General features: G+C 65.7%; 51 protein-coding genes and 1 rRNA gene (1 of these 52 running past the window's edge). 27 read left to right on the plus strand and 25 right to left on the minus strand.

What is annotated here, in order from left to right:
- Positions 1–535: 535 nt before the first annotated feature.
- The 9 genes from QNO00_RS15895 to QNO00_RS15930 form a co-directional block, all read right to left on the minus strand.
- A complete protein-coding gene (locus QNO00_RS15895) occupies positions 536–2,203 on the minus strand; it encodes a DUF5979 domain-containing protein (RefSeq protein WP_284025219.1) in 1,668 nt (555 codons plus the stop codon).
- 568 nt (positions 2,204–2,771) lie between these two features.
- Positions 2,772–2,881: ribosomal RNA gene (rrf, locus tag QNO00_RS17440) — 5S ribosomal RNA — on the minus strand.
- Positions 2,867–4,009 carry an ABC transporter substrate-binding protein gene (locus QNO00_RS15900; RefSeq protein WP_284025220.1) on the minus strand — a complete coding sequence of 381 codons (1,143 nt, stop codon included), beginning with the start codon at positions 4,007–4,009 and terminating at the stop codon, positions 2,867–2,869. The genes rrf and QNO00_RS15900 overlap by 15 nt, the downstream gene beginning before the upstream one ends.
- Before the next feature lie 74 nt (positions 4,010–4,083).
- Positions 4,084–4,932, minus strand: a complete 849-nt coding sequence (locus QNO00_RS15905) for an ABC transporter permease (protein ID WP_229968236.1) — start codon at positions 4,930–4,932, stop codon at positions 4,084–4,086.
- Positions 4,929–5,759, minus strand: coding sequence for an ABC transporter ATP-binding protein (locus QNO00_RS15910; RefSeq protein WP_284025221.1), 831 nt, complete (start codon positions 5,757–5,759; stop codon positions 4,929–4,931). The genes QNO00_RS15905 and QNO00_RS15910 overlap by 4 nt, the downstream gene beginning before the upstream one ends.
- Positions 5,756–6,646, minus strand: a complete 891-nt coding sequence (locus QNO00_RS15915; protein WP_284025222.1) for an ABC transporter permease — start codon at positions 6,644–6,646, stop codon at positions 5,756–5,758. The genes QNO00_RS15910 and QNO00_RS15915 overlap by 4 nt, the downstream gene beginning before the upstream one ends.
- The gene (locus QNO00_RS15920) at positions 6,643–7,659 is read right to left on the minus strand and encodes a TIGR03842 family LLM class F420-dependent oxidoreductase (RefSeq protein ID WP_229968230.1); all 1,017 of its coding nucleotides are present in this window, start codon (positions 7,657–7,659) and stop codon (positions 6,643–6,645) included. The genes QNO00_RS15915 and QNO00_RS15920 overlap by 4 nt, the downstream gene beginning before the upstream one ends.
- Positions 7,660–7,672: 13 nt before the next feature.
- Positions 7,673–9,094: a dihydropyrimidinase gene (hydA, locus tag QNO00_RS15925; protein WP_229968229.1), complete on the minus strand. Its 1,422-nt coding sequence runs from the start codon at positions 9,092–9,094 to the stop codon at positions 7,673–7,675.
- A 67-nt stretch (positions 9,095–9,161) separates the two neighbouring features.
- A complete protein-coding gene (locus tag QNO00_RS15930) occupies positions 9,162–10,010 on the minus strand; it encodes a nitrilase-related carbon-nitrogen hydrolase (protein WP_229968227.1) in 849 nt (282 codons plus the stop codon).
- 354 nt (positions 10,011–10,364) lie between these two features.
- Here QNO00_RS15930 and QNO00_RS15935 point away from each other — a divergent pair, with 354 nt between their 5' ends.
- The 3 genes from QNO00_RS15935 to QNO00_RS15945 are packed head-to-tail and all read left to right on the plus strand — an operon-like array spanning position 10,365 to position 13,365.
- Positions 10,365–11,384: a putative F420-0 ABC transporter substrate-binding protein gene (locus QNO00_RS15935; protein ID WP_284025223.1), complete on the plus strand. Its 1,020-nt coding sequence runs from the start codon at positions 10,365–10,367 to the stop codon at positions 11,382–11,384.
- Positions 11,381–12,499: a putative F420-0 ABC transporter permease subunit gene (locus QNO00_RS15940; protein WP_502863471.1), complete on the plus strand. Its 1,119-nt coding sequence runs from the start codon at positions 11,381–11,383 to the stop codon at positions 12,497–12,499. Before QNO00_RS15935 ends, QNO00_RS15940 begins: the two co-directional genes overlap by 4 nt.
- Entirely contained in the window at positions 12,496–13,365 is an 870-nt protein-coding gene (locus QNO00_RS15945; protein ID WP_284025224.1) for an ABC transporter ATP-binding protein, read from the plus strand. The genes QNO00_RS15940 and QNO00_RS15945 overlap by 4 nt, the downstream gene beginning before the upstream one ends.
- Here QNO00_RS15945 and QNO00_RS15950 read toward each other — a convergent pair.
- From QNO00_RS15950 to QNO00_RS15960, 3 genes are all read right to left on the minus strand, one after another.
- Positions 13,362–14,177, minus strand: coding sequence for a coenzyme F420-0:L-glutamate ligase (locus QNO00_RS15950; RefSeq protein ID WP_284025225.1), 816 nt, complete (start codon positions 14,175–14,177; stop codon positions 13,362–13,364). The genes QNO00_RS15945 and QNO00_RS15950 overlap by 4 nt on opposite strands.
- A 3-nt stretch (positions 14,178–14,180) precedes the next feature.
- A complete protein-coding gene (locus QNO00_RS15955) occupies positions 14,181–15,185 on the minus strand; it encodes a TIGR03557 family F420-dependent LLM class oxidoreductase (RefSeq protein ID WP_229968219.1) in 1,005 nt (334 codons plus the stop codon).
- A 192-nt stretch (positions 15,186–15,377) separates the two neighbouring features.
- Positions 15,378–16,328, minus strand: coding sequence for a GmrSD restriction endonuclease domain-containing protein (locus QNO00_RS15960; protein WP_284025226.1), 951 nt, complete (start codon positions 16,326–16,328; stop codon positions 15,378–15,380).
- Positions 16,329–16,600: 272 nt separating this feature from the next.
- On the opposite strand from QNO00_RS15960, the gene QNO00_RS15965 reads away from it, so the two are divergent.
- From QNO00_RS15965 to QNO00_RS15995, 7 genes are all read left to right on the plus strand, one after another.
- Positions 16,601–18,868, plus strand: a complete 2,268-nt coding sequence (locus QNO00_RS15965) for a S8 family serine peptidase (RefSeq protein ID WP_284025227.1) — start codon at positions 16,601–16,603, stop codon at positions 18,866–18,868.
- A gap of 141 nt (positions 18,869–19,009) precedes the next feature.
- Positions 19,010–20,032: a polyphosphate kinase 2 gene (gene ppk2, locus QNO00_RS15970; protein WP_229968213.1), complete on the plus strand. Its 1,023-nt coding sequence runs from the start codon at positions 19,010–19,012 to the stop codon at positions 20,030–20,032.
- A 255-nt stretch (positions 20,033–20,287) separates the two neighbouring features.
- Entirely contained in the window at positions 20,288–21,982 is a 1,695-nt protein-coding gene (locus QNO00_RS15975) for an HNH endonuclease signature motif containing protein (RefSeq protein ID WP_284025228.1), read from the plus strand.
- Positions 21,983–22,310: 328 nt separating this feature from the next.
- On the plus strand, positions 22,311–25,757 hold the full coding sequence (locus tag QNO00_RS15980) for a DEAD/DEAH box helicase (protein ID WP_284025229.1): 3,447 nt from the start codon (positions 22,311–22,313) through the stop codon (positions 25,755–25,757).
- A gap of 217 nt (positions 25,758–25,974) precedes the next feature.
- On the plus strand, positions 25,975–26,232 hold the full coding sequence (locus QNO00_RS15985) for a hypothetical protein (RefSeq protein ID WP_229968207.1): 258 nt from the start codon (positions 25,975–25,977) through the stop codon (positions 26,230–26,232).
- A 181-nt stretch (positions 26,233–26,413) separates the two neighbouring features.
- Positions 26,414–26,863 carry a MarR family winged helix-turn-helix transcriptional regulator gene (locus tag QNO00_RS15990; protein ID WP_229968205.1) on the plus strand — a complete coding sequence of 150 codons (450 nt, stop codon included), beginning with the start codon at positions 26,414–26,416 and terminating at the stop codon, positions 26,861–26,863.
- A 74-nt stretch (positions 26,864–26,937) separates the two neighbouring features.
- Positions 26,938–27,678 carry a DUF4166 domain-containing protein gene (locus tag QNO00_RS15995; protein WP_284025230.1) on the plus strand — a complete coding sequence of 247 codons (741 nt, stop codon included), beginning with the start codon at positions 26,938–26,940 and terminating at the stop codon, positions 27,676–27,678.
- 47 nt (positions 27,679–27,725) lie between these two features.
- Here the strand turns inward: QNO00_RS15995 and QNO00_RS16000 are convergent, their stop codons facing one another.
- Positions 27,726–28,349, minus strand: coding sequence for an FMN reductase (locus QNO00_RS16000; RefSeq protein WP_284025231.1), 624 nt, complete (start codon positions 28,347–28,349; stop codon positions 27,726–27,728).
- A 476-nt stretch (positions 28,350–28,825) separates the two neighbouring features.
- Here QNO00_RS16000 and uriT (QNO00_RS16005) point away from each other — a divergent pair, with 476 nt between their 5' ends.
- The 6 genes from uriT (QNO00_RS16005) (at position 28,826) to QNO00_RS16030 (ending at position 35,549) form a co-directional block, all read left to right on the plus strand.
- On the plus strand, positions 28,826–30,322 hold the full coding sequence (uriT, locus tag QNO00_RS16005) for a uridine transporter UriT (RefSeq protein ID WP_284025232.1): 1,497 nt from the start codon (positions 28,826–28,828) through the stop codon (positions 30,320–30,322).
- Positions 30,323–30,464: 142 nt separating this feature from the next.
- Entirely contained in the window at positions 30,465–31,082 is a 618-nt protein-coding gene (locus tag QNO00_RS16010; RefSeq protein ID WP_284025233.1) for a GNAT family N-acetyltransferase, read from the plus strand.
- 372 nt (positions 31,083–31,454) lie between these two features.
- The gene (gene uriH / locus QNO00_RS16015; protein ID WP_284025234.1) at positions 31,455–32,402 is read left to right on the plus strand and encodes a uridine-preferring nucleoside hydrolase UriH; all 948 of its coding nucleotides are present in this window, start codon (positions 31,455–31,457) and stop codon (positions 32,400–32,402) included.
- Positions 32,399–33,823: a uridine transporter UriT gene (gene uriT, locus QNO00_RS16020; protein ID WP_284016155.1), complete on the plus strand. Its 1,425-nt coding sequence runs from the start codon at positions 32,399–32,401 to the stop codon at positions 33,821–33,823. Before uriH ends, uriT (QNO00_RS16020) begins: the two co-directional genes overlap by 4 nt.
- Before the next feature lie 45 nt (positions 33,824–33,868).
- Complete coding sequence (locus QNO00_RS16025) at positions 33,869–34,783, plus strand: ribokinase (RefSeq protein ID WP_284025235.1); 915 nt, start codon at positions 33,869–33,871, stop codon at positions 34,781–34,783.
- Between the two features lie 223 nt (positions 34,784–35,006).
- The gene (locus tag QNO00_RS16030; protein ID WP_284025236.1) at positions 35,007–35,549 is read left to right on the plus strand and encodes a hypothetical protein; all 543 of its coding nucleotides are present in this window, start codon (positions 35,007–35,009) and stop codon (positions 35,547–35,549) included.
- Between the two features lie 169 nt (positions 35,550–35,718).
- Here the strand turns inward: QNO00_RS16030 and QNO00_RS16035 are convergent, their stop codons facing one another.
- Positions 35,719–37,389 carry an FAD-binding dehydrogenase gene (locus QNO00_RS16035; RefSeq protein ID WP_284025237.1) on the minus strand — a complete coding sequence of 557 codons (1,671 nt, stop codon included), beginning with the start codon at positions 37,387–37,389 and terminating at the stop codon, positions 35,719–35,721.
- A gap of 264 nt (positions 37,390–37,653) precedes the next feature.
- Here QNO00_RS16035 and QNO00_RS16040 point away from each other — a divergent pair, with 264 nt between their 5' ends.
- Positions 37,654–37,800 carry a hypothetical protein gene (locus tag QNO00_RS16040; RefSeq protein ID WP_229968187.1) on the plus strand — a complete coding sequence of 49 codons (147 nt, stop codon included), beginning with the start codon at positions 37,654–37,656 and terminating at the stop codon, positions 37,798–37,800.
- A 63-nt stretch (positions 37,801–37,863) separates the two neighbouring features.
- On the opposite strand, the gene QNO00_RS16045 is transcribed toward QNO00_RS16040, so the two are convergent.
- Complete coding sequence (locus QNO00_RS16045; RefSeq protein WP_229968185.1) at positions 37,864–38,100, minus strand: YegP family protein; 237 nt, start codon at positions 38,098–38,100, stop codon at positions 37,864–37,866.
- A 107-nt stretch (positions 38,101–38,207) separates the two neighbouring features.
- Complete coding sequence (locus tag QNO00_RS16050) at positions 38,208–39,194, minus strand: asparaginase (protein ID WP_284025238.1); 987 nt, start codon at positions 39,192–39,194, stop codon at positions 38,208–38,210.
- 108 nt (positions 39,195–39,302) lie between these two features.
- Between QNO00_RS16050 and QNO00_RS16055 the strand changes: the two genes are divergently transcribed.
- Genes QNO00_RS16055 through QNO00_RS16065 form a run of 3 tightly spaced genes read left to right on the plus strand, consistent with a single transcriptional unit; the run spans position 39,303 to position 40,799 of the window.
- Positions 39,303–39,776 carry a very short patch repair endonuclease gene (locus QNO00_RS16055; RefSeq protein ID WP_284025239.1) on the plus strand — a complete coding sequence of 158 codons (474 nt, stop codon included), beginning with the start codon at positions 39,303–39,305 and terminating at the stop codon, positions 39,774–39,776.
- A 9-nt stretch (positions 39,777–39,785) separates the two neighbouring features.
- The gene (locus tag QNO00_RS16060) at positions 39,786–40,472 is read left to right on the plus strand and encodes an HAD family hydrolase (protein ID WP_229968181.1); all 687 of its coding nucleotides are present in this window, start codon (positions 39,786–39,788) and stop codon (positions 40,470–40,472) included.
- Between the two features lie 36 nt (positions 40,473–40,508).
- The gene (locus QNO00_RS16065) at positions 40,509–40,799 is read left to right on the plus strand and encodes a hypothetical protein (protein ID WP_229968179.1); all 291 of its coding nucleotides are present in this window, start codon (positions 40,509–40,511) and stop codon (positions 40,797–40,799) included.
- Positions 40,800–40,864: 65 nt separating this feature from the next.
- Here QNO00_RS16065 and QNO00_RS16070 read toward each other — a convergent pair whose 3' ends face one another.
- From QNO00_RS16070 to QNO00_RS16080, 3 genes are read right to left on the minus strand one after another with little or no spacing between them, the layout of a single operon-like run.
- Positions 40,865–43,339, minus strand: a complete 2,475-nt coding sequence (locus QNO00_RS16070; RefSeq protein ID WP_502863479.1) for a Tex family protein — start codon at positions 43,337–43,339, stop codon at positions 40,865–40,867.
- 15 nt (positions 43,340–43,354) lie between these two features.
- Entirely contained in the window at positions 43,355–43,648 is a 294-nt protein-coding gene (locus tag QNO00_RS16075) for a helix-turn-helix domain-containing protein (protein WP_229968177.1), read from the minus strand.
- A complete protein-coding gene (locus tag QNO00_RS16080) occupies positions 43,648–44,145 on the minus strand; it encodes a DUF2975 domain-containing protein (RefSeq protein ID WP_284025240.1) in 498 nt (165 codons plus the stop codon). The genes QNO00_RS16075 and QNO00_RS16080 overlap by 1 nt, the downstream gene beginning before the upstream one ends.
- Positions 44,146–44,334: 189 nt before the next feature.
- On the opposite strand from QNO00_RS16080, the gene QNO00_RS16085 reads away from it, so the two are divergent.
- A complete protein-coding gene (locus QNO00_RS16085; protein WP_284025241.1) occupies positions 44,335–44,784 on the plus strand; it encodes a hypothetical protein in 450 nt (149 codons plus the stop codon).
- Between the two features lie 82 nt (positions 44,785–44,866).
- Here the strand turns inward: QNO00_RS16085 and QNO00_RS16090 are convergent, their stop codons facing one another.
- Positions 44,867–46,636 carry a 3-ketosteroid-delta-1-dehydrogenase gene (locus QNO00_RS16090; RefSeq protein WP_284025242.1) on the minus strand — a complete coding sequence of 590 codons (1,770 nt, stop codon included), beginning with the start codon at positions 46,634–46,636 and terminating at the stop codon, positions 44,867–44,869.
- 250 nt (positions 46,637–46,886) lie between these two features.
- On the opposite strand from QNO00_RS16090, the gene QNO00_RS16095 reads away from it, so the two are divergent.
- Entirely contained in the window at positions 46,887–47,576 is a 690-nt protein-coding gene (locus tag QNO00_RS16095; protein WP_284025243.1) for a DUF998 domain-containing protein, read from the plus strand.
- 20 nt (positions 47,577–47,596) lie between these two features.
- On the opposite strand, the gene QNO00_RS16100 is transcribed toward QNO00_RS16095, so the two are convergent.
- Entirely contained in the window at positions 47,597–47,893 is a 297-nt protein-coding gene (locus QNO00_RS16100) for a DUF503 domain-containing protein (RefSeq protein ID WP_284025244.1), read from the minus strand.
- An 81-nt stretch (positions 47,894–47,974) separates the two neighbouring features.
- Between QNO00_RS16100 and QNO00_RS16105 the strand changes: the two genes are divergently transcribed.
- Both QNO00_RS16105 and QNO00_RS16110 read left to right on the plus strand, forming a co-directional pair.
- Positions 47,975–48,448, plus strand: coding sequence for a DUF2243 domain-containing protein (locus QNO00_RS16105; protein WP_284025245.1), 474 nt, complete (start codon positions 47,975–47,977; stop codon positions 48,446–48,448).
- Positions 48,449–48,499: 51 nt separating this feature from the next.
- A complete protein-coding gene (locus QNO00_RS16110; RefSeq protein ID WP_284025275.1) occupies positions 48,500–49,276 on the plus strand; it encodes a cytochrome c oxidase assembly protein in 777 nt (258 codons plus the stop codon).
- Positions 49,277–49,315: 39 nt separating this feature from the next.
- Here QNO00_RS16110 and mmsB read toward each other — a convergent pair whose 3' ends face one another.
- Both mmsB and QNO00_RS16120 read right to left on the minus strand, forming a co-directional pair.
- Positions 49,316–50,251: a 3-hydroxyisobutyrate dehydrogenase gene (gene mmsB, locus QNO00_RS16115; RefSeq protein WP_284025246.1), complete on the minus strand. Its 936-nt coding sequence runs from the start codon at positions 50,249–50,251 to the stop codon at positions 49,316–49,318.
- 150 nt (positions 50,252–50,401) lie between these two features.
- Positions 50,402–51,841, minus strand: a complete 1,440-nt coding sequence (locus tag QNO00_RS16120) for an MFS transporter (RefSeq protein ID WP_284025247.1) — start codon at positions 51,839–51,841, stop codon at positions 50,402–50,404.
- Between the two features lie 163 nt (positions 51,842–52,004).
- Between QNO00_RS16120 and QNO00_RS16125 the strand changes: the two genes are divergently transcribed.
- From QNO00_RS16125 to QNO00_RS16135, 3 genes are all read left to right on the plus strand, one after another.
- Entirely contained in the window at positions 52,005–53,240 is a 1,236-nt protein-coding gene (locus QNO00_RS16125) for a type III polyketide synthase (protein WP_284025248.1), read from the plus strand.
- Positions 53,241–53,362: 122 nt separating this feature from the next.
- A complete protein-coding gene (locus QNO00_RS16130; protein ID WP_502863483.1) occupies positions 53,363–54,106 on the plus strand; it encodes a class I SAM-dependent methyltransferase in 744 nt (247 codons plus the stop codon).
- Positions 54,103–55,392 carry an FAD-dependent oxidoreductase gene (locus QNO00_RS16135; RefSeq protein WP_284025249.1) on the plus strand — a complete coding sequence of 430 codons (1,290 nt, stop codon included), beginning with the start codon at positions 54,103–54,105 and terminating at the stop codon, positions 55,390–55,392. Before QNO00_RS16130 ends, QNO00_RS16135 begins: the two co-directional genes overlap by 4 nt.
- Before the next feature lie 68 nt (positions 55,393–55,460).
- Here the strand turns inward: QNO00_RS16135 and QNO00_RS16140 are convergent, their stop codons facing one another.
- Complete coding sequence (locus tag QNO00_RS16140; protein ID WP_349643498.1) at positions 55,461–57,257, minus strand: MDR family MFS transporter; 1,797 nt, start codon at positions 57,255–57,257, stop codon at positions 55,461–55,463.
- Positions 57,258–57,671, minus strand: the 3' portion of a protein-coding gene (locus QNO00_RS16145) for a MarR family winged helix-turn-helix transcriptional regulator (RefSeq protein ID WP_229968151.1). It continues 81 nt past the right edge of the window; only the last 414 of its 495 coding nucleotides appear in the window; its start codon lies off the right edge, out of view; its stop codon occupies positions 57,258–57,260.

Here is a 57,671-nt window from a genome sequence, read left to right on the forward strand (position 1 = left end):
TGCACTAAATTCGAAACCAGCTAAAAAAGTCCTCCCAACCCACGGGGTGGGCGGAAGAACCAGTTCAACCAATTAAAATAATTGGTATCAATAAACTTGGCACACTATTGAGTTCTCAAACAACAGATGCATCCGAAATACTCGGAAAAACAATTGAATGTCTTTCTTTTCTCTTCGCTGCAGTGTTTCTTTATTCTATTTCATCCGGACTGTTTTAGCAATTCGGGATATTCCGAAGACTGCTTCATTTTGTCCGGAGAAACCCACGCCAAATCCCCGGCTTTCCGCTCCCGGGCTTCTCAGCGCAGGATGGATCACCAGGATGTTTTTGGTGTGGTGTGGCCGCCATGCTCGTGAAGTTTTCCAACTCCCGGCCGCGGCGACTTAGAAGACTCTACACAGGTTTGGCCGGGCCCGCAAATCGCCCCCGGAAGCCCTCCGGCGGCCCGTTTCCAGGGCTTAAGCCAGGGGGCCGGCCCCCCCAAGGAGCCGGCCCCGCTGTCGTTAGGAAAGTGCAAACTGCGGTTTGCGGTGCCTACTTTCGGCGCCGACGCGTCGAGCCCATCACCAACAGGGCGCCCACTACCAGGGCTCCTCCTCCTGCCAGCGCGAGACTGGCCGTGCTGGCAGATCCGGTCTTGGGCAACCGCTCGGTGTAGGGAACAGGAGCGAAAGCGTTGGTAACCCCAGTGACCTGAACCTCGCCGGCGATGATAGAGACGTCGCCAGTGAAGAAGGATTCGACGGTTACGTCCTCATTGGCACCCGATGTCGGCTCGGAGATCCGGCACGGTGTCCCCGCCGGGAGGTTCTCGTATAGCTGCGTGTACTCCCCGGAAGCAGTGCCCGCGGGCAGGATAATCGTTTCGTCCAGGATGCCGTCACCACATTGAACGTGGATCAGGATGTCGTCTTGGAGCCCTGCCCCCGAGCCGCTGATCGTCTTCGTGACCAGAAGGCTTCCCGGGTTGTATTCCACCGTGTTCATGACGGTTAAGGTGTTCTCACCCTCGCCTATTTCTACAGGGTCGGGAAGCGTCACGGTTACCGTCACTGCCGATGTCGAACCGGTAGTTGATTCAGTCACCGAGCAAACGGTCCCCACCGGGAGGCCAGTGATTGTTTCGGAGACGGCAGCGGCAGCTCCTGCCGGTATCTCAATCAGAAACTGCCCTGCCGGCCCACAATCAACAGTGAGGCTAATGGCTTGCTGCTGTCCGACAGCTGCACCGGCAAAGGTCTTGGTCACCGCCAGGTCTCCGGCAATGAAAAATTCCGCCGTGGCCTCAGCAGTGGAATCCACTTCGGCGTCGGCAGCAAGGATCAGCTTCTGCGCGGTGGCGACGTCAGGGTTGTTACCCGCGTAGAGGTAAACGTTGCCCGTCTCTACTGGCACGACCGCCCTGGCATTGATCACCACGGGATCGGTCGTTTGGACGGTGCTGCGCACCCACACCTGGATTCCGGAGCCCACCGGGTTGGTTACCGGCACAGTACCGGCAGCATCCGTATAGAGCGTGTAACCTTCCGGAACTGACACAGTCAACTCGGCACCCTCCGCGGCAGTCACCGTAAAGGGCCCCGTGACACCGTCGACCGGCCCGGCAGCGACCGGCGGTGCAATGTAGACATCCGGGGCCGGCGGTTCGGCGAGGGGCCCGGCGAGCAGGACGGCCTGCACAATTGCCAGCGTGAACGGGCGGACCGGGTCGGTGTCTTGCAGCACGAAGCCGTCACTGAAGAACCACACGGCCGCTTGTACAGCAGCAGCACGAACGTCGTCGGACGGCGCTCCGGCGGGAAGTCCCGGCTGCTCCGGATAGTAGCTGTTCAGGACGCGGTTCACATATCCAATGTTCGGCACATTGGATTCACTCCAAGTTCCACCCTCATATCCAAGCCCTGCATAGGTGGAAGTCCTGATATCGATGCAGTACATCTGCTGGGTATTTCCCTCAAGGTCCACGGTCGTGATCACGCCGGCGAAAGACGGGTTGTCGGTTTCATACCCCTCGGGAACATCCGCGGGGTACCCGGTGGTCGGATCGAAAGCGGCACCCACCGGCGGAAGGCCCCCAGTTACGGCACTTCCCTGCCCAGTGCCGGTCATGGTGACCTCGACAGCACCCACCGGAACCTCGTCGCCCGGTGACTCCCCGTTGAAAACACCGTGGGCAGGCACCGCCAGCGGAACAATCATCATGAACAATCCCGCGATGACGCCCAATGAGGCTCTGGTGATCTGCCGCCTTGTTCTTTGTTGCTTTTGCCCCGCTCCAACAGCGTGGCCCGCTCTGCCTTGCACACTCATAAGAGGATCCCGTCTCCGGTCGATAAATCTGTGAGCTCCGGTAGCCACTGTGATTCATGAGCAGCACCGTGACCCGGGAGACTACAGTGACGGGTCGAGGAGGCATAGGGAAGGACCCGGTTAGCCGCAAGGGCTCAGATAATCACTTCCACCGGTGACGTGGGGGCACCATGCCTCGGGTATCCAACCAGCAACCAGCCGACATGAAGTCCTTATAGAGGGGAACTTCATACAAACCTCCCCTCTCCCGCGAGATGGCAGGAAGTGCTTTTCCCAGGCCCCAAACGTGCAGTTTCTGCCATCTCGGGGCACCGGGAACCAGGGCCCGGGAACGGGGTGGACGGGCCCCGGAAGGGGGCCGGCCTGGCTAAACAAGGACGCCGGGTTACACAAGTAAGGCCCCGCCAAACTGGCGAGGCCTTACTCTCTGAACCACCGGTGTCTTTCAACCGTAAATATTGTCCGGCGGTGACCTGCTCTCCCACATCCTCCCGGATGCAGTCCTATCAGCGCTGTGGGTCTTAGCTTCCGGGTTCGGAATGGGACCGCCGGCCGCTAGTTGCCGCCCTCGGCCAGCGTCACATCGATCGGCTCGTAATCCGCGCCCTTGGTGTCCACGCCGTCGGCTTCCAATTCCGCCAGCGCCTTCTCCACGTACTCGTTGGTGTAGGCCGTTTCCGGCGGCTCGGTGGTCAGGATGGTTGCTCCCGTTTCGTTCTGCGTTCCCATGGCAATCTCCACGGTCTGCTTCCACGCCTGTTCATCGATCATGCCGACGCCGTTGGTGGACGGAAAGATCAGCTTGTTGGTTTCGTTCGTCATCCACAGCTGGTGGCTCTGGCCCAGGGTGGATCCGGATTCGGTCACGATCGCGGCCGCTTCCTCCGGATTGTCCTTGGCGTAGATCCAGCCCTTGATCGCTGCCTTGATGAATGCCGTGGTGGTTTCCTGATATTCGGCGTCATCGGCAAGCCGGCTGGCATCGGCCCAGATGGCGTCCTGCAGCATGGCGGACCCTTCTTCGTTCCAGTCAATGACCGTCAGGTCCTCGGGCTGGAACAGTTCTCCGGTCTCCGGGTTGATGGTCTCCAGCACCTGCGCGTACTCGTTGTACGTCATGGCCTGGGCCGCATCAATGTCTCCGGACAGGAAGCCGTTCATATCGAAGGCCTGCTGGATCAGGTCAATGTCGCCCGGCTCCACTCCGGCGTCCTGCAGGCCCGCGAAGAGCTCCCATTCATTGCCGTAGCCCCAGGACCCCACTTTCTTTCCCGCGAGGTCTTCCGGGCCGTCGATTCCGGAGTCGGCCATGGCGACCTGCAGCGTGGCGCTGCGCTCAAAGATCTGCGCCACGTTGGTGATGTTGGCGCCCTGTTCAATGGAGCCCAGCACCTTCGGCACCCAGGAAATCGCATAATCCACGTCCCCCGAGGCCAGCACATCCTGCGGCACGATGTCGGCTCCGCCCTCGACGATTTCCACCTCCAGGCCTTCGTCTTCGAAAAAGCCCTGGTCCAGGGCCGCGTAATAACCGGCGAACTGCGCCTGCGAGAACCACTGCAGCTGCAGCTTCACCGGCGTCAGCCCTTCGGCGGACTCCCCCTCCTCAGCACCGCTGCCCGAGGCACAGCCGGCCAAAACCAGGACTGCTGCGGTTCCCGCCGCTGCGGCGGTGCGGATACGTTTTCCACTTGCCATTTCATAGCCTCCATTTGGGTGTGAGCAGATCAATGCAGACCGTCCGGACGGGACGGCAGTGAAAACCGGCGATGTCAGTGCCGGGAGCTGTATTTCTCCAGTGCCGCGGTGGCGCAGAAGAAGACCAGGCCGACGACGACGGCGCCCAGCACGTAGGCCCAGGCCAGCGTGTAGTTGCTGCCGGAGGCCGCCGAGGTGATGGATTTGCCCAGTCCGCCCACGGGGCCGCCGAAGTATTCGGCGATGAGCGCCGAGATCACGGCCAGGGAGGATGCGATCCGCAGCCCGGTGAACATGTACGGGACGGCGCTGGGGAGGGTGACGGCGCGGGTGACCTGCCAGCGGCCCGCGGCATAGGAGCGCATAAGGTCACGGTGCACGGGCAGGACCTGCCGGAAGCCGCGCAGCGAATTCACGTAGACCGGCACAAAAACGGCGATTCCGGCCACGATCTGCCGCGGCGCCTCCTCGCCGGCGCCGAACATCGTATAAAGCACCGGAGCCACGGCCACGATCGGCACCACCGACAGCGCTGACACCAGCGGTCCGGTTAGCCGGTCAAAGATTGGCAGGAAGGCGGCGACGACGGCGGCCACCACCCCCAGCAGCCCGCCGGCGACCAGTCCCACCGCCGCATTGCCTCCGGTCACAAGGGACGCCGACACAATAGTGCCGAGGTTGCCGAAAAACGCCGCGGCTATGGCGAACGGCCCGGGCAGCACGAACGGCGGCACTTGGAACAGGGTCACCGCGCCCTGCCACAGCAGGACCGCCGCGACGCCCAGCAGCACCGGCAGCAGTGCCTGCCGGCCGCCGTCGACCGCCCGTGCGAGCAGGGCAGGCGAAGTGGCGGCGGCCAGCGCCGGCGCCGCTCCAGTCGGCGACGCTCCAGTCGGCTGCGCCGACGTTCCCACGGTGCTCACCGGGTCTCAACTCCGCGCAGCTCCGACACCGACGTGCCGTGCAGGGCTTCGCGCACCGCGGTGATGGCCGCGTAGAACGCGGTGTCCTCGCGCAGGTTCTCACCGCGCTCCCCCGCCGCCCCGAGGCGCATCGGCAGCACGTCCTTGATCCGGCCCGGCCGTGCCGACATCACGAACACCCGGTCGGAGAGGAACACTGCCTCCGGGATGGAGTGGGTGACGAAAACGACGGCGGCGCCGGTCTCCGCGCAGATCCGCACCAGTTCGTTCTGCATCCGTTCGCGGGTCATCTCATCCAGGGCACCGAACGGCTCATCCATCAGCAGCAGGCGCGGGCTTTCGGCCAGGGACCGGGCGATGGCCACCCGCTGCTGCATGCCGCCGGAGAGCTGATCCGGAAAGGAATCGGCGAATTCGGACAGCCCCACCATGCCCAGGAGTTCCTCGGCGCGGTCCTTGCGGGCTTTCACCGCGACCCCGTGCAGCTGCAGCGGCAGTTCGATGTTGGCCCGCACGGTCCGCCAGGGCAGCAGCCCGGCCTGCTGGAAGCAAATCCCGTAGGCCTGCTCCCGGCGGGCCTGCCGGGCGGTCCGGCCGAAAACGCTGATCGTTCCGCTGCTCGGTTCGTCAAGGTCGGCGATCAGGCGCAGCAAAGTGCTCTTGCCGCAGCCCGAGGGTCCGATCAGTGACACGAATTCGCCCGGTGCCACGGTCAGGCTGGCCGCTTCCAGTGCCGTGACGGAGCCCTTGCCTGTGGCGAAGATCCGGTGGACGTCGCGGACTTCCACCGCCGGTTCCGGCACTGCCGATTCGGTTGATTCACTCATGATGCTTGTTCTCCTCTGCGGTAGCGGTGCAGGAACAGTCCCAGGACCGTGATGGCAGCGACCGCTGCCAGGCCCAGCAGGACGGCTCCGAAGATTGGCGCCCAGGGTTTGCCCGGGTCTCCGCCGGCCGCGGCGGCATACTCCACGATCATCCGGCCGATCCCGCCCTTCAGGCCGATCGATACTTCCGCGACGACGGCGCCGATCACGGCATTTGCCGCCGCCAGGCGCAGCGCCGGCAGCAGGAAGGGAATGCTGGCCGGAAGCCGGAGGAACAGGAAGCTGCGCCACCAGCCCACCGAATAGCTGTGCATCAGGTCCAGATGGCTGGCCTGCGGAGAGGAGAACCCCCGCAGGGCGCCGATGGCGACCGGGAAGAAGGCCAGATAGGAGGCGATGACGGCCACCGACATCCAGTTCTCCCAGGTGAAGGAGCCGATCTCGAGCTGGGAGCCCCAGCGGCGGACCAGCGGGGCAATCGCAATCAGCGGGACGGTCTGGCTCAGGATGATCCAGGGCAGCAGTGCGGAGCCGGCGGAGCGGAAGCGCTGCATGACCACCGCCAGTCCCATGCCCACGGCGACTCCGATGAACCAGCCCACCGCCGCGATGCCCAGGGTGAAGGCCGCTGCCTGCAACACTGCTGTCCACAGGGGCGGCGCCCCCGCGGCCGACGTCGCCGGTTCCGCCAGCCGCGCGAGCATGGTCCAAACGTGAGGCATGGCCAGGTCAGTGGTCCGGGGAAGGAGCGGCAGGCCCATCACGCTCACGCCGTTTTCCGGACCGGCGAATTTGTACGCCTCCCAGAGAAGTACCGGAACCAGCACACCGCCGGCGGCCCAGCCAATCCGCGCCGCCGGCGGTGTCCCGGTTCCGGTGCGGGTCATGCCGTCGCGCTCACGTTCTCGCGCATTGCCGGGATGATGCTCTCGCCGTAGACCCGCAGAGTTTCCTCCTTGTTGTCGTGCTGGAGGTAGCCGGCAAACTGGGTTACGCCCAGGGCCTTGAGCTTTTCGAGCTTTTCGATGTGCTGTTCGGCCGTGCCCATCAGGCAGAACCGGTCAACAATCTCGTCCGGCACGAAGGCGGCATGGGTGTTGCCGGCCCGGCCGTGTTCGTTGTAGTCGTAGCCCTCCCGGCCGGCAATGTAGTCGGTGAGCGCCTGCGGCACTGCGGCGTCGGCACCGTACTTGGCGACGATGTCAGCGATGTGGTTGCCCACCATGCCGCCGAACCAGCGGCACTGCTCGCGCATGTGCTCCCAGTCGTCCCCTATATACATGGGTGCGGCCACGCAGAATTTGATCGCCATGGGGTCGCGTCCTGCAGCTGCGGCTGCTGACCGCACGGTGGCGATCATCCACTCGGCGATGTCCACGTCGGCCAGCTGCAGGATGAAGCCGTCGCCGACTTCCCCGGTCAGCTTCAGCGCCAGCGGACCGTAGGCGGCCACCCACATTTCCAGCTCCGAGCCCTTGCTCCACGGGAACTGGAGCGTGGCGCCGTTGTATTCCACCGAGCGGGAGTTCGCCAGCTCGCGGATGACGTGGATGGATTCGCGCAGCGTTTTCAGCGTGGTGGGCGCGTTGTTGCTCACCCGCAGCGCCGAGTCGCCGCGGCCGATGCCGCACACCGTGCGGTTGCCGTACATCGCGTTCAGCGTGGCATAAGTGGACGCGGTGACGGTCCAGTCCCGGGTGGCGGGGTTGGTGACCATGGGCCCCACCTTGATGTTTTGGGTTTCGGCCAGGATTTGGCTGTAAATAACGTACGGTTCCTGCCACAGGATGTGGGAGTCAAACGTCCAGACGTAGTCGAACCCGTGTTCCTCGGCCTTCTTGGCGAGCGCCACGGTTCGGGCGGCGGGCGGGTTGCACTGCAGAACTGCTCCGAATTCCATTTCTTTTCCGTTCCTAGATCAGGTACTGGCTCGGGGCGCGGCGGACGTACCGGCCGTGGCCCTTGGCCCCGAGGTATTCGTTGTCGTTGATGAGGATCCGGCCCCGGGACAGCACGGTGTCGACATGCCCGTCAATCTCGTAGCCCTCCCACGCCGAGTAATCCATGTTCATGTGGTGGGTTTTGTTCAGCCCGATCGAGGTGTGGCCCGCCGGGTCGTAGATGACGACGTCGGCATCGGCTCCCGGCGCGATCACGCCCTTGGCGCCGTACATGCCGAACATGCGGGCCGGCGTCGTGCTGGTGATCTCCACCCAGCGCTCCAGCGTGATTTTTCCGTCCACCACGCCCTGGTACATCAGGTCCAGGCGGTGCTCCACCGATCCGATGCCGTTGGGAATCTTGGAGAAGTCCCCCACGCCCAGATCCTTCTGCCCCTTCATGCAGAACGGGCAGTGGTCGGTGGCGACCATCTGGATGTCGTTGGTGCGCAGCGACTGCCACATGTGGTCCTGGTGGTGTTCGTGCTTGGAGCGCAGCGGCGTGGAACAGACGTATTTGGCGCCCTCAAACCCCTCGGCGCCCAGCTGGTCCTCCAGGCTCATGTAGAGGTACTGCGGGCAGGTCTCGCCGAAGACGTTCTGGCCGTTGTCGCGGGCGGCGGCCAGCTGCTCGACGGCCTGCTTCGCCGACACATGCACCACGTACAGGGGCGCCCCGGTGAGGTTGGCCAGCATGATGGCCCGGTGTGTGGCTTCCTCCTCCATCTGCCAGGCCCGTGCCACCCCGTGATAGTAGGGATCGGTTTTCCCCTGGGCCAGCAGTTCGGTGACCATGGCGTCGATGGCCGGACCGTTCTCGGCATGCATCATGGTCATCAGCCCGGTCTCGGCGCCAACCCGCATGGCCTTGTAAATCTGCGCGTCATCGCTGTAGAAGACGCCCGGATACGCCATGAACAGCTTGTAACTGGAGACGCCCTCGTCAATGAGCCCCGCCATTGCCTTCAGCGAATCGTCGTTCACGTCGCCGACGATCTGGTGGAACCCGTAGTCGATGGCGCATTCCCCGGCGGCCTTTTCATGCCACGCGGCCAAGCCGTCCATCACTCGCTCTCCGTACCGCTGGATCGCGAAGTCGACGATCGTCGTCGTTCCGCCCCAGGCCGCCGCGCGGGTTCCGGTTTCGAATGTGTCGGAGGCTTCCGTGCCGCCGAACGGCATCTGCATGTGCGTGTGGGCGTCAATGCCGCCGGGAATCACATACTTGCCCGTGGCGTCCAGGACAGTGTCCACGGAGCGGGCAAGGTCGTGGCCCAGCAGCGTGGATCCGGGGGCGAGTACCGCTGCGATCTTTTCCCCGTCAATGAGAACGTCCGCCTCGCTGCGGCCGGTGGAGGTGACAACTGTGCCTCCGGTGATCAGTGTTGTACTCAAAACGACATCCTTGTCTGTGTTAAAGGCGCGGCCTGCTCAAGGCCCGTTGGCGCGTTTGCAGGAAGGGCTACGGCGCGGTGATCGGCGCGTAGGCGTCCGGGCGGCGGTCGCGGTAGAACTGCCAGTTGTTGCGCGCGGTGCGGACCAGGTCCATGTCCAAGTCGCGGATCATCAGCTCATCGCCGTCGCGGGCGCCGATCTCGCCGACGTAGTTGCCCTGCGGATCGACCATGTAGGAAGTGCCGTAGAAGTCGACGGCTTCATCGCCGAATTCGTTCGTTTCGGCGCCCACCCGGTTGGGGACTACCACGTAGTAGCCGTTGGCGGCTGCAGCGGTGGGCTGTTCCAGTTCCCAGAGCCGGTTGGACAGACCCGGCTTGGAAGCGTTCGGGTTGAAGACGAGCTGGGCACCGTTCAGGCCCAGGACACGCCAGCCCTCGGGGAAGTGGCGGTCGTAGCAAATGGTCACGCCCACGGTTCCGACGGCGGTCTCGAACACCGGCCAGCCCATGTTCCCCGGCCGGAAGTAGAACTTTTCCCAGAACTTCTCGACGTGCGGAATGTGGTTCTTGCGGTACTTGCCCAGGTACGTTCCGTCGGCGTCGATGACTGCTGCGGTGTTGTACAGGACGCCGGGCTGGTCCTCTTCGTAAATCGGCAGGATGATCACCATGTTGTGCTCGGCGGCGAGCTTCGAGAACCGTTCGGTGAGGGGTCCCGGAACCTTCTGTGCGTACTCGTAGTACTTGTTGTCCTGCACAATCCCGAAATACGGGCCGTGGAACAATTCCTGGAAGCAAATGATCTGCGCGCCCTCGGCAGCTGCCTTGCGGACAAACTCCTCGTGCTTGGCGACCATGGATTCCTCATCCCCGGTCCAGGTCGTCTGAGTCAAAGCTGTACGGATGATTGTCATTGTGCCTCCTAGTAACGGCAAACGTGGTGCGGTAACGATTGGCCGGTTGAAGGGCCTTTATCAGTCTTCGTGCTGAACATTTCCCCAACATTTCCACCGCGTTAAAAAGCTGCGTTGGATTGCCGAGGCGTCTGTTCATCCTTGACGCTCAAGACGGAACCTGCAAGGGTTTTTAAACTATTGCGCGGAGCACCGCTGGCGCGGATAATGCCGCGGCGGACCCCCTTGGAAACACGATCCGAAACGAAGGGGTGCTAACCTCCTCGATAGATCACCCGCCTTGTTATGGCCGGTAGAGCTGGTCTGGATTTGGGCCATAGATCCCTCCGATATCCCTAAGACCTGCGAGGAACTATGAACCGCTCCCTTTACCCTGCCTATTCCCTGCTCCTGGCCGCCGGCCTGGCCGGAATTGTTGGCTGCTCCGGAACGCCGGCACCGGCCGCACCGGCAGCCGAAAATACCGGCGGAACCGCCGCTTCCGGCTCCACCGAGGCAGCGGCGTCGTACCCGGTGACCGTGACCAACTGCGGCACGGAAGTCACCTTGAAGTCACCGCCCGAGCGAATTGTGACGATAAAATCCACTGCGCTGGAAACGCTGCTGGCCCTGGGCCTGGGCGACAAAGTGGTCGGCACCGCTTTCTCCGACGGTCCGGTTCCCGAATCGCTGGCAGCCGACGCCGCGTCGGTGCCCTCGCTCTCCGACGCCGCACCCACGCAGGAAGCGGTCCTGGAACTCGAGCCGGACTTCATCTACGCCGGCTGGGAATCGAACCTGAGCTCGGACACCGCCGGCGAGCGCGGTTTCCTGGCTTCAATGGGCATCGGCAGCTATGTCTCTCCGGCGGCCTGCCGAGAAGAGGGGCTCCCGGGCAAGCTGGACTTCGAGGACGTGTTCGCGCAGATCACCGAAGCGGGCGACCTCTTCGGCGCCCCCGATGCCGCTGCCGCCCTGATCGCCGACCAGCGCGAGGTGCTCGACGGCGTTCCGCCGGCCGGCGAGGGCCGGACCGCCTTTTGGTTCTCCTCGGGACGGGACACCCCGTACGCGGGCGCCGGCCTGGGAGCTCCGCAGATGATGATGGAAGAGCTCGGCCTGGAGAACATTGCCGCGGGAGTCGAAGATTCGTGGGCTTCGCTGAGCTGGGAGACCGTGGTGGCGGCCAATCCGGATGTCATCGTCCTGGTGGACGCAGACCGGAACACCGCCGAGTCCAAGAAGGAGCTGCTGGCGTCGATGCCGGCCACGGCGGGCATGGACGCGGTGATCAACGAACGCTACCTGGTCCTCCCCTTCGCTGCCGGGGAGGCCGGAGTCCGGAACGCCGAAGCGGTGGCGGACCTCGCCGACCAGCTCTCGAGCCTGCCGTGACCGCCGTCCGCACCCACCCGCGCGAGACCCGCCCGTCACCGCGCCCGTCCGCACGCCCGCCCACACCGGGAACGCCGTCGGACGCTGCGGCAGCGCCGGCCTCCCGCCGCCGGTTCCGCACCGGGACCGCGACGGCGGTGCTGGCCGCCGCGCTGGTCTTCTCCATTGCGGCGGCGGCAACGGTGGGGCCTGCGGACATCAGCGTGGCCGATGCTTTCGGCACGATCCTCTCCCACCTGGGGATCGGCACCAGCCCGCTCTCCGCCCTGCACGACGGAATCATCTGGGAGCTGCGGCTGCCCCGGGTGCTGACCGCTGCCGCCGTGGGGGCCGGTTTGGCGATCAGCGGCGCGGTCATGCAGGCGCTGACCCGCAATGCACTGGCCGACCCGTATCTGCTGGGCCTGTCTTCGGGTGCCTCGCTGGGAGCAGTCTGCGTGGTCCTGCTGGGCCTGCAGCTGCTGCTTCCGCTGGCGGCGTTCATCGGCGCACTGGCGGCGCTGGCGGCAACGCTGCTGCTGGCCCGGCTGGCCGGCGGGCTGACGCCGTCGCGCACCGTCCTGGCCGGCGTGGCGGTCTCCTCCCTCGGCAGCGCCCTGACCAGCCTGGTGATTTTCTGGACCGCCACCGGCGACTCCTACCGGAACATCCTGGGCTGGCTGCTCGGGTCGCTGAGCGGTGCGCAGTGGTCCAGTGCCGGGATCGCCGCCGGGGCGCTGGTTGCGGTGGGCATTCCGCTGCTGGCCGCGTCGCGGATCCTGGACGGATTTGCCTTCGGCGACGACGCCGCCTCGGCCCTGGGCATCAACGTTCCGGCCGTGCGGTGGAGCATGCTGGCGGCAACAGCCCTGCTGACCGGCGCCATGGTTTCCGTAAGCGGGGCGATCGGCTTCATCGGACTGGTGTTTCCGCATGTGGTCCGGATGATGACCGGCCCCGGGCACCGCTCGCTGCTGCCGCTCTCGGCCCTGCTCGGAGCCATCTTCCTGATTTGGGCCGATACGGCGGCCCGGTTCGTGTTCGAGCCCCGGGAGCTTCCCGTGGGTGTGGTGACCGCAGTGCTTGGCGCTCCGGTCTTCGCCTACGTGCTGGCGCGGCGGAAGGGCGGGGCATGAACAACGGTGAAGTGGGCTCCGGAGCGCGTGCGAATGATCTGCAGGCGGCGGGCGTGGACGTTTCCCTCGGCGGAAAACTCGTGGTGGACGGGGTGGACTGCACCGTTCCGGCCGGCGCGCTGTCCGCTCTGGTCGGTCCCAACGGGGCCGGCAAATCCACGCTGCTGCGGGCCCTGGCCGGTGTGGTTCCCGTCCGCAGGGGCACGGTGCTCTGGCAGGGCCGGGACCTGCTGCGCCTGCCCCGCCGGGAACGGGCCCGCATAGCCGCGCTGGCGGAGCAGGAATCCGGTACGGACACTCCGCTGACAGTGCGCGACGTCGTGTCGCTGGGGACCATGCCGCACCGCTCGCTGCTGGGGTTCGGCACCAGCGAGGACGACGCCGATGTGGTGACGGCGCTTCAGTCCGCCGGTGTTCCCCAGCTCGCGGACCGGCTGTTCAGTGAACTTTCCGGCGGTCAGCGGCAGCGGGTCCAGCTGGCCCGCGCGCTGGCGCAGAAACCGCAGCTGCTGCTGCTGGACGAACCCACGAACCACTTGGATCCGCACGCCCAGCTGACCACGCTGCATCTGATGCGGCAGCTGGCCGGGCAGGGCATCGCCGTTGTCGCAGCGCTGCACGACCTGACCCACGCCGCAGCCCACTGCGACCACGTCATTGTCCTCTCCGGCGGCACCGTGGTGGCAGCGGGCGATCCCCGCACCGTCCTGACGGCTGACCTGATCGGGACGGTTTACGGGGTCCAGGCCCATGTACTGGAGCATCCGGCCACGGGCCGGCCGCTGATTGCGTTGTCCCTGCCGGCCGACGGCGCAGCCGGTTCAGCCAGCGCAGCCGGTGCGCGCGCCTACGCCACGTCTGCCTAAGCCTCCTGCTGAAACTCCGGTACCGGCAGCCCGGCGTCCCGGCATGCCGCGGCGTAGCCTTCGCGCCAGGCCTCGTCGCTGCCCAGCCGGAACATGTCCTGCTCCGCCGGGCGGATCAGGCTCCGGGCGCCGTCGTCCCGGGAACCGGGCGAGGCGGGGCGGACGAGTTCCGGCAGGCCGCGCAGCACCGCTACCGGGCACTGGCTGGTTTTGCCCTTGATCAGGTCGGCTGCCGCCGCAATCTCGTCAGCGACGGCGGTCATTGTCGCCTTCATCTGCTGGCCGAAGGTATCCATGCTGCCGCGCAGATCGGTGATGACCTCGAGTCCCGCGGCTCCGATGGCGGCGTCGGTCTGTCCTTCGCGCCAGGCCCGGCCCATCGTGTCGGTAATGACCACGCCGACGTCGAAGCCCAGCGCTCGGCGCAGGCCTGCACACAGCGCCCGGGCCGAGGCGTCCGGGTCCACGGGAAGGAGCAGGACGGTGCCGGCCGGAGTGTTGCTGTTGTCCACTCCGGCGGCGGCGGCCACGATGCCCAGTTTGTTTTCCACAATCCTGGTCACTCCGCCGGGATGGACCTTGCTGGCGACAAGCCGAACGGTCTCGTTGGTGATCGCCTGTTCGCGGTCCCCCGCCGGAACCTGGCGCCCCTCAGCCTTGGACACGATCTTGGAGGTGACCGCCAGGATGTCGCCCGGCTGCAGGGCAAAGTCCGGGACCGCTCCGGCGGCGGACAAAACCACGGCGGCCAGGTCCGTCCCCGGAGCGATCTCTCCAATGCCCGGCAGCGCACACAGCGTGATGCTGCGCATCGGTTAACGCTTGAGCGCGGGCAGCACATCGCGGGAGAAGACGTCGATCCATTCGCGCTGGTTCCGGCCGACGTTGTGCAGGTAAATGCGGTCAAAGCCCAGGTCGACGAATTTCTGGATGTACGCGCGGTGGACATCGGGGTCGCTGGAAATCACCAGACGTCCCTCGAAGTCCTCCGGCCGAACCAGTTTGGCCATCTGCTCGAGTTCGAACGGCGAGCGGATGTCTCCCTTGGGGAACTTCATGCCGCCGTTGGGCCATTCCACCATGGCGTTGGTCAGCGCTTCTTCGTCCGTCTCGGCCCAGCTCATGTGCAGCTGCAGGACCTTGGGCATCGTGTCCGGGTCCTTGCCGGCCTCGCGTGCTCCGGTGTCGAACTTGTCAAAGAGCATGCCGATCTTTTCCAGCGGAGCGCCCACCGTAATCAGTCCGTCCGCGTGCCGGCCCGCGCGCTTGGCCGTCACGGGCCCCGCGGTCGCGACCAGGATTTCGGGGGCCACTTCCGGCATGGTCCACAGCCGGGTGGATTCCATCTTGTAGAACTCGCCCTTGTGCCGGACGTCCTTGCCGGCCAGGGAATTCGTGAAGAGCTTATTGATGATGTCGATGGCTTCGAACATCCGGTTGATGCGCTCGGGTGCCTCCGGCCAGTACTGCGCCGTGATGTGCTCGTTGAGCGCTTCTCCGGAGCCCAGCCCGAGCCAGTGCCGGCCGGGATACATGGCGGCGAGCGTGGCCGATGCCTGCGCCACCATTGCCGGATGCCACCGGAACGTGGGAGCGGTAACTCCGGGGCCGATATCGCCCTTGGTGCGCTCACCCAAAGCCGACAGTACGTTCCAGACAAATGCGGATTGGCCCTGCGCCGGAACCCACGGCTGGAAATGGTCTGCAGCCATAACCCCGGAGAATCCCTTGCTCTCGGCATATTCGGACAGTGCCACCGCCTCTGTGGGGTGGAACTGTTCCAGCATTGCGGCGTAACCAATTGTTAATGAAGAGCTCATATATCGATCCTGACAGCCAGAGATTTCGGAATTGAAAACAAATGTTTCCAATGGAATAAGGCAGCAGAGTTCCGGCTTTCCGGAACGCCGTAGGCCCATCCTAGGGGCGGGGAGGAATTCCGCCCAAGCATGACTAAGCAGGATTTCGAGAAGTGTCGACCGCAGTTGCTGCCCGGCGCCGGGCCGGGTGGGCTAGGAGGTGCAGCCCTCGCCGTCGCCGTCGCCGTCGAACTTTGCTTCCCAGCCTGCGTCGCCGGCGCGGATGGGCGCCGCACCTGCGGCCTTGACCGCCGCACAGTTGGCGTACACGGGCGTGCCGTCAGCGTCGGCGACCTCGGGCGGTACAGCTGCGGGCGGTGCGGGTGCGGACGGTGCTGCTGCGGCATTCGAGGCCCGGCCCGCGTCGGGGACCGGCTGGTCCGGGCAGGCGGAGAGGACTCCGGCGACGGCGTCGTGCTCCGCCTGTGTCATCCAGAGGCGGTATTCAGCCTTGACCGCAACCTGGCGGGCCACATACTCGCAGCGGAAGGCTTTGTTCGGCGGCAGCCAGGAGGCGGCGTCGGAATCCGATTTGGAACCGTTGGAAGGACCGTCGGCAGCCATCAGGTTCAGCGGATCGTTGGCGAACTGGCCGCGTTCCTCAGCGGACAGCTGCTGCGCACCCTTCTGCCAGGCATCGGAAAGCGCCACGATGTGGTCGATCTGGACGGCGGTGCTGGTCTCGTTGCCGCGCACGAAACTGATGGTCGTACCGGTGTAGGGATCGGCGAAGGTGCCGGACGCCACCACGCACTCCTTGGTTCCGTCCTTGAACACGACGGCGGTGAGGTCGCGCGCCAGGATGTCGTTGCGGGTATCGCAGCCGTTCCGGTCGACGTCGGCCCAGGCCGGTCCGAACTCGTCCCGGTCATAGCCGGTCTTGGGAGCCCTGCCCTTGATCGGGAGGGTTTCCAGCTGCTCCACCGCCGAGCCGGCTGTTGCTTCCTGGACCGCGGCAGTACCGGAACCGGCATGGGAGGCGCCGGTTCCGGCATTCGCTCCGGCATCTGAGCCGGCATCGGTCAGCGGAGTACAGGCCGCGGAACCGAACAGGATTACGGGCAGGGCTATCAGGGACAGAAATTTCGAGCGCAGAGAAGTCATCGGTATTTATTATCGGTGATTTTGCGCCGTTGATTTTCCGACGGGCTTTCGGAGCTTCGAGGTTAGGGGTTTCGGGGTTGTTGCCCGGGCAACGATTCCGGGTCGGTGCACGGACAAATAGGGAATGCCCCGGGTATCGCCTAGAGTTTCCCCGCGGCTCGTCACAAGGCGGGCCGCGTAACCGGATGCCCGGGGCCGCTTCTCAGAAGTCGGACCCGGACCGCCGTTGTGACAGGACAAAAATGGGGAAGTATCTTGCTTTAAGGCGGCAGGTGGCCGTGTTGGCTATTGCCGCTTTTCTCGGCGGCACAGTTATCTCAACACCGGCATTCGCCACTGACGGCGGCACGCAGCCCTCATCGCCGCCGTCATCGCCGCCGCCGTCGTCGTCGCCGCCGTCGTCGTCGTCGGAAATCGGGGGAAGCGCTGCCACCGAGCCGCCATCCAACCGCTTCATCGTGAAGTTCCGTGACAAGGCCGGGATCACTGCCGTTGAACGGTTGGACACCTACGGCTCAGTGACAACCACGCTGGGTGTGCAGGCTACGGAGCTTTTCGAAACCGGCACCGGAGCGTCAGTGGTCGAGGTGGATCGAGAGCTGACCGGGGATCAGTCCGCCGCCGTCGTCGCCGCGCTGGCTGCCAAGCCCGACGTCGAGTACGTCGAGCCCGATGTTCTGCTCTTCCCCGCCGCGGCGGACCCCAATGACCCTCTCTATTTCCAGCAATGGAACCTTTGGGAGCCTGAGGGCGGTGCCGCTGTGAACGACGCGTGGAACGTGTCCCAGGGCGCCGGCCAAGTTGTGGCCGTGGTGGATACCGGAATTACCAACCACAGCGACCTGAACGCGCAGATCCTCCCCGGCACCGATTTGATCAGCAGTCCGTCAATGGCGCGCGACGGCGATGCGCGGGACAACGACCCCCGGGACGAAGGCGATTGGAATGATTCCGCCAACTGCAGTGTCAGCCGCTCTACCTGGCATGGAACCCATGTCACGGGAACTGTTGCTGCCAGCGCCAACAACGGCATGGGCATCAGCGGTATCGCCCCGGCAGCGAAAGTTGTGCCGGTCCGTGTCCTGGGCGAGTGCGGCGGATACCTCTCTGACATCTCGGACGGAATCATCTGGGCTGCCGGCGGCACCCTGCCGGACGTCCCGGCGAACAGCAACCCGGCAACTGTCATAAATCTCAGCCTCGGCGGCATCGGTGCCTGCTCCGCGTCCATGCAGGACGCCGTGAACTATGCCACTGGCCGGAACGCCGTAGTGGTTGTGGCTGCCGGGAACAGCAACCGGCCGGCAGCCGATTCCACACCTGCGAACTGCCGCAACGTGATCACTGTTGGCGCGACGGGCCGGGACGGTTCCCGGGCTCCGTACTCAAACTACGGTGCCGCCGTCGACATCATGGCCCCGGGCGGAAACATGTCGGGGAATCCTTCGGGCGGCATTCTCTCTACCTTCAACGAAGGATCGTCCATTCCGCAAAAGGAAAACTATTCCCAGGCTCAAGGCACCTCCATGGCCGCACCCCACGTGGCCGGTGCAGCGGCCCTCCTCTTGGCCGCCTATCCGGAGATGACGCCGGATCAGGTGGAAGCCCGGTTGAAGGCCACCGCGCGTGACCTGCCGAAGGGCTGCAAACCCTATTGCGGACCGAAGCTGCTGGATACTGCTGCCGCGGTAACCATGCCGCTCGTTGCCCCGGTTCCCGCCATCAGCGGCGCCACCGCCGTCGGTGCGACCCTCACCGCAGAACCGGGCGCGTGGGCACCGGCACCGGTTGATTTGGCCTACCAGTGGTACCGCGGGAACACCGCGGTCAAGGGTGCGACCGCCAGAACCTACAAGCTCACCAACGCGGACAGCGGCCAGGCCATCAGTGTGAGCGTCTCCGGTTCAAAGACCGGTTACGCGACCGTCACCAAACGCTCCGCGGCCACCTCCAAGGTGGCACCGGCAAAACCGCCGTTTGCTGATGTTCCTCCCGGCACCCAGTTCTACGACGAGATGCTCTGGATGGCCACGGAAGGCATTTCCACAGGTTGGACCGAAGCCAACGGCACCAGGACCTATCGGCCGCTGCAGGCCGTCAACCGTGATGCGATGGCCGCTTTTCTGTACCGGCTGGACGGAAGCCCGGACTTCACGCCGCCGGCAAAATCGCCGTTCACCGATGTGGCCACCACCAACCCGTTCTACAAGGAAATCACCTGGCTCAACAGCCGGGGAATTTCCACCGGATGGACTGCGGCCAACGGCACGAAGACGTACCGCCCGCTGCAGCCGGTAAACCGCGATGCGATGGCAGCCTTCATGTACCGGTTCGCGGAATCGCCGTCCTACTCCGCGCCCAGCAAGTCGGCGTTCCTCGACGTGCCAAAGAGCAACCTGTTTTACAAGGAAATTTCGTGGCTGGCGGCCTCGGGTATCGCCACCGGCTGGGGTGACGGGACCTACCGGCCCCTGACCCCGGTCAACCGCGATGCCATGGCCGCCTTCATGAAGAGATTCGACAGTACGTTCCTCCGGTAGCTCGAGCGCAGGCAAAGGGAAGTCCGGTGAACCGAAGCTGGTCGCCGGTCCTCCCTGTGCTTGGCCCGGTCAGTGAAACCCCTTCCCTGCCCCGTCGCCGGGACGTAGATTCGTTACTTACCGTCCGCGCAGGGAGATGCAATGGTTACGAATAAGTCCACGACGATCAACGCCGACAACAAGGTCGCCGAACAGCCCGTCGCTGTGAAGGCAGCCGGCGACGTCAAACCCTCGGACGAAACCAAGAGGGTCGCTGTGGCGGAGGACTACGCCCAAGAACTTGATGAAATGCGCGAACTGAAAATCAAGTCCAAAAAACCCAAGGAAAAGGCCGACGACGACGCTTGGCGGCACAATTACCCCTACGATACGAAGCTGTCCCGGCGCAGCTACGAGAAGCAAAAACGTGCCCTGCAGATCGAGCTTTTGAAGATGCAGCTCTGGGTCAAGGAGACCGGACAGAAAATGCTCATCATCTTCGAAGGCCGCGATGCCGCCGGTAAAGGCGGTTCGATCAAGCGCTTCAACGAACATCTCAACCCCCGCGGCGCACGGATCGTTGCGTTGGAGAAGCCCACCGACGGTGAACGCACCCAGTGGTATTTCCAGCGGTACGTGGCGAGGCTGCCCAGCGGCGGCGAGATCGTCATGATGGACCGTTCCTGGTACAACCGGGCCGGAGTCGAACGCGTCATGGGGTACTGCACACCAGCCCAGTACTTGGAGTTCATGCGAGAGGTACCCGAGTTGGAGCGGATGCTGGTGAACTCGGGCGTGCTGCTGACGAAACTCTGGTTTTCGGTGGGGCGGGCCGAACAGTTGGCACGATTCGCGGCCCGCGAAACAGATCCGGTGAAACAGTGGAAGCTCTCCCCCACCGACCTGGCCAGCCTCGACAAGTGGGATGACTACACCGAAGCCAAGGAAGCCATGTTCTTCTACACCGATACCGGTGATGCCCCTTGGACGGTGGTGAAGTCCAACGACAAGAAACGGGCGCGGCTCGAGGCCATGCGTCAGGTCCTTCATTCAGTCGACTATCCCAACAAGAACACGACCCTGGTGCATGCGCCGGATCCGCTGATCGTGGGTCCGGCAGCCAGCCACTTCGAAGAGGGGGAAGAGCCCAGCGGCCGGTTCCCCGTGGTGAAGCCCAAGGGCTGACCGCTTTCTCTGCAGTGCGAACCCCGGCAATACCCTCCGCCCTCTGACATCGGAGGGGCCGGGCTTACGGCGGGCTTGCGGGTCGGCTTGCGGGCGGGCTTGCGGCGGGCATTTCCGGCGGGTTTTGAGGCCAAGTAATTCTTCTCAAAAGTCGAGTATTTGAGAGTCCGAAAAAGGGCCTGTTTTGGGCTGTTTTGGGGCTGTTTTGGGGCTTCTCGAACCAGGAATGTCAGTGCCGGGTGAAAGTCTTTAGTCATGGATCAGAACGGATCTTCGACCGGGACTCCCGGCACTGGCGATGACGCTGCAGCTCGCAGCCGGTTCGTCTTTGTCGCCGAGCCCGGGGTGGCCGGCAGTGATCCGGGTGATGGGTTGACCGGGTCTCTGGTCCTGCAGAATGTGGAGTCGTTGACTGAGGAGCAAACCGGGACGGTGTTGGCCCGGCTCAATCATTTGTCGCGGTGGGTGCAGGCGCAGCAGGCTCGGGTCCTGTCCCGGCTGCAGACCGTTTACGAGGACGAGACGCTATCCGTTACCGGGTTGCGGGATGCGGAGATGGCGTTCAGTCTCGCTGCGGAGGAAGCCGCGACCATTCTGGGAGTGCCCACCGGTACCGGAAAGGCGTTGATGAGTCAGGCCGGTGATCTCTGCACCAGGAACACGGCCACGCTGAAGGCGTTGGAGTCCGGACAGATCAGTTACGGGCACGTCGAGACCCTGGTGGAGCAGTGTGTGGGCGTGGTGCCGGGCGAGCTGACCGGGTTCGAGGCGGAGCTGCTGGGTCTGGCGGCGGGCCAGACCAGAACCCAGTTCCGGGTGAAGGCTCACCGGCTGCGGGAGCAGTACTATCCGGAGACCATCGTGCAGCGGCAGTTGACGGCGTTTGAGCAGCGGACGGTGTGGGTGCGTCCGGAGCCGGACGGGATGTCCTGGCTCTCGGCGTTACTGCCGGCCGAGAAAGCCCAAGCCATTTTTACTCAGCTCAGTGTTGCGGCCCGGGGTGAGCAGGCCGCCGGGGACACACGCACGGTGGATCAGTTGCGCACGGACATCCTCGCGGATCTGTTGGGCGGCCACGAGCATGAGTGCGGGGACGAGTGCAGAAACGGTGGTGGCACGGGTGCCGGGGGCAAGAAGGGTAAGGGCCGTCGTAAGGGATCCGGCTCCGGCAGGGGTGCCAGCAGTGAAGGTAAGGGTTCCGGTTCCGGCAAGGGGTTCGGGTCCTGTCGTATTGGCCATGGTCCCCGGGCGCGGACGGAGATTCTGGTGCTGATCAATGCTGAAACCCTCTTCGGTGCCGATGATCAGCCGGCGGAACTGAACGGATATGGGCCGATCAGTCCCGTAACGGCTCGGCGGATGGCCCGCGAGGCCATGAAATGGACACCGGTGGAACGCGATCCGGACACCGAAGAGATCCTGCGGGTCGGGAAACGGCGGAAGGTTCCCGATGGATTGAAGCGGGTTTTGCGGGTGCGGGACGGAACCTGCCGGTTCCCGGGCTGCCGGACCAACGCGGTAATTTCCGAGATTGACCACACCAAACCGTGGGCTCAGGGCGGGCCGACTGATCATGACAATCTGGAGCATTTGTGCCGGCGGCATCACATGTTCAAAACCGAAGGGTTCTGGAAAGCCAGGCAGCCTCGTCCCGGGGTGATTGAGTGGACCTCACCGGGCGGCAGGTGTTACCGCACCGAACCGCAACTGAGCCTGTCCCGGGAAACCGGTAAGGGCTCTCAGGAAACCTGTGATGGTGCCAGCGGACTGCAAGCGGGTATCAAGGCGAATGGTGGCCAGGCGAATGGCGGAGGCGACGCGGCGGGCATTGATCCATCACGGGCCAATGATGCCGGTGCTCCAAGCGCCCCCGGCGATCCGAGTGCTCCAAGTGCTCCAAGTGCTCCAGATGATCCAGACGGCTACGGAGACAACCCGCCGCCCTTCTAGACGCCCCACCCGCTTCCATAGGCGTCAGCCCTTCACGGCTTCCATACGTGCCAGACCTTCCCCGCTTCCATAGGCGCCAGCCCTTCAGGAACGGGTCGCGGTTCGGCAGCGAAGCCATGCCTCACGATTCCAACGCTCTCGAACGAAGCCCACTTCTCGGAACCGCTCGGAACCGAGGGAAGACGCAGACCACGCCATTGTGATCTGCGCTGTCCACGATGCTAGCGAGATTCGCGCCGCTTTGCAGGAACACGCCTGGATACGGATGCTCATCTGCCTTCAGGACACCCGTCGCGGAAGTGTCGGGAGTGCGTGAGACGATAAATTCATGCCTTCCTCCCCGCCTCTCATCGATGTCACCGACATCATCCGCGTCGTGGGCGGCGCGGCCTTCCAACGCGGACAGACGTACGCCAAGGGCGGCGCGGTGGACACACTGGAATGGGATCCGCAGGCCGAAGTGCTCCGGGCAAAAGTCCGCGGACACTCCTCCGTTCCGTATCGGATAATGCTGCAGTTGGGCGAAAAGCGGCAGGGCGACTACCGGCTGCTGGACAACCACTGCAGCTGCCCGGTGGGCTTCGACTGCAAGCACGTGGCCGCCGTCGCGCTCCAAAGCAATACCGACCATTTGCTGGCGCGGCAGGAATTCATCCGCCCCGGCACGCCGGGCTCGGGCGGCACACCGGGCAAACCAACGGTCCCGGCGTGGCAGGAGTCGCTGCAGACATTGATCGACGCCGACCTTGAGGCCCTGACCGGCAGCACCCCGGCGGCAGCCACTCCGCTGGCCCTGCAGTTTGAGGTGCGGACGTCCGACGCCGGAATGAGCGCCCGCTGGGGAGCACCGGCACCCCGCAGCGCACACCGGGCCACCTCGTTCCGGCTGGGAGTGCGCCCCGTGGTCCGCAATACCAAGGGCAACTGGGTGAAAAACAATCTGGCCTGGAGCAACATTTCCTACCAGACCTATGGTTTGAAGCTGAATCCGGAGCAGCACCGCTGGTTTTCGCAGTTCCCCGCCCTGCACCGCTCGAACGGGGTGAGCTACTTCGGCCAGAACGATTCCTGGCTGTACCTGGACGACTTCTCCAATCCGCTCCTGTGGCAGCTGCTCGAAGAGGCCCGGCGGATTGGCGTGGAATTTGTTGGCACCAAGAAAGACACAACGGTCCAGCTGGGGCAACGGGCGGCGTTGTCACTCGATGTCCGGGCCACGGAACCGGGCACCTCGGCTCCGCTGCAGCTGCTGCCGGTACTGGAAATTGACGGCCAGCCCTTTCCCACGGATGCCGCCGGACTCATTGCCGGACACGGCATTTATGTGCGCAGCCCGGAGAACGTCATCACGCTGGCGCCCACGGCCCGTCCGCTCACCGACCAGGACAAGGGCCTGCTGCTCAAGGGTGCACCCGTTCTGATCCCCGAAGATGACGCCCCGGTGTTTTTGGAGAAGTTCTATCCCAAGCTCCGCCAGGTCCTGCCAGTGACCAGCAGCGACAACTCGGTTGAATTCCCCGAGATTTCCCCGCCCCTGCTGGTTCTCACCGCGTCCTTCCAGCCTGATGACTCGCTGTTCCTGGATTGGGAATGGGAGTACCGGCAGGGAGACGACATCACGCGCATCCCGCTGGGCACCCGAGCCGATCCGGCGGCAGGCTACCGCGACGTGGTCTCCGAAGCGGATCTGCTCACAGCCGTCGGCAAGGTCCTCGGATCGGTGCCCCGCAGCCGCTCATACTCGGGCATCGACACCGCCGAGTTCACTGAATACCTGCTGCCCAAAATCGAAAAGGTCGACGGCGTCCGGGTGGACGTCATCGGCGAGCGCCCCGACTACCGCGAGCTGACCAGCGTTCCGGAGCTGCGGATCACCACGGTGGAGACCGAGCGCCGCGACTGGTTCGACCTCGGCATCATGATCACCGTGGACGGCCGGCTCGTGCCGTTCGCAGAGGTTTTCAAGGCCCTCTCCCAGGGCAAGACCAAACTCCTGCTCCCCGACCGCACCTACTTGTCGCTGGACCGGCCCGAATTCGCCCAGCTCCACGCACTGCTTGAGGAAACTGAGGGGCTGCAGGAGTGGGAAACCGGCGAACTGTCCATCAGCAGATATCAGGCCGGGCTGTGGTCGGAGCTGGAGGAACTGGCGGAGGAGACCGAGCAGGCAGCCGCGTGGCGCGCCTCGGTCACCGGACTGCTGGAACTGGATTCCGTGGCACAGGTTCCGCTGCCGGCCGGACTGCACGCTGAGCTTCGCCCCTATCAGACGGAGGGCTACAACTGGCTGGCCTTCCTCTGGAAACATGGGCTCGGCGGAATCCTGGCTGATGACATGGGCCTGGGCAAGACCCTGCAAACGCTGGCACTGCTGGCCCACGCCCGGGAACAGACAGCGAAGCACGACGACGACGTCCCGGCCTCGGGCGCCGACGACTCCCCGAGTGCCACGAGTGCCACGGGTGCCACCACTTCCATGGGTGCCACGGGTGCCACCACTTCTACGGGCGCCACTGCCACAGCCACCCCCGCACCCCGCCGCCCCTTCCTCGTGGTGGCACCCACCTCGGTGGTGCCCAACTGGCTCTCCGAAGCGGCCCGCTTCACCCCGGGCCTGCGAACTGTCGCCATTCCCGACACCACCGCCAAATCCAGGGTTCCCCTGGCGGAGCTGACCGCTGACGTTGACCTTGTGATCACCTCCTATGCGGTGTTCCGGCTGGACTTTGCCTCCTACCGTGACCTCGAGTGGGACGGGCTGATCCTCGACGAGGCGCAGTTCGTCAAAAACCGCACCACCCGCGCCCATCAGTGCGCCCGCGACCTGAAGGCACCGTTCAAGCTGGCGATTACCGGCACACCGATGGAAAACAACCTGCTGGAGCTGTGGAGCCTGTTCGCCATTGTGGCTCCGGGCCTGTTTCCGTCGGCCCGGAAGTTCATTGAGGAATACCAGCGCCCCATTGAACGCGGCGAAGACTCCAAGCTGCTCGCCCGGATGCGCCGCCGCATCAGGCCCCTCCTGATGCGGCGCACAAAGGAAGCCGTGGCCAAGGACCTGCCCGAAAAGCAGGAGCAGGTCCTGGAAGTCGAGTTGAGCCCGAAGCATCGCAAGATCTACGAGATGCATCTGCAGCGCGAGCGGCAGAAGCTGCTGGGCCTGATCAAGGACCTGGACCGGAACCGGATGATCGTGTTCCGTTCCCTGACCCTGCTGCGGATGTTGAGCCTTGACGCCTCGCTCGTGGACGACGACTACGCCGGAGTGCCCTCGGCCAAACTCGATGCCCTCTTCGAGCAGCTCGAAGACGTCACCGCGGAAGGTCACCGCGCCCTGATCTTCAGCCAGTTCACCTCCTTCCTCAAGAAGGCTGCCGAGCGGCTGGATGCTGCCGGCATCCCCTATGCCTATCTGGACGGCTCCACCCGGGACCGCGGTGCCGTCATCAACTCCTTCAAGGACGGCGAGGCGCCGGTGTTCCTCATCAGCCTCAAGGCCGGTGGTTTCGGCCTGAACCTGACCGAGGCTGACTACGTGTTCCTGCTCGATCCGTGGTGGAATCCGGCCGCCGAATCACAGGCCGTGGACCGCACGCACCGGATCGGACAAACCCGCAACGTCATGGTCTACCGGATGGTGGCCCGCGGAACCATCGAGGAAAAGGTGATGGCGCTGAAGGAGCAGAAGGCAAAACTGTTCAGTTCGGTGATGGACGACGACGCCGTGTTCAGCTCCGCGCTCACTGCGGAGGACATCCGGTCCCTGCTCGACTGACGCCGGCTCACCCGCTGGCGCTGACTCACCCGCTGACGCCGGCTCACCGGCTAACGCTGATGCGAGACCGCCCGGTATGAATTTCCGCACGCCTGCTCCCGCTCGCAGCCTCCAGAATCCGCGCCATGACGGGCGAGAACGGTGTTCCCACGACCCCGGACCGGTTCCCGACACGATTAATCTGGGAGTCAGGACCCGCCGTCATCGGGAAAGGACTATGAGCACCCAGGAATCAACCCTCATCCATCCACAGGATGTGACCGTCAAGGATGAAGATGATCTCGTGCATGTTTTCTGCACGCCCTGCAAGCGCCGGGCGATGCACCATGCGCAACGGCCCAGACCATACTGTGGAAAGTCGATGCCGAACCGTCCCCTGCGGGATGACAACGGCCAGCTGCCCCTCTGCGCTGTGTGCGTGGACCTCGCCCGTTCCGCCCCCTGCCCGCGCTGCGGCATGCGCGCCCGGATCTGACAGTAGTTCCCGGTCCGGCGCCGCGGTTCAGGATCCGACACAGCAGTTCCAGATCCGACACAGCAGTTCTGGATCCGAGACAGTGCTCCCGGAATACCAGGGGTTCCCGCAGGAATTCGAATCGTTGAGTGAACCCGGATTGCCCATTCCGTGAACCGGAATTGATTTGTACAGTGGGGTGATGGCTACTGACGAACGTCCCATCGGATTCTGGCTCAAACTCGTGGACCAACTGGTTGATGACCAATTTGGAGCCAGTTTCGAAGAACACGGCGTCACCCGGAGGCAGTGGCAGATGATGAATCTGCTGACCGACGGCCCCGCTTCCGAGAAGCAGCTGACCGACGGCCTGAGGCCCTACTTTCCCGTCGTGGAGACCGGCACCTCGGTGGAGCTGATTGAAGAACTGCGCGAAAGCGGCTGGGTGGCGTTGGAAGAGGACGAGTACCAGCTGACCGACCTGGGGCGCCGCAGCTTGGAAAACCTGCGCGGCGCCGTCGAGCGCATCCGGGAACAACTCACGGAGAACGTCTCGGAGGACGAATACATGGCACTCGTTGCAGTGCTGCAGCGCATGGCCACCAACCTCGGATGGGACGACACGAAAGAACAGCCGCCGGTCCCGTCCTGAGTGCTTTTCAGCTCCCGCGTCCCGCGTCGGCGCCGCAGGCTCCCCACAGGCCGCCGTCGGGTTAGGATTCCGGCATGGCGAGCCGAGCTGCGAGGCAGATTTATGTGGAGACACTCGGCGCTGCCGGCGTGAAGGCGTCCATCTTCCGGCAGGCGCTGGGCACCGACTTCGACCGTTTGCATCCGATGCTCCAGCGCCGTTTCGGCGTGGATCCGTCCGGCGGCTACGCCTGCTTAGGCCGCGGTGTCTTTACCGAGGTCCGCCGCGGCGCGTGGTGGACCGTGCCGTTCCTGAGATTCGGTGCGTTCCGCAACATCCTCTTTCCCGACCGCGGGATAAATGTCCCGTTCACCGTGGAGAACTATCCCTACATCGACGGTTTCGGCCGGCCCACGGTCACCTTTGTCCGCACCCTTGAAGTCCGCCCCGGCAGGCGCCGGCGGTTCGACGCCACAATGGTCTACAGCCCGACCCGCGGCGCCGTCGTCGACTATCTGGGCACCCACCAGCACCTGGCCACCGATCTGAAGCTAAACGTGCGCGACGACGGGTCGCTGCACCTGCGGTCGACAGCTCTGCGCTTTCACGAGGGCCCGGTCAGCTTCACCGTGCCCGCGTTCCTGACCGGCAGCGCTGATCTGTACGAGTCGTTCGACGATTCCCGCCGGGTCTTCACCATCCAGCTGCAGGTGAGGAACCCGCTGTTTGGATTCCTGTTCGGCTATCGCGGAGAATTCACCTGCGATTTCCCCGCCGTGACCGCGGCGGACGTTCCTCTCCATCTCAAGCCGCGCCGGGAGGAAATTAGGAACTAAGCGTCCGATAACGCCTTGCAGCGCCGCTGCACCCGGACTGCCCGAACCTACCCCCGCTGGGTCTGGGCCAGCAACTGCTCAAACGGCAGCGAAACCAGCGGGTCGGGACGCGCTGCTGGCTGCTGTTCCCCGAACAGCGCAACGAGCTCGGAGGCTGCCCGGCGGACGCGGGAATCCAGGTTCGCCGTCTCAGCATCCCCGGATCCCCAGTCCTCCGGAGCCGCATACACAGCAGTCGGCGTGGCCCTGGCGCGCAGATAGCTGAACATCGGCCGCATCGCGTAGTCCAGGACCATGGAGTGCCGGGCACTGCCGCCGGTCGCACCGAGGATCACGGGCTTGCCGTCGAGCGCGGTGTTGTCGATGACGTCGAAGAATGACTTGAACAGGCCGCTCATGGAAGCGGTGAACACCGGAGTCACGGCGATGAGGGCATCAGCCTCGCTGACCGCCGCGATGAGGGCGTCCAACTTTGGCGGTGCGTATCCGGCCACCATGGTGTTGGCGATGTCCACTGCGTACTCGCGCAGTTCGAACGTGCTCACCGAAGCCCGGGCACCGGACGTTTCGAAAGCCTGACGCGCGGCCCCTGCCAACTGATCGGCCAGCATCCGGCTCGACGACGGGACTCCCAGCCCAGCGGTAACGACTACGATCCTGCGATCCGCCATTTCGGCGACCTCCTCGGTTGTTGCATGCGTATGCATTTACATCAACCGCCCTGGGACTGCCGGTTATTCCCGTGGGATGCAAATCTTAGAGCTGCGGCACCCTGCAGGCAAATCAGCTCCCCCGAGCTGCCGAGCGGAAAACCGTCCGGAAAAATCGCGGCTTCAAACGCCGATTATCGTTAACGCAGTGCCCATCTCTGTAGACCCCTTTCGGGGGTCAGTGCTGCCGTGGTTTTCGTTTGCCGGCCCCGATTCATTCTGGTTCCGCCGCCGTGATACCCCGCAACATCTCAGTGATGGCCGTCCACCGCTTCCCGCTCAGCGGGGAGCTATCCGACTCTCTGATCCTGGGCACGGCGGTGGCGGATTTCCGTGCGCCGGTGCCCGGAACTGCAAGACTTCCGTGGCCGTCGACCTGAATTCCTCGAACGTCTGGAATCTGGTTGCGCCCGCAAACGAATTGGTGAGGTAGACCTGTGAGTGAAACAACCCAACGCCGCGTAAACGTGGCCGCGCTGATGACGGCGTTGCTAGCCGCCTGCATGGCGTTCCAGCTGAACGCCTCAATGCTTTCCCCCGCCCTGGTCACCATCGAAGAGGAACTGAACACCACCTCTGCGGCCGTAGCCCTGACCCAGACGGCGTTCTTCACGTCCGCGGCCCTGTTCTCCTTGTTCCTGCCGCGGCTCGGCGACATCATCGGCCGCAAGAAGGTCCTCGCCGGAATGATGGTGGTCCTGACCCTCGGCTCCGTTCTGGCAGCGCTGGCGCCGAGCGTCGAGGTACTGTTCCTCGCCCGCTTGATCCAGGGTGTCTCCGGACCGACCGTCGCGCTGTCCATGATCATGCTGCGCGTGGAGGTCCGCGAGCCGAAGCGCTTCGGAACGCTCATGGGGGTCATCGCCGCGGTCAACGGCGGCATCGCCGGCGTCGACGCCATTGCCGGCGGTTACCTGGCGCAGAACCACGGCTTTGCCTCGGTCTTCTGGGCCATGGCCGTTGTCGGCGTCATCGCTTCCGCGATGGTTATCTCCACGGCACCCGAATCGATGGCCGTGAAGAAGGAAAAGATGGACTGGGTGGGCGTCATTCCGCTGGTCATCTCGGTGGGCACCCTGTTGACCGCGTTCAACGAGGCCGGCAAGCTGTCGGAAGCCAACTGGATGCTGGTGGCCGGACTGATCGTCATCTCCGCCGTCGCGTTCACCGTCTTCTGGAAGGTGGAAAACCGCAGCGACCATCCCCTGATCGCGACGCATCTGCTCAAGCAGCGCTCCACCTGGGCCCTGCTGCTGACCACCCTGCTGACCATGACCGGTGTCTTCGCCGTCATGAACGGCATCATCCCCGCCCTCGCTCAGGACGGCGTCATTGGCTTCGGCATGGGCGCCGAGGAATCCGCCTGGTGGACCATCACCCCGTACGCCCTCGCAGGCCTGGTCATTGGACCGTTTGCCGGCCGCCTCGCGGGCAGCTGGGGCTACGCCAAGGTGCTGCGCATCGGCACGATCGGCTCCGTCATCGCCCTGGCCCTGATGCTCCTGGTGGTCGACAGCGATTCCCGCCTGGGCCTCCTGGCCATCTCGGTGCTGATCGGCATCACCTACGCCGGCATCGGCAACGTCATGCTCAGCGGCCTGGGCGTGATGCTCTCCCCCAAGGAGAACCCCGGCTTCCTGCCGGGCCTGAACGCTGGAGCGTTCAACCTGGGTGCCGGCCTGAGCTTCGCAGTGATCTACGCCGCGCAGACGGCGACCACCACTGCGGACGGCTCCGGCACTGAAGGCTACTACGGCGGCATCATTGCCGGCGCAGTCATTCTGGCGCTGGCCCTGGCCGTTTCCTTCCTGATCCCCAAGCCTGCCGACGCCGAGGCCAGCTCTGACGCCGAACTCAACGACGCCGCGATCAACACCGGAGAAAACAGCACCGCCGCACCGGCAACAGCCGACGCCGCACCCGCCGTCCGCTGACGCCCTCCGTCCGCTGACATTCCGTCCGGCTGGCATCCCAGTCCGCTGGCATCCGAGACACTGCAGGGCAGCCTTCACAGCTGCCTCGTCACAGAGTGCCTCGTCAGCGGTCCGACGGCGGTGCCCGGCTTAGGCTGTTCCCATGAGTGAACAGCCCGCCTCCGCACCGCCGTCGTTCCTCTCATCCGTCATGCTCACGGGCGCGAACGTGATTCTGGAGCCGCTGTCCGCCCTTCACATCCCCGAACTGGCCGAGGCCGTCCGGGACGGCGAGCTGTGGAACACCTGGTACACCCGCATCCCGGCGCCGTCGGACATGGCCCGCGACGTCGAAGCCCGGCTGGCGCAGCATGAGGCAGGGTCGGCGGTGCCCTGGGCCATCCGGCGCACGGACACCGGCGCGGTCTGCGGCATGACCACATACCTCAACATCCGGGCCGAGCACCGCCGGCTGGAGATCGGCTCCACTTGGCTGGCGGCCAGCGCCCAGCGCACACAGATCAACACCGAGGCCAAGCTCCTGCTGCTCACCCGGGCGTTCGAGGACCTGGACTGCATCGCGGTTGAATTCCGCACCCATTGGCACAACCACCAGTCACGCGCGGCCATCGCCCGGCTGGGCGCAAAGCAGGACGGCGTGCTGCGCAACCATGATGTTTGGCGCGACGGGACGCTGCGCGACACCGTCGTCTTCTCGATTATCAACAGCGAATGGCCCACGGTTCGGCTCGCCCTGACTTCCCGGCTGGACCGCGCATAGGACATCCTTAAAGGACAGGTCCGGGCGCCGCAGATTCGCCGGGCCACCAGCGCTGCAGCGCATAGGTTAAGCGCCGTCCCGGCAGGACGCAAATCAGCCGCAGCGGCAGCGCGATCGGGTGGCAGCCACGGAAATCGCGAGGTAAAAATCGTCGCTATCTTTAATGCAAGTGCCCGCCCCTTCCGGGGCCAGTGCCGCCCTTCGTACCGTTTTCCGGCCCCCGCCTGATCCCGTTCCGCTGCGTGCCGCACTCCGCCGTGGCCCGGACCGTACCGCATCGTTGCGACCCATGGAACGGAACCGCCAGGACGGGGCACTGCACCACCGGGACCCGCGGTCCCTTAGCTAGAACCTCAACGAAGCGGAGATGCAATGCCCACCAAAATCATCCTGGACTGCGATCCCGGTCATGATGATGCGGTCGCCCTGCTGCTGGCCCACGGCAGCCCGGAGATCGACCTGCTGGCGGTGACGACCGTCGTCGGAAACCAGACGTTGGAAAAGGTGACCCGCAACGCGCTGGCAATTGCCCGTGTTGCAAATATCACAAATGTTCCCTTCGCTGCAGGCAGTCCGCGCCCGCTCGTACGGACCATTGAAAACGCCCCTGACATCCACGGCGAATCCGGCATGGACGGCCCCGAGTTGCCCGAACCGGCCATTGAATTGGATCCGCGGCACGCGGTGGACCTGATCATCGACACCGTGATGGCCCACGACCCCGGAACCATCACCCTGGTCCCCACCGGCGGGCTGACCAACATCGCCCTGGCCGTGCGCAAGGAACCGCGGATCGCCGAGCGCGTGAAGGAAGTTGTCCTCATGGGCGGCGGCTACCACGTGGGCAACTGGTCTGCTGTGGCCGAGTTCAACATCAAAATCGATCCCGAAGCCGCTCACATCGTCTTCAACGAGAAGTGGCCGCTGACCATGGTCGGCCTGGACCTGACGCATCAGGCACTGGCCACCGACGAGGTCGCCGAGCGCATCGCCGCGGTGGGCACCAAGCCCGCCAAGTTTGTCGGGGAACTCCTCGAATTCTTTGGACACGCCTACAAGGACGCGCAGGGCTTTGATTTCCCTCCCGTCCACGACCCGTGCGCCGTCGCGTACGTCATCGACCGATCGGTCATGACCACACAGCGCGTTCCGCTGGACGTGGAGCTGACCGGCACCCTGACCCTGGGCATGACGGTGGCGGATTTCCGCGCGCCGGCGCCCGCTGACTGCAACACCTCCGTAGCCGTCGACCTGGATCACCAGAAGTTCTGGGACCTGGTCGTGGATGCCCTGAAGCGAATTGGTGAGGTGGACCTGTGAGTGAAACATCCCAGCGCCGCGTAAACGTGGCCGTACTGATGACGGCGCTGCTGGCCGCCTGCGTGGCGTTCCAGCTGAACGCCTCCATGCTCTCCCCCGCCCTCGTCACCATCGAAGAGGAACTGAACACGACCTCCGCTGCCGTGGGCCTGACCCAGACGGCGTTCTTCACGTCCGCAGCCCTGTTCTCCCTGTTCCTGCCGCGGCTCGGCGACATCATCGGCCGCAAGAAGGTCCTCGGCGGCATGCTCGTGGTCCTGACCATCGGCTCCGTGGTGGCAGCGCTGGCACCGAGCATCGAAGTGCTGTTCATCGCGCGCCTGATCCAGGGCGTCTCCGGGCCCGTGGTTCCGCTGGCCCTGATCATGCTGCGTGTGGAGGTCCGCGAGCCGAAGCTGTACGGCACGCTCATGGGTGTCATCACTGCGGTCAACGGCGGCATCGCCGGCGTCGATGCCGTTGCCGGCGGTTACCTGGCGCAAAACTACGGCTTTGCCTCGGTCTTCTGGGCCATGGCGATTGTCGGCGCCATTGCCTCAGCTCTGCTGATCTTCCTGGCGCCCGAGTCCACGGCCGCGAAAAAGGAAAAGATGGACTGGGTGGGCGTTGTTCCCCTCGTCATCTCGGTGGGCTCCCTGCTGACCGCCTTCAACGAGGCCGGCAAGCTGGCGGACGCCAACTGGGCGCTCGTGGCCGGACTGATCGTCATCTCCGTCATCACCTTCGCCGTCTTCTGGAAGGTGGAAAACCGCAGCGACCATCCCCTGGTGGCCACCCATCTGCTCAAGCAGCGCTCCACCTGGGCCCTGCTGCTGACCACCCTGCTGACCATGACCGGCGTCTTTGCGGTCATGAACGGCATCATCCCGGCCCTCGCGCAGGACGGCGTTGTGGGCTTTGGCCTGGGCGCCGAGGAATCCGCCTGGTGGACCCTGACGCCTTACGCCATCGCGGGCCTGGTCATTGGGCCGTTTGCCGGCCGCCTGGCCGCCAGTTGGGGATACGGCAAGGTGCTGCGGATCGGCATGATCGGCTCCGTCATCGCCCTGTCGCTGATGCTTCTGGTGGTGGGCAGCGATTCCAAGCTGGGCCTGCTGGGTGTCTCGGTGCTGATCGGCATCACCTACGCCGGCATCGGCAACATCATGCTCAACGGCCTGGGCATCGTGCTCTCCCCGAAGGAGAACCCCGGCTTCCTGCCGGGCCTGAACGCTGGAGCGTTCAACCTGGGTGCGGGCCTGAGCTTCGCAGTGATCTACGCTGTCAAGACAGCCACCACCACTGCGGACGGCTCCGGCACCGAAGGCTACTACGGCGGTATTATTGCCGGTCTGGTCATCCTGGTTTTGGCTCTGGCCGCATCCTTCCTGATCCCCAAGCCGGTGGACGCTGAAGTTACCGTCGACGCCGGCAACCGCTGATCCCGTCCGCCACCTGATCCCTGCCTCCCAAGGAGAATCCCCCGCATGACCGCCGGAAAAGTTGTAGTTGTAGGGTCGCTCAACGCTGACCTGACCGTCCGCACCGATCGCTTCCCCTCCCCCGGAGAAACCCTCAACGGCTCGGAACTGGTCATCGTTCCGGGCGGGAAAAGCGCCAACCAGGCCGCTGCAGCTGCAATCCTCGGAGCTGACGTGCGCTTGTTCGGCGCCGTGGGTGCCGACGGGCACGGCGATCTCCTGCTGAAGGCTGCGGCGGACGCCGGAGTGGACGCCTCGCGGGTGATGCGCCGTCCGGACACCGCGACGGGCACGGCGATGATTGTGGTCGACGCCGCCGGGGAGAACACGATCATCGTTTCCCCCGGCGCCAACGGCACGGTCACCGGCGCCGAGCTTCCGGCAGACCTGTTCGACGACGCCGCTGTGCTCTGCCTGAGCCTGGAGGTTCCGCTGGCAGCCGTGGTCGCGGCCGCCCAGGCAGGGCACGACGCCGGCGCCACAGTGCTGCTGAACCTCTCGCCCTACCGTGAGGTTCCCGCCGAGCTGCTGGCGCTGACCGATGTGCTGCTGGTCAATGCCCATGAAGCGGCGCAGGTTTCCGGTCTGGCCGATCCGGCCGCGGATTGGGAAGCAGTCATCGGCGCATTTGCGCGGCTGGGGATCTCCCGGGCCGTGATCACTCTGGGCGGAGACGGCGCCGTCGTGCTTGACGGCACGGTTTCCGGGCCGGACCGGATTGTCGCAGCAGCCCCGACGCGGGTCACGGCGGTGGACACCACCGGCTGCGGGGATGCCTTTACGGCAGCCACCGCTGCCCGGCTGGCTGCCGGTGATCCGCTGCCCGCCGCCGCAGAGTTCGCGGCCCGGGCCGGTGCACTGGCCGCGACCCTGCCGGGTGCGCAATCCTCCTACACAGCGCTGCTGGAGCTCACCCGCTAGGAACAGAGCAAGGGACCCGCAGATCGACAACGAGAGGGCTGGAATTGGCTTTATGCCTTTTCCGGCCCTTTCGTTTGTTTAGTTCAGCCTTAGGGACCAGATTCCTGGCGCTTATTGCTGAATCCCCGCCTTGGGATCGAGGCGGTCCGGACACGTCCCGGCTAGGGTAGCTAACAATGCGGCAAAAATATGCCGCAGTATCAGCCAGCTTTTAGGGGAAAGCATGTCCGAACAACCGCAGAACAATAATTTCAACTACAACGCCTACCCCGGGGGCCAGAGTGCTCCCCCGCCCGCCTCCATCCCGGCGCGTCCGAAACAGGTGGACATTTCATTCTGGCTGCTTATTGCCTCGCTGGTTCTTTCAATCATCAGTGTTCCGTTTGGCATTGCGGCACTCAATTCACCCGAAGCCCGGGCGACGGCGCAACGGCAGCTGGAGGCGCAGGGTGCCGCCGTCAATCTTGATGCCGCCATTGCTGCCGGAACAATCTTGGTGGTCGTGATTGCCGTCATCAGCGCGGTGGTGACTTTGTTGGTAGCCATCTTCATCCGCAAGGGCTACAACTGGGCCCGGATTGTCCTCACCGTTTTTGCCGTGATCTCCCTGCTGAACTTTACGGACCTTTCCGCCGCCAATCTGGTGGCCATCGTCTCCACCCTGCTGACGATTGCGGCCACCGTGCTGCTGTACCTGAACCCGGCACCGGCGTACTTCAACCAGATGAAGCAGTATCGGTTGAGCAAGAAATTCGCGCAGGGCTAGCAGCGTAAGGCCCGCAGCAGAAGGCCAGCCGCAGGCAGCCCGCCCGGTTGATCGACGGCGAGATCACAACCGGGCGGGCCGTCGGCAGCCACTCACCGACCTTGTTAACCCCAGCCACCCACCAGCCGGTCACCAGTTGGCTCACCGGCCGCCGCTCACCAGCCGCCGCTCATCGGCCGGCGGCCCTCCCGGCGGCCCGACCGCTGAACAGGCAGCCGCCAAGGAACGTTCCTTCCAGGGACCGGTAGCCGTGCATCCCTCCGCCGCCGAACCCGGCGGCCTCGCCCGCAGCAAACAGGCCGGGCACCGGCTCGCCGCCGGCACCCAGCACCCGTGAGTCCAGATCGGTTTCCAACCCGCCCAACGTCTTGCGGGTCAGCACGGAGAGCCGCACCGCGATCAGCGGTCCGGCCTTGGGATCCAGGATCGGACGCGGCGGCGCTGTCCGAATAAGCCGGTCACCCAGATAGTTGCGCGCCCCGCGGATGGCCGTCACCTGGCTGTCCTTGCTGAACGGGTTCGCAACTTCCCGGTCCCGGGCTTCGAGCTCTTCGCGCACCGCTGCGGCAGACAACACCGGAGCACGCCCCTCAGTGGAGACCTTCGACAGGGCATTCATTCCCGCAACCAGCTCCTCGACTGAGCCGGCGGTGATGAAGTCTTCCCCGTGGTCCAGGAAGTTTTGCACCGGCCCGGGCACCCCGGCCGTGGCCCGGCCCAGAACATCTCGCACTGATTTACCCGTGAGGTCCGGGTTCTGTTCCGATCCGGAGAGCGCGAACTCCTTCCGGATGATCGCCTTGTTCAGGAGGAACCAGCTGTAGTCATGACCGGTGGTACGCAGGTGTTCAAGCGTGCCCAGCGTGTCAAAGCCGGGAAACAGGGGAACAGGCAGCCGGTTTCCCGCCGCGTCCAGCCAGAGCGAGGACGGACCGGGCAGGATCCGGATTCCGTGGTTCGCCCAAACCGGATCCCAGTTCTTGATGCCCTCCACGTAATGCCACATGCGGTCCGGGTTGATGATGCGCCCGCCGGCCGATGCGCCGGCGGCGATGCCGTGCCCGTCCACATGTTCGGGCACACCGCTGAGCATGGTTCGCGGCGGACTGCCCAGCCGCTTCGGCCACGCGGCCCGCACCAGGGCATGATCGCCGCCGATTCCACCGGTGGTGACCACGACGGCACCGGCCGCGAACTCGAATTCCCCCACGGCCGTACGGCTGGTCGCGGTGCCGCGGGCCGCCGTCGTCGGCTCCAGCACGCTGCCGCGGATTCCGGTCACGACGCCGTTGGTCACCGTCAGTTCTTCCATCCGGTGCCGGAAGGCCAGCCGGACGCGTCCGCGGGCGACGCCGTCGCGCACCTTCGCTTCGAAGGGCGCGGTGATCCCCGGTCCGGTGCCCCAGGTGATGTGAAAGCGCGGCACGGAGTTGCCCGGGCCCGTGGCGCCGTAGCCGCCGCGCTCGGCCCAGCCCACGACGGGAAAAATGCGGTGTCCCATCCCCTGCAGCCAGGTGCGCTTCTCTCCGGCGGCGAAGTTCACGTAGGCCTCCGCCCAGCGGCGCGGCCAATAGTCCTCCGGCCGGTCGAAGCCGGCCGTGCCCAGCCAGTCCTGCCAGGCCAAAGCCACGGAATCCTTGATCCGCAGCCGCCGCTGTTCGGGAGTGTCCACCAGGAACAGTCCACCGAAGGACCACCAGGCCTGACCCCCGAGACTGGCCTCCCCCTCCTGCTCCACCAGGATGACCGAGCGGCCGGCGTCGATCAGCTCTGCGATGGCCGCCAATCCCGCCAGTCCGGCCCCCACAACAATGACGTCCGCATCTTCGCTTGGCTGCATCCGGCACACGCTACCCGGCCCTCGGGCCTCTGGCTAGGGCGAAAACCGGGCGCATGGCCGCCAGGCAGCCGCCCTGTGCCCGTCCAGGCTGCCGTGCTCCCCGACGGTTCTCCGGCGGCTCTTCGCCTTTCCGCGGGCCACTTCGCCGTTGCCCCTATCAGCGTGGGGCGGCGCTTCCTAAACTGGGCCTATGGGGCCGCTCCTGAACAGAGGGCTGCCCGCCCGCAGACCCGGCGTCCACCCCGACCTGACTGGAGAAGAGCCATGACTGAGAAGGAAACCCCCGCCGCCGACGACAAGGACCGCACCCACAACGAGGCGCCGTCGGAGGGCGATGCCTCGGAGCAGCCCGAGTCGCAGCGCCAGCACGCCCAGGAAGCCGCGGAGGGCGACGACACTGATCAGAAGTAGCAGTCAACAAACAAAAAGGCCTTGCGTTCCAAGTGGAACCCAAGGCCTTTCTGATGGACCCGCTTAGGATGTCCGCGCCCTTCCGTCATTGCGGCTGGCGTCGCCCAGCACATCGGCGTCGGAGCTTTGGTCGACCACCGGACCGGTGCCGGCAATCTCCCGCATCAGCTCAATGCCTGCAACTGCCTCCTGCTTGGTGGGGAACATCGCCGATACCGCCATCAACGCACCGTCACCGGAAATGAGCTTGATCCGGAACGCGCCGTCATGAGCGTCGACCAGCTTGAAGTAGCCCGACATCTCTTACCTCCTTGTAAGGGGTACCACCTGTGTCGTTAATAGTAAGTCAGCTTAGCGGTGCGGGACCACCCGGTGCACAAATCGGTCGGTTCGATTCCGCGGCACGGTCAGGAGGAGTTCGAACCTGACGGTGAGGCAGTCAGGACGTGCTGGATCTGTTCGGGCGTGGCCGGCTGTGAGGTGAGCAGCGCCGCGAGGATGCGGGCCTGCGGCGGCTTCAGGTCGCCGGCGGGAAGTGCCCCGGCCCGAACCAGGTCGATGCCGCCCCCATCACCGAAGGTGGGAATCACGGGTCCCTCCGGCACCCGGGAACTCAGGACAACGAAGCATCCCGCCCGCACGGCGTCCTGTACCGCTTCGGTGAACCCGGGTCCGGCGTTGCCCAGCCCCGTTCCGGCCAGGACCACGGCATCGGCTCCGGCGTGGACGGCATGGGAAAACAGATCCGTTCCGGTGCCCACGGAGCAGTCGATGATTTCCACACGCGCCGCGTCGAAGGCCTCGTTTGGCAGCGGCAGCGGAGCCGGACGGAGCGGGCGTGCGGTCACATGCAGGCTGTCGCCGATGAAATGGGCCACCTCGGTGCCGCCGGCAAAGGGGTTCGCAGCCAGGGTACTGGCATAGCGCAGGCCCCTGGCTGAGCGGACCACCCCGCCGAAGGACACCAGGACGCCGGTATCCCGCAAGTCGGGTGAGGCTGCCGCGTTCACGGCCTCCTCGAGGTTGTGCGGGCCGTCCGGGGAGGCGCTGTCCAACGGCCGGGAGGACCCCGTAAACACCACCGGTTTGGGCGACGCATGCACCAGATCCAGCAGGAAGGCGGTTTCCTCCATGGTGTCGATGCCGTGGGTAATGACGACACCGTCCACCGTGGAATCCAGCAGTGCGTTCCGCGCAGCCTGCGCAATGACCCTCAGATCCGAGAGCTGCAGCCGGTAGCTTCCGCTGACCATCAGGTCCCGGACCGTCACCGTATGCCTGCGCGACAGCGTACTGATCAGCTCCTCAATGCGCTCCGACGCCACCAGGCCGCCTCCCCCGGTGCTGCGGGACGCGATGGTTCCTCCGGTGCCGAGAATTCGAATCGATGCCACTGGCCAACCCTTCACCCGTCTCGCCTTTCCAGCCAACGTAGGCCGCTGCCGCTGGCGCTGGCTAGGGGGCAGGGTTTCCGGGCACCCCTGCCTGCCTAGACTGGGTTCATGGCCGATACCGTCAGCGCTGAGCAGCGCAGCCTGAACATGTCCCGGATCCGGAGCAAAAACACCAAGCCGGAGCTGTTGGTCCGGCGTCTGCTCCATGCCGCCGGGTACCGTTTCCGCCTGCACGGTGCGGCGGGCGGAAGGCTGCTGCCCGGAAAGCCGGACCTGGTGTTCGCGTCGCGGCGCAAGGTCATTTTTGTCAACGGCTGTTTCTGGCATCTTCACAGCTGCCCCGCCGGCCAGCACGCACCGCAGAACAACAGCGAATTCTGGGAGCAAAAACGCAGCCGGACCTCCCAGCGCGACGCCGCAGCCATCCAGTCCCTCGCTGCTGCTGGCTGGGAATCCCTCACCGTGTGGGAATGCGAACTCAAGGATCGCTCGAGCTTGGAGGAGCAGCTCTTCGAATTTCTTGGGCCGCGAAATAGACTCAAACCAGGGCATTCCACCCTCACACCCCAGCACCCCCGCTAGGAGAAACACATGGGCAGCAGCAGCGCGAAACGCGGAGTACTTTTCGACGTCGACGGAACCCTGGTGGATTCAAACTATCTGCATGCCGTTGCCTGGTGGCAGGCCTTTCGCCGAATGGACCATGATGTCCCCATGTCCGCGGTGCACCGGGCCATCGGTATGGGCGGAGACAAGCTGGTGGAACATCTGCTCGGTGACGGCCGGGATCAGGACCAGGACGAAATGCTCGATGCCGCCCATGGGGCCATCTTTTCCACGTGGTGGCCTTCCCTGCGTTCCTTTGACGGCGCCCGCGACCTCCTGCTGGCCTGTGCAGGCAAGGACCTGACAGTGGTGCTCGCTTCCTCCGCCTCCGGTGCGGAGCTGGAGGTGCTGCGCGGAGTCATCGATGCCGACTCGGCCATCAGCGCCGCCACCAGCTCAGCGGACGCGGAGGCATCAAAGCCAAGCCCCGACATCCTTTCGGCAGCGCTCGATTCCGCAGGGCTCAAGGCAGAAGACACCGTGTTTGTGGGCGACTCGGTGTGGGACGTGAAAGCGGCCGCCGACTTGGGCATCCCCACGATTGGCCTGCTCTGCGGCGGCACCAGTGAGGCTGAACTGCGCGAGGCAGGTGCCGAGGAGATCCGGACGGACCCCCGCGAGCTGCTCGACACCTTGGATAATTCCCTGCTGGGAAAGTTGGCCAGCCGTTAGGCTTTTGAGGATTGATCCACCGCAGAAAGGCATCCCGTGACCACTGAACCCACCGGCCCCGCCAACAACGAGGACGATCCCCTGGGCCCCAGCGCGCCCCAGCCCGAGCCCACCGGCGATCCGCGCCGGCCCGGCCAGTCCGCACACAGTGCCGGCAACATCCGTGAAGCCCAGGGCACCTCCCCCGGCGGGACTGTTCCGGCCGGCCATTCCGGTTCCGACAATTCCGGTTCGAACGACTCCGGTATGAACGACTCCGGTTCCGACGACGACGGCGCTTCGGCGCCCGAGGACGCCCTGGATCAGCCGGAGTCATCCGACGGCTGAGGGCGGCTGAGGGCGGCTGAGGGCGACTGAGGGCGGCTGATGAGGGCTGAGGCCCGCTGAACGGGTTAGGCCAGGCCCGCCCGGCGCAGCGCTTCGGCCATCGGCCCCTGCGCGGCCGGAGCTGCCGGCGGACGACGGCGGCTGGTGCCCGGGACCGAGGTGCCCGCCTTGTTGCTGCGCTGGGGAGCCGTGCCCTTGCCGGTGTTCGCTCCGGCGTCGTTTCCGCGGGCTCCTGCAGCAGCGGGCTTCCCGCCACCGTTCGCAGCAGCGGGCTTCCCGCCGCTTCGTCCCTGGTTCCGGGCAGGCCGCGGAGCGGCGGCAGCGGCGTCGTCGTCCAGACGCAGTGTCAGGGAGATGCGCTTGCGCTCCGGATCCGCCTCCAGCACCTTGACCTTGACCACCTGCCCGGACTTCACCACGTCGCGCGGGTCGGAGATGAAGGTGTTGGACATGGCGGAGATGTGCACCAGTCCGTCCTGGTGCACCCCGACGTCCACGAAGGCGCCGAACGCGGCCACATTGGTGACCACCCCGTCCAGGACCATTCCCGCACGGAGATCGGTGATTTTTTCCACCCCTTCGGAAAAGGTCGCCGTGCGGAAGGCGGGACGGGGATCCCGGCCCGGTTTGCGCAGCTCCGCCACGATGTCCAGGATGGTCGGCAGCCCCGCGGAGTCATCCACGAACGCCGACGGATCCAGGTTCTCCAGCGCCGCACCGGCGGGACTCATCCGGGCTCCGGTCGCAGCGAGGATGCGGCGGGCGATGCCGTAGGACTCCGGATGCACGCTCGAGGCATCCAACGGTTCGGATCCGGCTGTCACCCGCAGGAAACCGGCGCACTGTTCAAAGGCCTTGGCACCCAGCCGGGGCACCTTTTTCAGGTCGGCCCGGCGGGCAAAGGGACCATTTTCGTTGCGGTACGCCACGATGTTCTCGCTCAGCAGCGGGCCGACGCCGGCCACCCGGGTCAGCAGCGCCGGTGAGGCTGTGTTGACGTCCACGCCCACGGCGTTGACGCAGTCCTCAATCACCGCGTTCAGGGACCGCTCCAGTTTCGCCGTGCCGACGTCGTGCTGGTACTGGCCGACGCCGATCGACTTCGGATCGATCTTTACCAGTTCAGCCAGCGGGTCCTGCAGCCGGCGGGCGATGGAGACGGCGCCACGCAGCGAGACGTCCATGCCCGGCAGTTCGGCCGAAGCCAGGGCGGACGCTGAGTAGACCGACGCCCCAGCTTCGGAGACCACCAGCTTCTGCAGCCCGGCCGCCGGCAGCAGGCGCATCAGCTCGGTGGCCAGTTTGTCGGTTTCGCGGGACGCGGTGCCGTTGCCGATGGCGATCAGCTCCACCCGGTGCTGCTGCACCAGGGCCGCCAACCGGGCCAGCGCTTCATCCCATTTGCGGGCCGGGGCGTGCGGATAGATGGTGTCGGTGGCCACTGCCTGTCCGGTGCCGTCCACCACTGCTACCTTGACGCCGGTGCGCAGGCCGGGGTCCAGGCCCAGCGTTGCACGGTTGCCGGCTGGAGCGGCCAGCAACACATCGCGCAGGTTTGCCGCGAAGACGCGGACCGCCTCGGCTTCGGCCTCGGTGAACAGCCGCACCCGGAGGTCGATGGAGAGCTTGGCCAGGATCCGCCGCCATGCCAGCTGCGCGGTCTGCAGCAGCCAGGCGTCCGCGGGCCGGCCGCGGTCTGCGATGCCCAGGCTGGCTGCCACCGCCCGCTCATACTTGAGCCGGGCCGCGGCCAGCGCCGCGGTGTCGGCGGGATCGGCTTCTGCGAGGCCCAGATCCAGGATGCCTTCCTTCTCACCGCGCAGCAGCGCCAGCACCCGGTGCGACGGCATGCCCGAGGGCGACTGGGCGAAGTCGAAATAGTCGGCGAACTTCTGGCCTTCGGCCTCTTTGCCGGCCTTGACCTGAGAGCGCATCCGGCCCTGCTTCCACAGCCGTTCGCGCTGCTCGGTGAGCAGGTCAGCGTCCTGGCCAGCCCGTTCCACCAGGATTGCCCGCGCTCCGGCGAGCGCCTCAGCGGCGTCCGGAACGGCGTCGTTCACGTAGCCGGCGGCGGCGCGGTCCGGGCTGAGCAGAGGATTGGCCAGCAGGGCCTCGGCGAGCGGTTCCAAACCTGCCTCGCGCGCAATCTGGGCCTTGGTGCGCCGTTTGGTCTTGTACGGCAGGTAAATGTCCTCGAGCCGGGACTTGGTGTCCGCCGCGCTGATAGCAGCATCGAGCTGCGGCGTCAGTTTGCCCTGGCTGTCGATGGCTTCCCGGACCGCCACCCGGCGCTCCTCGAGCTCCCGCAGGTACCGCAGCCGCTCATCGAGTTCACGCAGCTGCGTATCGTCCAGGGTGCCGGTGGCTTCCTTGCGGTAGCGGGCGATGAAGGGCACCGTGGATCCGCTGTCCAGCAGGTCGACGGCGGCACGCACCTGCCAGGCGGCCACGCCGAGCTCCGCGGCGATCTGCGCACAGACCCGCTCGATGGCCTGGCTGGTGGACTTGGATTCTTTGGGCTGTACCGGGGAAAGACTCACCCGGCCAATTGTTCCTTACCTGCTGCGGGTTCGGTCAACTATTGCCCGCTGGTGCGTGCCGCGCAGGTCACCGCCGCCGCCGTCGCCCGCGGGGTCCTCCCCCTCGTCGGGCTCCCAGCGCAGCAGGTCACCGGGCTGGCACTGGAGCACTTCGCACAGCGCCGCGAGCGTGGTGAAGCGCACGGCTTTCGCGCGACCGTTCTTCAGGACCGCCAGGTTGGCAGGGGTGATGCCGATCCGGTCCGCCAGCACGCCGACCGGCATCTTGCGTTTGGCGACCATGACGTCGATGTCCACGATGATCGGCATCAGATCACCTCGTCCAGTTCGGTGCGCAGCTGGGTTGCCTCGGCATTGATGGCCACCGCCTGGGCGAGCAGGGCCCGCAGCACCAGGACGATCAGGGCCACCCCGGCAACGGCCAGACCCGCGCCTCCGATCAGCAGGACAATGCCCGGAGCCACCTCTTCGCCCGGCGCCAGGACGATACCCAGCGCGAACAGAAGCAGCGCGCCGGCAGTAACCGCGCCGATCACGACGTCGACGTAACGGAAGGCCGCTGATGAGAACACCGTGCCCCGGCGCGCCATGGTCAGCAGGCGCCAGACGCAAACCAGAACCACCTGCACGGCAATGATGCCCAGGACGACCAGAACAATTACCGGAATCCGCACGGCATCGGCGCCGGGGCCCGCTTCTGCCAGGTCAATGGCGAGCAGCGGCACCATGAAGGCCTGCACAAACAGGGTGCCGGCCAGCACGGCCGCCAGCACCAGGCGCAGTGTGAGGATGGTTAGCTTTCCCATGACAGCAGCTCACTCATGACGGTCTCCTCCGATTGAGCAACAGATCCGATTGAGCAACAGAAAAAAGTTATCGATAATCGAGAGGGAGGGCAAGGGGTACCTGCTAAGCGCAAGGGATTCCGGCTGAGTACCTGGCACTCCGGTGCGTCACAGCGGCGGGGAGGCCCCGCCCCGGGCTAGGGTGCCGACATGGACAACAGCGCAACACCGGACCCGAGGCAGGGCTGGAATGACAGTGTGCGGATCCGCGAGGTTGGCGGCCCGCCCGGCGGGGAGAAGGAGCGGTTCGCCCCGGAGGCCGACGACGGCGCGGCGGGCATCGAAATCCGGCCGCCGCGCCGTTCCAGACCCTTTCAGGCGGCGTGGATCCTCACGGGCATTCTGATCGGCATCGGGTTCCTGTGGATCGGTGGCGCCTTTGAGAGCGTAACAACTTTTGGCTATTCCTACTCCGTCGACCCTGAAACCGGGCAGCAGATCCCGCCCGACATGCCCCCGTTGACGGTTCAACTGCGGAACATCGGATACGCCGCCCCGACGATGCTGCAGACCGGGGTCGCGTCGGCTGCGGCCCTGCTGATTCTGCAGGGACTCCGCCGAGCGCGCGAACACCAGCCGGCCCCGGACCGCACACCGTAGTTCCAAGCACGGCTCCGGAACGCGACTGGACGTACCCGGCTACCGCCTGCCCGGGCCATGGCCGAGGCAGGCGGTTCGAGGGCTAGGAGACTCCGGCAGGCTCCTGGCCGGAATCCGGAGCGGCTGAGGCATCCGCCCCGGTTGCCGCCGGGCGGGACTTCGCCTGCTCCGCGGCGTCGTGCGCAACGACGTAGCCGTAGACCAAGCCCTGGCCAATAGTGGCGCCGGCACCGGGATAACTCTTCCCGAACACGTTGGCTGCCGTGTTGCCGATGGCGTAGAGGCCGTCGATGGCCGATCCGTCCTCAGCCAGCACACGCCCCCGCGCATCGGCGGTGACGCCGCCGCACGTGCCCAGGTCGCTGAGGACAACCTTGATGGCGTAGAACGTCTTGCCGCCGAGCGGCCGCAGATTCGGGTTGGGCTTCACCGTGGGGTCCCCGTAGTACCGGTCGTAGGCACTCGAGCCGCGGTGGAAGTCCTCATCGACACCGGCGCCTGCCAGTTCGTTGAAGCGCGCCGCAGTGGCGGTGAAGGTTTCTTCCGGCACGCCGATGCTCCGCGCCAGTTCGCCCAGGCTGTCCGCCTTTGCGGCGATTCCTGCCTCGTACCACTTCTCCGGCAGCGGCATCCGCGGAAACAGGCCCCCGGCCAGGATGTAGCTGTTGCGGTATTCCTGGTCGAACACCATCCACATGGCGCCGACCGGATTGCCCTCGCGCTCGCGCTTGAGGACCCGCTGGCCGAAGGACATGTAGTCCTGGGCCTCGTTGACAAACCGCTCCCCGCCGCCGTCGACAATAAAGGATCCCGGCAGCGAACGCTCCGCCAGCATGACCGAGGGTTTCCCGCCCGGCACCGGCGCGACGGCGGGGAACCACCAGGACTGGTCCATCAGGTCAGTGCCGGCGCCAATGTCCACGGCTGCCTTGATCGCGTCGCCGGTGTTTCCTTCGGCACCAAAGCTCCAGGCCTCCAAGGCCGGAGACTGGTGCTGATGACGCATCGCCATGTCGTGGTCGAACCCGCCGGCTGCCAGCACCACACCCTGCCGGGCGTGGACCGTGACCTCCCGGCCGTCCTGCTGCAGGACGGCGCCGGTCACCCGGCCGTCCTCGGTCGTCAGCCGCACCAGCGAGGTTTCGGTCCACACCGGAACGCCCGCGCGCAGCACCCCGGCGAACAAACCGGCAGCGAGCGCCTGGCCTCCGGCCACGTAGTCCCGGCCGCGGGCGCGGCCCGCGTAGCCCTGCACGAGGCGGGTGACGGCGGTGGGCAGCCCCTTGAGCGGCACCTTGGACATCAGGTTCAGCCACCGGTAGTCCTTGCCCGTGATGGGCATGGGTAGGGAGGATTCCATGGTTCCGCCGCGCAGCCGCGCCCGCTCCTCGCCGAGGGTGTTGGCATCAAAGGGGCGGCACTCACAGCTGCGGCCCATCGCCGATCCGCCGGATTCCTCCGGATGGTAGTCGGAGTATTCCTTGTCCCAGAGGAAGGTCATGGGGGTGGCCCGGCGCAACATTTCCAGGGTGGCGGTTCCGTTGTCCAGGAAGGTCTGCCACCGCTCCCGCGATGAGGTTCCGCCCACAACGGCGTCGACATACGCAGTCGCCCGCTCGGGGGTGTCAACGGCGCCTGATTCCTGCAGGACGGGATTGTTCGGAATCCAGAAAGCGCCGCCGGACCGTGCGGTCGAGCCGCCGACGAATCCGGTCTTTTCCACGATCAGGACGGAGGACCCCAGCTCCGCGGCGGCGATGGCCGCGGCCATGCCGGTTCCCGAGCCGATGACCAGCAGGTCGACGGTGGTGTCCTGGGCAGTGTGCCGCCGGGCCGGTACGGGTTTCGCCATTGAAATCTCCTCATTGTGCTCAATATGGTGCGCGGCCTGCCTTGGACCGGCAGCCGCAGTTCTTTCTTGCCGTTTGTGCACCCTAGCGCGAATATGACATGAAACACAGTTCTAGAATTCTGTGTTCGCCGGCACCCGAGTGTTGACCGGATGCGGCGCCCTCCCTCGTGGAGCCGCCACCGGCTCCGGCTGACACGCTTCCTACCGACACACTTCCGGGCGATGCGCGCCGCACTTGTAGGCTCGGCGCATGACAAAAATCAGGTGGGGTGCCCTGTGCTGGATTCTGTGCGCCCTGACGTTTCCGGCACAGATCATCGCGGCCCTCCAATGGCCGCAGGCGTACTCCTGGTCCTCGAACCTCATCAGCGACCTCGGGGTTACCTCCTGCGGAATCTTCGATCCCGGTACCGACGTCGAGCGGATGATCTGCTCGCCGTGGCATCTGCTGGCGAACGCGTCCACGGTTGCCAACGGGCTGCTCATTACCGCCGGATCCCTCCTCCTCTGGTCCGCTTGGCCCAAGCGCCGGCAGGGACATTGGGCAATGGGCCTCCTGGCGGCCGGCGGAGTGCTGGTGGCAGGTGTCGGCCTGCTCCCCTGGAATCTGCAGCCCGAGGAACATGACGTCGCCGCCCTGCTGCAGGCCTTGTTCCAGTGGGCCGGAATGATCGTTCTTGTTTTCGCCGTCCGCGGCGAGGCCCGGTACCGGAGAATCGCCGTCGCCACCGTCCTCGGCACATTGGTGTCGATCGCGGGGTTCGTGGTCTTCATCAACGGCCTCGGCGGCGGGCAGATGCCGGGACTGGGCCTCGGTACCGCGGAACGGCTTGCCTTTGATTCGCTGACGCTCTGGGGCGTGGCCGTCGGCTGCCTGCTTCTTGGCATCCGGCAGGGTGCAGCCAGGGTGGGAACCGGCGCAGTATCCGCCCGCCCCTGACCTGCGGCAGTGGCTGACGCCTACTCGTCGTCGGTGTTGAACACCCGGCGGCGGGCGCTGAGCAGCTCCGTGTCCGGACGGGAGGCCACCAGCCGTTCGACGGCGTCCAGCACCTCAGTGATGTGCGCAGCGGAGGACGAGACCAGGCCGATGCCGATCCCGGCCCGCCGGTGCAGGTCCAGCTGTCCGGTTTCCGCCACTGACACGTCGTACTTGCGCCGCACCTCGGCCATAATCGGACGAATGACTGAGCGTTTTCCCTTGAGCGAGTGCACGTCTCCCAGCAGCAGGTCGAATTCAAGAACTCCCATCCACATGGGCCCATCGTGGTCCACCACCGCCTGCCGCGCCAGCCGGGCACCGGGCACCGGCCGCGGCGAAACTGCTAAATTCGCTGTATGAGCACGTCCAGCAGAGCCCCTGTCCGTCCGCGCCGCCGCAATGTCCTGTCCGGAGTCTTGGTGGGCATCGGAATTGCCGCCTTCGTGGATGAGGTCATCTTTCATCAGCTGCTGCAGTGGCACCACTTCTACGACAAGTCCACCACCGCCGTCGGGCTCTTCTCCGACGGCCTGTTCCACGCCTTCGGCTGGTTTGCAGTGGTGGCCGGGCTCTTCCTCTTTGCCGATCTCCGCCGCGGGGCCATTCTGCTGCCCGCCCGCTGGACGGGGGCCGTCCTGCTGGGCGCCGGAGCATTCCAGTTGTACGACGGAACCATCCAGCACAAGCTCATGGGCCTGCACCAGATCCGCTACGACGTTCCCCTGCTGCCCTATGACGTGCTCTGGAATGCCAGTGCCGCACTGATGATCCTGATCGGGGCGGTCCTGCTCTACCGGACCCGACACGCTGTGGCACCGGCCGGGGTCTGACCATGCAGGGGCCACGGGCACGGCGGCTTCAGCACCGAACTGCTGTTCCTGATTCCAGCCGTCGCGGCGGCCGCTGCCTACTGGGCCGGAGCGCTTTCCGCCAGGTCACGGGGATGGCCGCTGCACCGGGCACTCCTGTTCACGGCCGGCGTCGGCGCGGTTTTGGCCACCGTGCTTGATCCGCTGGCGACCCGGAGCCACGAGGATTTTGCGGTCCTGGCCGGAGCGCACCTCTTGGCCGGCATGCTGGGCCCGCTGCTGCTGGTGCTCTCCCGTCCGGTGACGCTGGCGCTGAGAACCCTGGATGTGGTGCCGGCCCGGCGGCTTGCCGGCCTGCTGCGCAGCCGTCCGCTGCGGTTCCTCACCTTTCCGGTCACGGCGGCCGTCCTCAATGTGGGCGGCATGGTGCTGATGTTCCGCACCGGCATCTTTGCTGCCATGCAGGATTCGCAGCCCGTTCACTGGCTCGTCACCTTCCATCTGGCCGCGGCCGGCTACCTCTATACGGCCGCACTGGTGGGCCGTGACCCGATGCCGCACCGCGGCGGCATCAGGCTCCGGGCGGCCGTACTCGTTGCGTCGGCTGCCGCCCACAACATCCTGGCCAAGTCCCTGTACGCCGATCCGCCGCCCGGCGTGCCGCAGGCGGCCGGCGAAGCCGGCGCCTTGGTCCTCTATTACGGCGGCGGCCTGGTGGAACTGGCCCTGGTGATCCTGCTGTGCCGGCAGTGGTACGTCTCGGCCCGGCCGGGCAAACCTGTCGCTCCCGGGGCCGATCCCGGGTCCGATCCCGGGGCCGATCCCGGGTCCGATCAGCGAGCCCGCTAAATACTGGCCGGGCGCCAGACGGCACCGGCTTGCCTGGCGTCAGATGCGGGTAGCCGTCGCGTCAGGTGCGGGTGCCGTGCCGGCGGCCAGGGTACCGTCCACCAGCTGGACGATCATGGAGCAGTCCCGGGAGGACTGGCCGGCATCCACCAGCCGCTGGAAGAGCTGTTGCACGTGTTCGCCGATTTCCAGCGGGGTTCCGGTGTCTCGGGCGGCAGCGATTGCCAAGTTGATGTCCTTGTTGGCCAGCTCGGCGGTGAAGGTGGGGGCGAAGTCGTTGTTGGAGGCGGCGGATGCCACTACGCCGGGAATGGGGTACCAGGTGCGCAGGGCCCAGCTGTCGCCGGAGGAGACCGAGGCAATGTCCCAGAACACCTGCTTGTCCAGGCCGAGGCGGTCGGCGAGGACCGCGCCCTCGGCGGCGCCGGCAAGGTTGATGAACAGCATCAGGTTGTTGCAGATCTTCGCGGCTTGGCCGGTGGTGGCTCCACCGGTGGGGATGATGTTGCCCGCCATGGGCTCGATGTACCCGGCTGCGTCCTGCACCGCGTCAGCCGCACCGCCCACCATGAAGGTCAGGGTTCCGGCTTCGGCTCCGCTGATGCCGCCCGAGACCGGCGCATCCACAAAGCGGAAGCCGGCGGCAGCGGCGGCGTCGTGCAGCGCCTGTGCTGACTCAATGTCGATGGTCGACGAATCCACCAGCAGCGTGCGGGTGTCAGCGAGCGCCAAGACCCCCTGCTCCCCCAGATACACGGCCCGGGCATGATCGCCCTTGGGCAGCATGGTGAAGACGACGTCGGCACCGGCCACGGCATCGGCGATGCTGTCCACGGGCTCCACACCGTGATCCCGGGCAGCAGCCACCGCTGCCGGGCTGACGTCGTAGCCGCGGACGGCATGTCCAGCCTTGACCAGGTTGGCCGACATGTAGCCGCCCATGTTTCCCAGACCAATCCATCCCACTGCAGCCATGATCGAAGCTCCCTTGCTTAGTCGGCGCCTGCGTGCTGCAGGTCGCAATCAGAATGTCACTCCGCCGCAGCACGTTCAAGGGAAGAGTGCGTTCAGGAAAAACGCCGTGCCGGTCGCGGCGAGGATGCCGCGACCGGCCGGTCGCTGTCTTTACTCTGTCTTGGTTTTGGTGCTCCTGGTTTTGGGGCTCTTGGCTTCGGCGCTCTTGGATGCAGCGAGCAGGTCAGCCGTCCCCTGCGCGTCGGCAGCGTCCACGTCCTGCAGCGAAATGCCGTTCGTTTCGCGGAGCACGAGTACGGCGACGGCAGTCACTGCGCAGGCACAGAGCAGGTAGATGGCCACCGGCGTGGAGGAGCCGTACCGCTCCAGCAACGCGGTGGCGATGATCGGCGCCAGGGATCCGGCGACAATCGAGGTCACCTGATAACCGAGCGAGACGCCGGAATACCGCATGCGGGTGGGGAACATCTCCGCCATGATGGCCGGCTGTCCCGCGTACATCAGGGCGTGGAACAGCAGGCCGATCGTCACCGCCGCCAGAATCACCAGGTCATTGGCTGTGTCCATCATGGGAAAGGCGAAAAAGCCCCACGTGGCACCCAGCACCGCGCCGGCAAAGTAGACCGGGCGCCGGCCCAGCCGGTCCGACATCAGTCCCACAAGCGGTACGGCACAGAAGTGGATGAAGTGCGCCACGAGCAGCAGCAGCAGGATCCGTGAGGTGTCCACCCCGACGACGAGCCTGAGGTAGGTGATGGAGAACGTCACGACCAAGTAGTACAAAATGTTCTCGGCAAACCGCAGGCCCATGGCGGTGAAGACACCGCGCGGGTACCGCTTGAAAACTTCGACCACCCCGTAGCCCTTGGCCTCCTCCTCCACTTCCTTCTGCGCTTCGAGGAAGATCGGCGCATCGCTGACCTTGGTCCTGATGTAGTACCCGACCAGCACGATCACCGCCGAGAGCCAGAACGCCACCCGCCAGCCCCAGCCCAGGAACGCGGCTTCGGACAGGGTGGAGGACAGGACGAACAGCACGCCGGTAGCGAGCAGGTTGCCCATGGGCACTGCGGACTGGGGCCAGCTGGACCAGAAGCCGCGTGATTTGTTGGGGCTGTGCTCTGCCACCAGCAGGACGGCGCCGCCCCATTCCCCGCCGACGGCAAAGCCCTGGATGAACCGCAGCAGCACCAGCAGTGCGGGAGCCCAGTAACCGAGCTCGTTGAATCCGGGCAGGCAGCCCATCAGGAAAGTCGACACGCCCACCAGGATGATGCTGAGCTGCAGCAGCTTTTTGCGTCCCAGCTTGTCGCCGAAATGACCGAACACGATGCCGCCGATGGGCCGGGCCACGAAGCCTACGGCGTAGGTCACAAAGGCGGCGATGATGCCATCCAGCTCGGTGTTGGCATTGGGAAAGAACAGCTTGGCGAACACCAGTGTCGAGGCGGCCGCGTAGAGGAAGAACTCATACCATTCCACTACGGTGCCGGCCATGGAAGCCGCGACGACCTTCTTCAGCCCCTCGGGCGCCGGCTGCCTGCCGCCGTGTGCCTGGGTTCCGCCTGGCCGGGGAATTTCACTACTCATGGGATGCTCCTCCGATGTCTCCGTTGACATTGCACATCGCATCCTGGCTTTCAGGGCAGCTGATGGTGATAAGAGTATGGCGGCATACCGGAGTCCGCTCAATGCCCAGTTTCCAGCAGACCCCGCCATTGTGTCCTGCCGAACAATCCCCTAAGAATGGAGCATGACGGTTACCCTCAGATCACTGGAACTAGCAGTCCCGCCCACTGTGTTGGTACAGACCGAAGCCCGTGATGTGTTCGCCGCCCAACCCGGCCTCACCCGGCTGGGGCAAAGGCTGGTGACCACCTGCTTCAATTCCGCTGCCATCGACACCCGGCGAACGGCCCTCGCCGAGCTGTCGCTGTCCTACCGGTCCGATAATCCGCTTTTCTTTGATTCCGCGTCCGGCAACATGCTCAGTCCCAGCACTAAAACCCGCAATGATATTTTTGCCGCCGAGGCCACTAAACTTTTCATCGAATCGGCCCGCAAGGCCGTTGAAGCCTGTGAAGGCATCGGTCCCGAAGACATCACGCACGTCATCACCGTCTCCTGCACCGGATTCTTCAACCCCGGGCCGGATTACAAAGTTGTCCGCGCGCTGGGCCTGAATCCGTCCGTGCAGCGTTTCCACCTTGGTTTCATGGGCTGCTATGCGGCGTTTCCCGCCATGCGGGCAGCGAAGTCCTTCTGCGAGGCGGACCCCGAGGCAGTCGTTCTGGTGGTCACCGCCGAGCTGTGCTCCCTGCACGTCCGCACGTCCAATGATCCGGACACCATCATGGGTTCCTCCCTGTTCGCCGACGGCTCCGCGGCGGCGGTCATCACCGCCCGCGACCTGCCCGGAAACGCGCCGGGGATCCAGCTCGACCACTTCGAAACCGTCCTGACTCCGGTGGGCGAGGAGTCGATGGCCTGGAATATCGGGGACGAGGGTTTCGAGATGGTGCTGGGCACCTATGTGCCGCACATTATCGACGACCACATTGTCGGTGCCCTGGAGCCCCTGCTGTCCCGCGATCCTTCAGTTTCCGGATTGGCGTACCGCGACATTGAGCACTGGGCCATTCATCCCGGTGGCCGCAGCATCTTGGACAAGGTGGAGGCCAAGCTCGACCTGACGGAGGCGCAGCTGGTTCCCGCCCGCGAGACCCTGCGCAACTGGGGCAACATGTCCAGTGCGACGGTGATGTTCGTGCTCAAGCACATCATGGACCAGCCTTTCAACGGCGGCAACGAACGCATCTGCTCCATGGCGTTTGGCCCCGGGCTGACTGTTGAAACCGGACTCTTCACGCGCATCGGCGGACCGGTAAACCCCGCGCCGACAACCGCCGCAGAACTGGAAAATACGCTGGTGCAGGCAGCCGCGGCGGCACCGGAGCCGGCAGCGGTGCCGGCCCCGGCGGTCGTGTGAGCGGCCCCGGCGGAGGGATGAGCGGGCCCGGCCGAGGGGTGAACCGCGCCTTCCCGGGGCGGGTGCCAGGCTCATCGGCTCAGGGCTCGCCAGCGCCGGGATTCTTGGGCCGGGACTCTCTGGTGCAGGGTCCCCTGGCGCGGCGGCTCACTCCGCCGGGTCTGCGAACCCTGACGGAACGCACCCCGGACGCCGTGGAGGAAATGGACCGGCCCGACTGCGACCCGGTGAAGCTGCAGCGGACCTATGCCCAGTTCTGGCTCATCAATTCCGTGGTTTCCGGCTGGCGGCGCAACTATGTCCGGTATCTCCGCCCGCAGTTCGCGGCCGGCCGCACCAACACGCTGTTGGACATCGGCTCCGGCGGCGGCGACGTTCCGCGGATGCTTGCCCGCTGGGCCCGCCGCGACGGCCTGCGGCTGGAAATTACCGGGATTGATCCCGATTCCCGGGCCCATGCCTTTGCCTCGTCGCAGCCGGCGATGCCCGGTCTCAGCTTCCGCCGCGCGTTCAGCTCCGAACTCGTAGCGGAGGGCCGCAGCTACGACGTCGTGATCTCCAACCACGTCCTGCATCACCTCACCGACGAGCAGTTCCCGGCCCTGCTCGCTGATTCGGAGGCGCTTGGCACCGGGCTGAGCCTGCACAGCGACATCGAACGCAGCCGGTGGGGTTATGCCCTGTTTTCGGCGGGCACCCTGCCCTTTCTTCCGGGCAGCTTCATCCGGCAGGACGGGCTCACCTCGATCCGGCGCAGCTACACGGCGGCCGAACTGGCGGCCGCGGCGCCTCCCGGCTGGCGCTGCCTGCGGCACCGGCCCTGGCAGAACCTGCTGCTGCATATGCCGTCCGGGAACAAGCCGTGACGGTGCTGCCGCTGCCGTCCGCCGCCGTCGTCGTGCCCCGTCCGGTTACCGAAGTGGCCGTGGTGGGCGGCGGACCGGTGGGAGTTTTCCTGGCGGTGCTGCTGGCCCAAGCCGGAGTGAGCGTCCAGGTGCTGGAGCAGCGCAGCGACCGGTCGGCGCATTCGCGGGCCATTGGCATCCATCCACCGGCGCTTGAGGCGCTGGCGGCCGCCGGGGTGGCCGGAACGATGACCGGCGAGGGGGTGCAGATCCGCCGGGGCGAGGCCCGAAGCGGCGGACGTTCCGTGGCCGCCCTGGACTTTTCCGCGGCCTCCGCCCGGTTCCCCTATGTCCTGACCCTGCCGCAGCTGCGCACCGAGGCAATTCTGGAGGCAAGGCTGCGGGAGATGGATCCGCAGGCCCTGGTGCGCGGGGCGAAAGTGGAGAACCTGCACGACGACGGGCGCCGGGTTGTCCTGCACGGCTCCGTCGGCGGTGCGGGGATGGGCGGTCCGGGGCCGGGCGCCGGTCCGGGGCCGGGCGCCGGTCCGGGGCCGGGCGCCGGTCCGGGGCCGGGCGCCGGTCCGGGGCCGGGCGCTAATCCGAGGCCGTGGCAAGTCTCGGCCCGGATCGTTGTCGCCGCCGACGGCGCCCGGTCCGGCGTGCGCCGGCTGCTGGGCACGCCGTGCCGGACCCGGGAACTGCCGGACACCTACCTAATGGGCGACTTCGCCGATACCACCGGCGACGGCGGAGTGGGTGTGCTGTATCTGGAATCTGGGGGCATCGTGGAGTCGTTTCCGCTGCCCGGTGCCGTTCGGCGCTGGGTCGCCCATACCGACACGCTGCTGGCCGGAGCCACGGCCGGGGACCTCTCGGACCTGATCGCCGCGCGGACCGGGGTGCGTCCCGATCCACTGTCGAACACCATGCTCAGCGCCTTTTCGGTGCGGACCGGGCTGGCCCGGGAACTGGTGCGCGGGCGCACGGTGCTCATTGGCGACGCAGCCCATGAGGTCAGCCCGATCGGCGGACAGGGCATGAACCTCGGCTGGCTCGATGCCGCCGCCCTCGCCCCGATCATCGCCGCCTCGCTGCGCGGAGACGACGTCGGTGCGGCGCTGGCGGCCTTCGGGCGGAACCGCCGCCGGGCTGCGGTCGTCGCCTCGCTGCAGGCCCAGTTAAACATGGTGCTGGGCCGCCCGTTGGCTCCGCCGCTGCTGGCGGTCCGCAATGCCGGGTTGTCCCGGATCTTCCGGCTGCCCGCCGCCGGCAACCTGGTGGCCCGCCGGTTCACCATGCAGTAAACGGCTCGAGCCCGGCACCCTTGACGGGGACCGGGCTCGAACATCGTGCTGTTATTTGCCTCGCCTGTTTATTTGCCTCGCCCGGACGAGGCCATCCCGGAAGTCCGCCCGCCGTCGTCGTCGGGTCCGGAGGAGGAAGTCCCCGCAGCCGGAACGGTCGACATGGCGCCGGAGTGCATCATCTCGGATCCTCCGGCCAGGCCCGGCTCCACCGGCATCTTTCCGGTCGGCTGGATGTCCAGCGTGCGGCGCAGCACCTGTTCCTTGATGCAGAGCACGGCGATCAGCGCCACCACGGAAATGACTGCGGCGATCTGGAAGATCGTGGCCGTGGCGTCGCCGTAGGCGGCACGGAAGATGCCTTGGACGGCGTCGGGCAGGCCGGCGATGTCGAGTGAGTCGCCGGTTCCGCCCTCGGTCACCGGGATGTTGGCGGCACGCATGCCGTCAGCGGCCCGGCTGGTGACCGAACTGGACATCACGGCGCCCAGGACGGAGACGCCCACGGCGCCGCCGACGGTGCGGAAGAAAGCAATGGAGGCACTCGCCGAGCCCACTTCCGAGACCTTGACCGTGTTCTGAACGGCCAGCACGAGGTTCTGCATGAGCAGGCCCATGCCCAGGCCGAGGACGAAAATGTAGAGGCTGACCAGGAGCATGTCCGTTTCATGGTCCAGGGTTCCGGCCAGTCCGGTGCCGGCCATGACCATGATGGTGCCGGCAATCAGGAACCGCTTCCACTTGCCGAAGCGGCTGATGAGCTGTCCGGAGCCCACCGACCCCATCAGGTTGCCCGCAATCATGGGCAGCATCAGCAGGCCGGCCTCCGTGGGGCTGAATCCGCGGGCAATCTGGAAATACTGGCCCAGGAAGGTGGTGGAGCCGAACATCGCGATGCCGACGGAGACCGAGGCCACGATGGCCAGGGCGGTGGTGCGTTCGCGGATGATCTTCAGCGGAATGATGGGTTCGCGGACCTTGGATTCCACGAACACCAGCAGTGCCAGCAGGATGATGCTGGTGCCGACCATGGCGGCGGTCTGCCAGGACATCCACTCGTAGTAGCCGGCCTTGCCGGCGAACGATACCCAGATCAGCAGCAGCGAGACGCCGGCGGTGAGCAGGATCGAGCCGAGCCAGTCGATGCTGACCTTGCGCCGGGTGTGCGGCAGGCGAAGAGTGACCTGCAGCAGGAACAGGGCGATCACGGCCAGGGGCACGCAGAGGAAGAACGTCCAGCGCCAGCCCAGCGGGCTGTCCACGATGAAGCCACCCAGCAGCGGACCGCCCGCGGTGGCCACGGCCATGACCGCACCCATGTAGCCGGAGTATCTGCCCCGTTCCCGCGGCGGAATGATCGAGCCGATGACGGCCTGCACCAGGGCGGTCAGGCCACCCATGCCGATGCCCTGGATCACCCGCGCAGTGAGCAGGACGGGCATGTTGTCGGCAAAGCCGGCCACGACGGAGCCGATCACGAAGATGATGATGCTCAGCTGGACCAGGAGCTTCTTGCTGAACAGGTCAGCGAGCTTGCCCCAGATGGGAGTGGAGACGGCATTGGCCAGCAGTGCGGCGGTCACCACCCAGGCGAAGTCTGTCTGCGTGCCGTGCAGGTCCGCCATGATGGTCGGCAGCGCGTTGGCCACGATGGTGGCGCTCAGCATGGCGGTGAAAAGCGCGGCCAGCAGTCCGGTCAGCGCCTGCAGGATCTGCCGGTGGCTCATCTTGCCGGGCACCTGCTGTTTGCGGGCCGGCTTGCCGTTCCTTCGGGGCTTGCTGTTCGGGCCGGGGGCGCTGGGCTGGCCGGGGATGCTGGGCGGGCCAGGGGTCGTGGCGGTGGGTGTTCTCTGCGACTCTGTCACTTAGTTCTGTTCTCCTGCCGGGATAGGCATCTGGTGGGTACCCGGCTTCATTGCGCGGATCGATGTATGCAGTGTTTCCGTGAGCTTGGTGAGGGAACCGCTGGCGGAGACGGCTTCCTCATCCGTCCAGTCCTCAAGCATTTGCTGCAGCAGTGCCGAGCGGCGGCGCATTTCTTCCGAAACGACTTGGGTTCCGACCGGGGTCAGGCTGATGAGGTAGGCCCGACGGTCATCAGGATGCGGCCGCCGGCACACATATCCCATCTCCACGAGTTCGGAGATGTGCCGGCTCAGGCCGGCGGCGCCGATGCCCAGCTTTTCGGCCAGTTCCGTGGCCCGGATCTCCGGCTGTTCGCCGATAAGGCGCATCACTGCCTGCAGCGCCGTTCCCGGCCCGCGGGGATCGGTACTGCG

It is taken from the genome of Arthrobacter sp. zg-Y1219 (assembly GCF_030125545.1).
Classification (GTDB): domain Bacteria; phylum Actinomycetota; class Actinomycetes; order Actinomycetales; family Micrococcaceae; genus Arthrobacter_B.

Coding starts and splice junctions, on each gene's coding strand:
- QNO00_RS15895 (WP_284025219.1), bottom strand. CDS start 2,203: ATGATGATTGTTCCGCTGGCGGTGCCTGCCCACGGTGTTTTCAACGGG.
- QNO00_RS15900 (WP_284025220.1), bottom strand. CDS start 4,009: ATGGCAAGTGGAAAACGTATCCGCACCGCCGCAGCGGCGGGAACCGCA.
- QNO00_RS15910 (WP_284025221.1), bottom strand. CDS start 5,759: ATGAGTGAATCAACCGAATCGGCAGTGCCGGAACCGGCGGTGGAAGTC.
- QNO00_RS15915 (WP_284025222.1), bottom strand. CDS start 6,646: ATGACCCGCACCGGAACCGGGACACCGCCGGCGGCGCGGATTGGCTGG.
- QNO00_RS15920 (WP_229968230.1), bottom strand. CDS start 7,659: ATGGAATTCGGAGCAGTTCTGCAGTGCAACCCGCCCGCCGCCCGAACC.
- QNO00_RS15930 (WP_229968227.1), bottom strand. CDS start 10,010: ATGACAATCATCCGTACAGCTTTGACTCAGACGACCTGGACCGGGGAT.
- QNO00_RS15935 (WP_284025223.1), top strand. CDS start 10,365: ATGAACCGCTCCCTTTACCCTGCCTATTCCCTGCTCCTGGCCGCCGGC.
- QNO00_RS15945 (WP_284025224.1), top strand. CDS start 12,496: ATGAACAACGGTGAAGTGGGCTCCGGAGCGCGTGCGAATGATCTGCAG.
- QNO00_RS15950 (WP_284025225.1), bottom strand. CDS start 14,177: ATGCGCAGCATCACGCTGTGTGCGCTGCCGGGCATTGGAGAGATCGCT.
- QNO00_RS15955 (WP_229968219.1), bottom strand. CDS start 15,185: ATGAGCTCTTCATTAACAATTGGTTACGCCGCAATGCTGGAACAGTTC.
- QNO00_RS15960 (WP_284025226.1), bottom strand. CDS start 16,328: ATGACTTCTCTGCGCTCGAAATTTCTGTCCCTGATAGCCCTGCCCGTA.
- ppk2 (WP_229968213.1), top strand. CDS start 19,010: ATGGTTACGAATAAGTCCACGACGATCAACGCCGACAACAAGGTCGCC.
- QNO00_RS15975 (WP_284025228.1), top strand. CDS start 20,288: ATGGATCAGAACGGATCTTCGACCGGGACTCCCGGCACTGGCGATGAC.
- QNO00_RS15980 (WP_284025229.1), top strand. CDS start 22,311: ATGCCTTCCTCCCCGCCTCTCATCGATGTCACCGACATCATCCGCGTC.
- QNO00_RS15985 (WP_229968207.1), top strand. CDS start 25,975: ATGAGCACCCAGGAATCAACCCTCATCCATCCACAGGATGTGACCGTC.
- QNO00_RS15990 (WP_229968205.1), top strand. CDS start 26,414: ATGGCTACTGACGAACGTCCCATCGGATTCTGGCTCAAACTCGTGGAC.
- QNO00_RS15995 (WP_284025230.1), top strand. CDS start 26,938: ATGGCGAGCCGAGCTGCGAGGCAGATTTATGTGGAGACACTCGGCGCT.
- QNO00_RS16000 (WP_284025231.1), bottom strand. CDS start 28,349: ATGGCGGATCGCAGGATCGTAGTCGTTACCGCTGGGCTGGGAGTCCCG.
- QNO00_RS16010 (WP_284025233.1), top strand. CDS start 30,465: ATGAGTGAACAGCCCGCCTCCGCACCGCCGTCGTTCCTCTCATCCGTC.
- uriH (WP_284025234.1), top strand. CDS start 31,455: ATGCCCACCAAAATCATCCTGGACTGCGATCCCGGTCATGATGATGCG.
- QNO00_RS16025 (WP_284025235.1), top strand. CDS start 33,869: ATGACCGCCGGAAAAGTTGTAGTTGTAGGGTCGCTCAACGCTGACCTG.
- QNO00_RS16030 (WP_284025236.1), top strand. CDS start 35,007: ATGTCCGAACAACCGCAGAACAATAATTTCAACTACAACGCCTACCCC.
- QNO00_RS16035 (WP_284025237.1), bottom strand. CDS start 37,389: ATGCAGCCAAGCGAAGATGCGGACGTCATTGTTGTGGGGGCCGGACTG.
- QNO00_RS16040 (WP_229968187.1), top strand. CDS start 37,654: ATGACTGAGAAGGAAACCCCCGCCGCCGACGACAAGGACCGCACCCAC.
- QNO00_RS16045 (WP_229968185.1), bottom strand. CDS start 38,100: ATGTCGGGCTACTTCAAGCTGGTCGACGCTCATGACGGCGCGTTCCGG.
- QNO00_RS16055 (WP_284025239.1), top strand. CDS start 39,303: ATGGCCGATACCGTCAGCGCTGAGCAGCGCAGCCTGAACATGTCCCGG.
- QNO00_RS16060 (WP_229968181.1), top strand. CDS start 39,786: ATGGGCAGCAGCAGCGCGAAACGCGGAGTACTTTTCGACGTCGACGGA.
- QNO00_RS16075 (WP_229968177.1), bottom strand. CDS start 43,648: ATGCCGATCATCGTGGACATCGACGTCATGGTCGCCAAACGCAAGATG.
- QNO00_RS16080 (WP_284025240.1), bottom strand. CDS start 44,145: ATGGGAAAGCTAACCATCCTCACACTGCGCCTGGTGCTGGCGGCCGTG.
- QNO00_RS16085 (WP_284025241.1), top strand. CDS start 44,335: ATGGACAACAGCGCAACACCGGACCCGAGGCAGGGCTGGAATGACAGT.
- QNO00_RS16090 (WP_284025242.1), bottom strand. CDS start 46,636: ATGGCGAAACCCGTACCGGCCCGGCGGCACACTGCCCAGGACACCACC.
- QNO00_RS16095 (WP_284025243.1), top strand. CDS start 46,887: ATGACAAAAATCAGGTGGGGTGCCCTGTGCTGGATTCTGTGCGCCCTG.
- QNO00_RS16100 (WP_284025244.1), bottom strand. CDS start 47,893: ATGTGGATGGGAGTTCTTGAATTCGACCTGCTGCTGGGAGACGTGCAC.
- QNO00_RS16105 (WP_284025245.1), top strand. CDS start 47,975: ATGAGCACGTCCAGCAGAGCCCCTGTCCGTCCGCGCCGCCGCAATGTC.
- mmsB (WP_284025246.1), bottom strand. CDS start 50,251: ATGGCTGCAGTGGGATGGATTGGTCTGGGAAACATGGGCGGCTACATG.
- QNO00_RS16120 (WP_284025247.1), bottom strand. CDS start 51,841: ATGAGTAGTGAAATTCCCCGGCCAGGCGGAACCCAGGCACACGGCGGC.
- QNO00_RS16125 (WP_284025248.1), top strand. CDS start 52,005: ATGACGGTTACCCTCAGATCACTGGAACTAGCAGTCCCGCCCACTGTG.